Annotated in this window: 54 protein-coding genes and 5 pseudogenes (1 of these 59 running past the window's edge); 19 read left to right on the forward strand and 40 right to left on the reverse strand. The window is 71.2% G+C overall.

The genetic code is table 11. From position 1 onward, the window contains the following. Positions 1-30 precede the first annotated feature (30 nt). Positions 31-318, forward strand: coding sequence for a hypothetical protein (locus ABD207_RS22305; RefSeq protein WP_344014883.1), 288 nt, complete (start codon positions 31-33; stop codon positions 316-318). Positions 319-493: 175 nt separating this feature from the next. Here the strand turns inward: ABD207_RS22305 and ppdK are convergent, their stop codons facing one another. Beyond that, complete coding sequence (gene ppdK, locus ABD207_RS22310) at positions 494-3,241, reverse strand: pyruvate, phosphate dikinase (RefSeq protein ID WP_344014884.1); 2,748 nt, start codon at positions 3,239-3,241, stop codon at positions 494-496. 492 nt (positions 3,242-3,733) lie between these two features. Here ppdK and ABD207_RS22315 point away from each other — a divergent pair, with 492 nt between their 5' ends. From ABD207_RS22315 to ABD207_RS22325, 3 genes are all read left to right on the forward strand, one after another. Next, on the forward strand, positions 3,734-4,363 hold the full coding sequence (locus tag ABD207_RS22315; protein ID WP_344014885.1) for a dihydrofolate reductase family protein: 630 nt from the start codon (positions 3,734-3,736) through the stop codon (positions 4,361-4,363). Positions 4,364-4,503: 140 nt separating this feature from the next. Beyond that, positions 4,504-4,872 (forward strand): sigma-70 family RNA polymerase sigma factor family protein, encoded by a 369-nt coding sequence (locus tag ABD207_RS22320; protein ID WP_344014886.1) that lies wholly within the window; start codon positions 4,504-4,506, stop codon positions 4,870-4,872. A gap of 862 nt (positions 4,873-5,734) precedes the next feature. Further along, on the forward strand, positions 5,735-7,342 hold the full coding sequence (locus ABD207_RS22325; protein WP_425580796.1) for an alkaline phosphatase family protein: 1,608 nt from the start codon (positions 5,735-5,737) through the stop codon (positions 7,340-7,342). Here the strand turns inward: ABD207_RS22325 and dusB are convergent, their stop codons facing one another. Further along, a complete protein-coding gene (gene dusB, locus ABD207_RS22330) occupies positions 7,343-8,476 on the reverse strand; it encodes a tRNA dihydrouridine synthase DusB (RefSeq protein ID WP_167996496.1) in 1,134 nt (377 codons plus the stop codon). Positions 8,477-8,603: 127 nt separating this feature from the next. Between dusB and ABD207_RS22335 the strand changes: the two genes are divergently transcribed. Together ABD207_RS22335 and ABD207_RS22340 are read left to right on the forward strand one after the other, a co-directional pair. Next, positions 8,604-10,049, forward strand: a complete 1,446-nt coding sequence (locus tag ABD207_RS22335; protein ID WP_344014888.1) for an MFS transporter — start codon at positions 8,604-8,606, stop codon at positions 10,047-10,049. 194 nt (positions 10,050-10,243) lie between these two features. Beyond that, the gene (locus ABD207_RS22340; protein ID WP_344007136.1) at positions 10,244-10,450 is read left to right on the forward strand and encodes a hypothetical protein; all 207 of its coding nucleotides are present in this window, start codon (positions 10,244-10,246) and stop codon (positions 10,448-10,450) included. Positions 10,451-10,483: 33 nt separating this feature from the next. On the opposite strand, the pseudogene ABD207_RS22345 reads toward ABD207_RS22340, so the two are convergent. The 4 genes and pseudogenes from ABD207_RS22345 to ABD207_RS22360 form a co-directional block, all read right to left on the reverse strand. Then, a pseudogene (locus ABD207_RS22345) lies at positions 10,484-10,714 on the reverse strand (TetR/AcrR family transcriptional regulator); the annotation flags it as partial. Positions 10,715-10,716: 2 nt separating this feature from the next. Continuing rightward, positions 10,717-11,165: pseudogene (locus tag ABD207_RS22350) on the reverse strand (leucine zipper domain-containing protein); the annotation flags it as partial. Next, positions 11,162-12,730, reverse strand: a complete 1,569-nt coding sequence (locus tag ABD207_RS22355; RefSeq protein ID WP_425580792.1) for a glycosyltransferase family 39 protein — start codon at positions 12,728-12,730, stop codon at positions 11,162-11,164. The pseudogene ABD207_RS22350 and the gene ABD207_RS22355, both read right to left, overlap by 4 nt. A gap of 273 nt (positions 12,731-13,003) precedes the next feature. Beyond that, positions 13,004-14,386, reverse strand: a complete 1,383-nt coding sequence (locus ABD207_RS22360) for a glycine--tRNA ligase (RefSeq protein ID WP_344014890.1) — start codon at positions 14,384-14,386, stop codon at positions 13,004-13,006. A gap of 173 nt (positions 14,387-14,559) precedes the next feature. Between ABD207_RS22360 and ABD207_RS22365 the strand changes: the two genes are divergently transcribed. The 4 genes from ABD207_RS22365 to ABD207_RS22380 all read left to right on the forward strand — a co-directional run bounded on the left by ABD207_RS22365 (position 14,560) and on the right by ABD207_RS22380 (position 17,716). After that, on the forward strand, positions 14,560-15,522 hold the full coding sequence (locus tag ABD207_RS22365; RefSeq protein ID WP_344014891.1) for a metal ABC transporter substrate-binding protein: 963 nt from the start codon (positions 14,560-14,562) through the stop codon (positions 15,520-15,522). A 32-nt stretch (positions 15,523-15,554) separates the two neighbouring features. Next, the gene (locus ABD207_RS22370; protein WP_344014893.1) at positions 15,555-16,322 is read left to right on the forward strand and encodes a metal ABC transporter ATP-binding protein; all 768 of its coding nucleotides are present in this window, start codon (positions 15,555-15,557) and stop codon (positions 16,320-16,322) included. Next, positions 16,322-17,224 carry a metal ABC transporter permease gene (locus tag ABD207_RS22375; protein WP_344014894.1) on the forward strand — a complete coding sequence of 301 codons (903 nt, stop codon included), beginning with the start codon at positions 16,322-16,324 and terminating at the stop codon, positions 17,222-17,224. The genes ABD207_RS22370 and ABD207_RS22375 overlap by 1 nt, the downstream gene beginning before the upstream one ends. Before the next feature lie 75 nt (positions 17,225-17,299). Continuing rightward, positions 17,300-17,716: a Fur family transcriptional regulator gene (locus tag ABD207_RS22380; protein ID WP_167996485.1), complete on the forward strand. Its 417-nt coding sequence runs from the start codon at positions 17,300-17,302 to the stop codon at positions 17,714-17,716. Positions 17,717-17,763: 47 nt separating this feature from the next. Here the strand turns inward: ABD207_RS22380 and ABD207_RS22385 are convergent, their stop codons facing one another. From ABD207_RS22385 to ABD207_RS22405, 5 genes are all read right to left on the reverse strand, one after another. Next, on the reverse strand, positions 17,764-18,486 hold the full coding sequence (locus tag ABD207_RS22385) for a DUF1275 family protein (protein ID WP_344014895.1): 723 nt from the start codon (positions 18,484-18,486) through the stop codon (positions 17,764-17,766). 131 nt (positions 18,487-18,617) lie between these two features. After that, on the reverse strand, positions 18,618-19,454 hold the full coding sequence (locus ABD207_RS22390; protein ID WP_344014896.1) for an isoprenyl transferase: 837 nt from the start codon (positions 19,452-19,454) through the stop codon (positions 18,618-18,620). A gap of 88 nt (positions 19,455-19,542) precedes the next feature. Beyond that, positions 19,543-20,289, reverse strand: coding sequence for a DNA repair protein RecO (gene recO, locus ABD207_RS22395; protein WP_344007122.1), 747 nt, complete (start codon positions 20,287-20,289; stop codon positions 19,543-19,545). A gap of 21 nt (positions 20,290-20,310) precedes the next feature. Continuing rightward, the gene (locus ABD207_RS22400) at positions 20,311-20,526 is read right to left on the reverse strand and encodes a hypothetical protein (protein WP_344014897.1); all 216 of its coding nucleotides are present in this window, start codon (positions 20,524-20,526) and stop codon (positions 20,311-20,313) included. After that, entirely contained in the window at positions 20,523-20,732 is a 210-nt protein-coding gene (locus ABD207_RS22405; RefSeq protein ID WP_344014898.1) for a hypothetical protein, read from the reverse strand. Before ABD207_RS22405 ends, ABD207_RS22400 begins: the two co-directional genes overlap by 4 nt. Positions 20,733-20,845: 113 nt before the next feature. Between ABD207_RS22405 and ABD207_RS22410 the strand changes: the two are divergent. Together ABD207_RS22410 and ABD207_RS22415 are read left to right on the forward strand one after the other, a co-directional pair. Next, positions 20,846-21,678, forward strand: a pseudogene (locus ABD207_RS22410) (helix-turn-helix domain-containing protein). Continuing rightward, positions 21,660-21,962, forward strand: a complete 303-nt coding sequence (locus ABD207_RS22415; RefSeq protein WP_344014899.1) for a DUF397 domain-containing protein — start codon at positions 21,660-21,662, stop codon at positions 21,960-21,962. Before ABD207_RS22410 ends, ABD207_RS22415 begins: the two are co-directional and overlap by 19 nt. Before the next feature lie 31 nt (positions 21,963-21,993). On the opposite strand, the gene ABD207_RS22420 is transcribed toward ABD207_RS22415, so the two are convergent. Continuing rightward, positions 21,994-22,389 (reverse strand): RidA family protein, encoded by a 396-nt coding sequence (locus ABD207_RS22420; RefSeq protein ID WP_344014900.1) that lies wholly within the window; start codon positions 22,387-22,389, stop codon positions 21,994-21,996. A 99-nt stretch (positions 22,390-22,488) separates the two neighbouring features. On the opposite strand from ABD207_RS22420, the gene ABD207_RS22425 reads away from it, so the two are divergent. Continuing rightward, positions 22,489-23,463, forward strand: coding sequence for a helix-turn-helix transcriptional regulator (locus ABD207_RS22425; protein WP_344014901.1), 975 nt, complete (start codon positions 22,489-22,491; stop codon positions 23,461-23,463). 234 nt (positions 23,464-23,697) lie between these two features. Here the strand turns inward: ABD207_RS22425 and ABD207_RS22430 are convergent, their stop codons facing one another. The 7 genes and pseudogenes from ABD207_RS22430 to ABD207_RS22460 form a co-directional block, all read right to left on the reverse strand. Continuing rightward, positions 23,698-24,315 (reverse strand): ArsR/SmtB family transcription factor, encoded by a 618-nt coding sequence (locus ABD207_RS22430; RefSeq protein ID WP_344014902.1) that lies wholly within the window; start codon positions 24,313-24,315, stop codon positions 23,698-23,700. Between the two features lie 85 nt (positions 24,316-24,400). After that, positions 24,401-25,378, reverse strand: coding sequence for a hypothetical protein (locus ABD207_RS22435; RefSeq protein ID WP_344014903.1), 978 nt, complete (start codon positions 25,376-25,378; stop codon positions 24,401-24,403). A 37-nt stretch (positions 25,379-25,415) separates the two neighbouring features. After that, positions 25,416-26,387, reverse strand: coding sequence for an SCO2521 family protein (locus ABD207_RS22440; RefSeq protein ID WP_344014904.1), 972 nt, complete (start codon positions 26,385-26,387; stop codon positions 25,416-25,418). Continuing rightward, positions 26,384-27,346, reverse strand: coding sequence for an SCO2522 family protein (locus tag ABD207_RS22445; RefSeq protein ID WP_344014905.1), 963 nt, complete (start codon positions 27,344-27,346; stop codon positions 26,384-26,386). Before ABD207_RS22445 ends, ABD207_RS22440 begins: the two co-directional genes overlap by 4 nt. Continuing rightward, entirely contained in the window at positions 27,343-28,260 is a 918-nt protein-coding gene (locus ABD207_RS22450; RefSeq protein WP_344014971.1) for an SCO2523 family variant P-loop protein, read from the reverse strand. The genes ABD207_RS22445 and ABD207_RS22450 overlap by 4 nt, the downstream gene beginning before the upstream one ends. A 143-nt stretch (positions 28,261-28,403) precedes the next feature. Further along, positions 28,404-28,706: pseudogene (locus ABD207_RS22455) on the reverse strand (SCO2524 family protein); the annotation flags it as partial. Positions 28,707-28,733: 27 nt separating this feature from the next. Further along, positions 28,734-29,495 (reverse strand): SCO2525 family SAM-dependent methyltransferase, encoded by a 762-nt coding sequence (locus tag ABD207_RS22460; RefSeq protein WP_344014907.1) that lies wholly within the window; start codon positions 29,493-29,495, stop codon positions 28,734-28,736. A gap of 101 nt (positions 29,496-29,596) precedes the next feature. Between ABD207_RS22460 and ABD207_RS22465 the strand changes: the two genes are divergently transcribed. Together ABD207_RS22465 and ABD207_RS22470 are read left to right on the forward strand one after the other, a co-directional pair. Then, complete coding sequence (locus ABD207_RS22465) at positions 29,597-30,064, forward strand: GNAT family N-acetyltransferase (protein WP_344014908.1); 468 nt, start codon at positions 29,597-29,599, stop codon at positions 30,062-30,064. A 413-nt stretch (positions 30,065-30,477) separates the two neighbouring features. Beyond that, complete coding sequence (locus tag ABD207_RS22470) at positions 30,478-30,726, forward strand: hypothetical protein (protein WP_344014909.1); 249 nt, start codon at positions 30,478-30,480, stop codon at positions 30,724-30,726. A 12-nt stretch (positions 30,727-30,738) separates the two neighbouring features. Here ABD207_RS22470 and ABD207_RS22475 read toward each other — a convergent pair. The 3 genes and pseudogenes from ABD207_RS22475 to ABD207_RS22485 all read right to left on the reverse strand — a co-directional run. Beyond that, positions 30,739-30,981: pseudogene (locus ABD207_RS22475) on the reverse strand (response regulator transcription factor); the annotation flags it as partial. A 127-nt stretch (positions 30,982-31,108) separates the two neighbouring features. Continuing rightward, positions 31,109-31,561: an SRPBCC family protein gene (locus ABD207_RS22480; RefSeq protein ID WP_344014910.1), complete on the reverse strand. Its 453-nt coding sequence runs from the start codon at positions 31,559-31,561 to the stop codon at positions 31,109-31,111. A gap of 250 nt (positions 31,562-31,811) precedes the next feature. Beyond that, positions 31,812-32,186, reverse strand: coding sequence for an ArsR/SmtB family transcription factor (locus tag ABD207_RS22485; protein WP_344014911.1), 375 nt, complete (start codon positions 32,184-32,186; stop codon positions 31,812-31,814). 142 nt (positions 32,187-32,328) lie between these two features. Here ABD207_RS22485 and ABD207_RS22490 point away from each other — a divergent pair, with 142 nt between their 5' ends. Next, positions 32,329-33,798: an NAD(P)-binding domain-containing protein gene (locus ABD207_RS22490; protein ID WP_344014912.1), complete on the forward strand. Its 1,470-nt coding sequence runs from the start codon at positions 32,329-32,331 to the stop codon at positions 33,796-33,798. A gap of 14 nt (positions 33,799-33,812) precedes the next feature. Here ABD207_RS22490 and ABD207_RS22495 read toward each other — a convergent pair whose 3' ends face one another. Then, positions 33,813-34,508, reverse strand: a complete 696-nt coding sequence (locus ABD207_RS22495; RefSeq protein ID WP_344014913.1) for a TerB family tellurite resistance protein — start codon at positions 34,506-34,508, stop codon at positions 33,813-33,815. 182 nt (positions 34,509-34,690) lie between these two features. Beyond that, positions 34,691-36,412 (reverse strand): 2-isopropylmalate synthase, encoded by a 1,722-nt coding sequence (leuA, locus tag ABD207_RS22500; RefSeq protein ID WP_344014914.1) that lies wholly within the window; start codon positions 36,410-36,412, stop codon positions 34,691-34,693. A 327-nt stretch (positions 36,413-36,739) separates the two neighbouring features. Here leuA and ABD207_RS22505 point away from each other — a divergent pair, with 327 nt between their 5' ends. The 3 genes from ABD207_RS22505 (at position 36,740) to ABD207_RS22515 (ending at position 39,530) form a co-directional block, all read left to right on the forward strand. After that, complete coding sequence (locus ABD207_RS22505) at positions 36,740-37,795, forward strand: M4 family metallopeptidase (protein WP_344014915.1); 1,056 nt, start codon at positions 36,740-36,742, stop codon at positions 37,793-37,795. 21 nt (positions 37,796-37,816) lie between these two features. Then, positions 37,817-38,083: a protealysin inhibitor emfourin gene (locus tag ABD207_RS22510; protein WP_344006602.1), complete on the forward strand. Its 267-nt coding sequence runs from the start codon at positions 37,817-37,819 to the stop codon at positions 38,081-38,083. Positions 38,084-38,201: 118 nt separating this feature from the next. Then, positions 38,202-39,530, forward strand: coding sequence for a GH1 family beta-glucosidase (locus ABD207_RS22515; RefSeq protein WP_344014916.1), 1,329 nt, complete (start codon positions 38,202-38,204; stop codon positions 39,528-39,530). 21 nt (positions 39,531-39,551) lie between these two features. Here the strand turns inward: ABD207_RS22515 and era are convergent, their stop codons facing one another. The 16 genes from era to dnaJ form a co-directional block, all read right to left on the reverse strand. Beyond that, positions 39,552-40,505 carry a GTPase Era gene (gene era / locus ABD207_RS22520; RefSeq protein WP_167996462.1) on the reverse strand — a complete coding sequence of 318 codons (954 nt, stop codon included), beginning with the start codon at positions 40,503-40,505 and terminating at the stop codon, positions 39,552-39,554. A 124-nt stretch (positions 40,506-40,629) separates the two neighbouring features. After that, a complete protein-coding gene (locus ABD207_RS22525) occupies positions 40,630-41,118 on the reverse strand; it encodes a hypothetical protein (RefSeq protein WP_344014917.1) in 489 nt (162 codons plus the stop codon). A gap of 154 nt (positions 41,119-41,272) precedes the next feature. Beyond that, entirely contained in the window at positions 41,273-41,626 is a 354-nt protein-coding gene (locus tag ABD207_RS22530) for a cytidine deaminase (RefSeq protein ID WP_344014918.1), read from the reverse strand. Between the two features lie 58 nt (positions 41,627-41,684). Next, positions 41,685-42,062 carry an MmcQ/YjbR family DNA-binding protein gene (locus ABD207_RS22535; RefSeq protein ID WP_344014919.1) on the reverse strand — a complete coding sequence of 126 codons (378 nt, stop codon included), beginning with the start codon at positions 42,060-42,062 and terminating at the stop codon, positions 41,685-41,687. After that, the gene (locus tag ABD207_RS22540; protein ID WP_344014920.1) at positions 42,059-43,363 is read right to left on the reverse strand and encodes a hemolysin family protein; all 1,305 of its coding nucleotides are present in this window, start codon (positions 43,361-43,363) and stop codon (positions 42,059-42,061) included. Before ABD207_RS22540 ends, ABD207_RS22535 begins: the two co-directional genes overlap by 4 nt. Next, complete coding sequence (gene ybeY, locus ABD207_RS22545) at positions 43,360-43,857, reverse strand: rRNA maturation RNase YbeY (protein WP_344003540.1); 498 nt, start codon at positions 43,855-43,857, stop codon at positions 43,360-43,362. Before ybeY ends, ABD207_RS22540 begins: the two co-directional genes overlap by 4 nt. A 12-nt stretch (positions 43,858-43,869) precedes the next feature. Continuing rightward, a complete protein-coding gene (locus tag ABD207_RS22550) occupies positions 43,870-44,940 on the reverse strand; it encodes a PhoH family protein (protein WP_344014921.1) in 1,071 nt (356 codons plus the stop codon). Between the two features lie 385 nt (positions 44,941-45,325). Beyond that, positions 45,326-46,459, reverse strand: coding sequence for a carbohydrate kinase family protein (locus ABD207_RS22555; protein WP_344014922.1), 1,134 nt, complete (start codon positions 46,457-46,459; stop codon positions 45,326-45,328). Positions 46,460-46,525: 66 nt separating this feature from the next. Then, entirely contained in the window at positions 46,526-47,536 is a 1,011-nt protein-coding gene (locus ABD207_RS22560; RefSeq protein ID WP_344014923.1) for an adenosine deaminase, read from the reverse strand. 44 nt (positions 47,537-47,580) lie between these two features. After that, entirely contained in the window at positions 47,581-48,486 is a 906-nt protein-coding gene (locus tag ABD207_RS22565) for a ribonuclease Z (protein WP_344014924.1), read from the reverse strand. A 6-nt stretch (positions 48,487-48,492) separates the two neighbouring features. Continuing rightward, positions 48,493-48,846, reverse strand: a complete 354-nt coding sequence (locus tag ABD207_RS22570) for a histidine triad nucleotide-binding protein (protein ID WP_344003525.1) — start codon at positions 48,844-48,846, stop codon at positions 48,493-48,495. 192 nt (positions 48,847-49,038) lie between these two features. Continuing rightward, positions 49,039-52,260 carry a S41 family peptidase gene (locus ABD207_RS22575; protein ID WP_344014925.1) on the reverse strand — a complete coding sequence of 1,074 codons (3,222 nt, stop codon included), beginning with the start codon at positions 52,258-52,260 and terminating at the stop codon, positions 49,039-49,041. 46 nt (positions 52,261-52,306) lie between these two features. Further along, a complete protein-coding gene (locus ABD207_RS22580; protein WP_344014926.1) occupies positions 52,307-52,855 on the reverse strand; it encodes a hypothetical protein in 549 nt (182 codons plus the stop codon). 125 nt (positions 52,856-52,980) lie between these two features. Continuing rightward, complete coding sequence (locus ABD207_RS22585; RefSeq protein ID WP_344014927.1) at positions 52,981-53,721, reverse strand: 16S rRNA (uracil(1498)-N(3))-methyltransferase; 741 nt, start codon at positions 53,719-53,721, stop codon at positions 52,981-52,983. Then, positions 53,718-54,791 (reverse strand): nitronate monooxygenase, encoded by a 1,074-nt coding sequence (locus ABD207_RS22590; protein ID WP_344014928.1) that lies wholly within the window; start codon positions 54,789-54,791, stop codon positions 53,718-53,720. Before ABD207_RS22590 ends, ABD207_RS22585 begins: the two co-directional genes overlap by 4 nt. Before the next feature lie 156 nt (positions 54,792-54,947). Further along, a protein-coding gene (dnaJ, locus tag ABD207_RS22595; RefSeq protein ID WP_344014929.1) for a molecular chaperone DnaJ crosses the window boundary here: on the reverse strand, positions 54,948-55,003 show its 3' portion. It continues 1,081 nt past the right edge of the window; only the last 56 of its 1,137 coding nucleotides appear in the window; the start codon falls outside the window, past its right edge; its stop codon occupies positions 54,948-54,950.

Raw genomic sequence — 55,003 nt, forward strand, 5'->3', positions numbered from 1 at the left:
CCGCCGCGGCCGGCGTGACATGATCCGGCCATGAACAGCGACTTGGACGTGAGCGCTCTGGCCATCAATGTCACCGTGCCCGAGGAGCTGCGCTGGACGGACACCCGGCGCGGGCAGACCTACAACCTGACCACCCTCAACATCCGGCTGCTGCCCGACGGCCGTCTCGCGGCCAAGGCGTACGGCCGGCCGGCCGAGGGCGGCCGGGGGAACTACGTCTCGTTCCGGGTCCCCGACGAGCCCGCGCTGGCGGCGCTGATCTCCGACGCCGCCGACCGGGCCGCCGAGCTGTGGGCCGCCCATCGCGGCCTCGGCTGACCAGGCGTCCGCCCGGACACCGGCGGTCCGGGCGGTACGAAGAGAGGCGGGCACCCCCGCACGGGTGCCCGCCTCTCCTTCGTGGTCCGGAGCCGATGCCGATCGGTGAGGGTGGTCGGGTGACAGACAACGGCTCCGGGGTCTTGGTGCCCCAGGGCTCAACGCCCCGCGGCTCCTAGCGGTGGTCGCTCCCCTGCGAGGTGACCGCGGCGCGGCCGGCCTCGAGGCGGGCGACGGGGATGCGGAACGGGGAGCAGGAGACGTAGTCCAGGCCCACCTCGTGGAAGAAGTGGACGGACTCCGGGTCGCCGCCGTGCTCGCCGCAGACGCCGAGCTTCAGGTCGGGGCGGGTCTCCCGGCCGGCCTTGGCGGCGAGCTTCACCAGGGAGCCCACGCCGTCCTTGTCGATCGTCTCGAACGGGGAGACGCCGAAGATGCCCTTCTCCAGGTACGCGGTGAAGAAGCTCGCCTCCACGTCGTCCCGGCTGAAGCCCCACACCGTCTGGGTGAGGTCGTTGGTGCCGAAGGAGAAGAACTCGGCGGCCTCGGCGATCTGACCGGCGGTCAGCGCGGCGCGCGGCAGCTCGATCATCGTGCCGATGGCGAGCTTCAGGCTGACGCCCGCGGCGGCCTCGACCTCGGCGATGACCTTGTCGGCCTCCTCGCGGACGATCTCCAGCTCCTGCACCGTGCCGACCAGCGGAATCATGATCTCCGCACGCGGGTCGCCCTTGGCGTTGAGGCGCTCGGCGGCGGCCTCCGCGATGGCCCGCACCTGCATGGTGAACAGGCCGGGGATGACCAGGCCGAGGCGGACACCGCGCAGACCCAGCATCGGGTTCTGCTCGTGCAGCCGGTGGACGGCCTGCAGCAGCCGCAGGTCGTTCTCGTGCGGCTCCTGCCGGGCCTCGGCCAGCGCCACCCGCACCGACAGCTCGGTGATGTCCGGCAGGAACTCGTGCAGCGGCGGGTCGAGCAGGCGGATGGTGACCGGCAGGCCGTCCATCGCCTCGAACAACTCCACGAAGTCCTGCTTCTGCAGCGGCAGCAGGGCCTTCAGGGACTCCTCGCGCTCCTCCTCGGTGTCGGCCAGGATCAGCCGCTCCACCAGCTCGCGCCGGTCGCCGAGGAACATGTGCTCGGTGCGGCACAGGCCGATGCCCTGGGCGCCGAACCGGCGGGCGCGCAGCGCGTCCTCGGCGTTGTCGGCGTTGGCCCGCACCCGCAGCCGGCGCTTGCGGTCGGCGAAGGACATCATCCGGTGCACGGCCTCGACCAGCTCGTCGGCGTCGTCGGCGCCCGGGTGCATCCGGCCCTCGAAGTACTCCACGACCGGCGACGGCACGACCGGGACCTCGCCCAGGTAGACCTTGCCGCTGGAGCCGTCGATGGAGATCACGTCGCCCTCCTCGACGACGTGCCCGCCGGGCACGGTCATCCGGCGGCGCTTGGTGTCGACCTCCAGCTCCTCGGCGCCGCACACACAGGTCTTGCCCATACCGCGGGCGACCACGGCCGCGTGGGAGGTCTTGCCGCCGCGCGAGGTGAGGATGCCCTCGGCGGCGATCATGCCGTCCAGGTCGTCGGGATTGGTCTCCCGGCGGATCAGGATGACCTTCTCGCCGGAGCGGGACCACTTCACGGCGGTGTAGGAGTCGAAGACCGCCTTGCCGACCGCCGCGCCCGGCGACGCCGCGATGCCGCGCCCGATCTGCTCGACCTTGGCGCTCTCGTCGAAGCGCGGGAACATCAGCTGGGCGAGCTGGGCGCCGTTGACGCGGGTGAGCGCCTCGGCCTCGTCGATCAGGCCCTGGTCCACGAGCTGCGTGGCGATGCGGAAGGCGGCACCGGCGGTGCGCTTGCCGACGCGGGTCTGCAGCATCCACAGCTGGCCGCGCTCGATGGTGAACTCGATGTCACAGAGATCCTTGTAGTGGTTCTCCAGGGTCTCCATGATCTGCATGAGCTGGTCGTACGACTTCTTGTCGATCTTCTCCAGCTCGGCGAGCGGGACCGTGTTGCGGATGCCCGCGACGACATCCTCGCCCTGCGCGTTCTGCAGGTAGTCGCCGTAGACGCCCTGCTGGCCGGAGGCGGGGTCGCGGGTGAAGGCGACACCGGTGCCGGAGTCCGGGCCGAGGTTGCCGAAGACCATCGAGCAGACGTTGACGGCGGTGCCGAGGTCGTGCGGGATGCGCTCCTGGCGGCGGTAGAGCTTGGCCCGCTCGCCGTTCCAGGAGTCGAAGACCGCCCTGATGGCGAGGTCCATCTGCTCGCGCGGGTCCTGCGGGAACTCCCGGCCGGCCTCGGCCTTGACGATCTTCTTGAACTTGGTGACGAGCTTCTTGAGGTCGGCGGCCTCCAGCTCGGTGTCGTCGGTGACCTTCTTGGCGGCCTTGGCCGCCTCCAGCGCCTCCTCGAACAGCTCGCCGTCGACGCCGAGGACGGTCTTGCCGAACATCTGGATGAGGCGGCGGTAGGAGTCCCACGCGAACCGGTCGTCGCCGGCCTGCTTGGCGAGGCCCTGCACGGACTTGTCGGACAGACCGATGTTGAGGACGGTGTCCATCATGCCCGGCATGGAGAACTTCGCCCCGGAGCGGACCGACACGAGGAGGGGGTTGTCGGCCTGCCCGAGCTTCTTGCCCATCTTCTTCTCGAGGGCCTCGAGGTGCGCACTCACCTCGTCGCGCAGCTCGGCCGGCTCCTCACCGCTCTCCAGGTAGACCTTGCAGGCCTCCGTGGTGATCGTGAAGCCGGGTGGCACGGGGAGACCGAGGTTGGTCATCTCGGCGAGGTTGGCACCCTTGCCGCCGAGGAGGTCCTTGAGGTCCTTGTTGCCCTCGGTGAAGTCGTAAACGAACTTCACGCCCTCAACGCTCGTGCCCGACTGAGCTACGTGGGGATCTTTGTTTTCCGACACGGGTCTCGACTCCTCGAGGACGCGGTGGCTGCCCTGACGGCGAGGAATGTACCCAGATCAAAGGCCTCTGGGTACGTCCAGTCTCGCGTCATGTGCCTGTAACCGCTCGCCGACCAGTGGATCGAAAGTCAAGGATTGGCAAGCGGTCACGGCCGGAGGTTTTCACCTCTTGAATGCAAGCAACCTCCTGAAACGCCTTCACTGCTCAGATGAGCGCTCTTCGGCACGTCTGATTTCGCTCGATGAACGATCATCTGATGGCACTGAGTGCCATCCCTTCCAGAAGTGCAGTCGCTCAAGATCCGCTCATCTGAGCGCCGCTCCTATCAAGGGTGGCGAGAATCACGCTGCCACACGGGCCGCCGTTTCACCATGCGGGCACCGATGAGATCCGCTCCCCGGCCCGGTCCCACCCATGACGACTCCGGGGCGGACTCGGGGTGAATCCGGCGTGGAACTCCCAGTGGACTCCTGCGCGGAAGGGAGCACGGCATGAGGCTCAAGACCGTCACCAACATCTCCGTCGACGGCGTGACCCAGGGGCACCGCTGGATCGAGGTGGCCGGCACGGCGGAGCAGGAGGCCCGCGGCGGCTTCGAGCGGTTCGGCTGGGCCCCGCCGCTGCTGGACGAGGAGGCGTCCGAGTTCATCGGCCGGACCTTCCTCGGCGCCGACGCGTTCCTGTTCGGCCGCCGCACCTACGAGATCTTCGCCGCCTCCTGGGGCGCGGGCATGGACCCGGGCCATCCCGTCGGCCAGGCGCTCAACGACCGCCCCAAGTACGTCGCCTCGGCCACCCTCACCGACCCGGACTGGCCGGGCACCACCGTCCTGTCCGGCGACGTCCCGGACGCGGTCCGGGCGCTCAAGGCCGCGCCGGGCGGCGAGCTCCAGGTCTGGGGCAGCGGCACCCTGATCCGCACGCTGCTAGCCCACCGCCTCGTCGACGAGCTCGTCCTGCTCGTCTACCCCGTGATCGTCGGCCAGGGCACCCGCCTGTTCCCCGTCACCGGCCCGGACCTCGGCCTGGCCCTGACCGGCCTGCGGTCGACCCCCAGCGGCCTGACCCTGCAGACCTACCGCGCCACCGGTCCCCCGCGCTACGAACGGCCCACGGCCTGACCGTCCGGCCCGGGTGACGGGTTCCCGGCGGCCCCGAGTGATGAGTTTTCGCCGCCCCTGCCGTCACACGTACGACAGGTCTGCCCGCCGAGCGGCAGGACTGGACGGACGACGAGGAGAACGCCGGGACGCGCGAGCTGGTGCGCCGCTTCACCGACGCCAGCGTGGCCACCGACGTCCCCGCGATCGCCGCGATGCTGCGGGACGACGTGCGCTGCTCGATGCCGCCCACGCCGGGCGTGGTCGTAGGCCGGGACGCGGTGGTGCGGGACTGGCGGGAGAGCGGCTTCGAGGGCATGAAGGGCCTGCGCGGCATCCCCACGTCCGTGAACCGTCAGCCCGCCGTCGCCTTCTACCTCTTCGACCAGCAGGAGGACGCGTATCTGCCGCTGACGATCGACGTCCTGCGCGTGGCCGGCGGGGAGATCGCCGAGATCCTCATCTTCTCCGACGACCGGTTCCCCTCCCTCGGGCTCCCGGAGCGCCTGCCGGCGGACAGCGCGGCGTAGGGGATGTCCCTTCCGGGCAGACCGTTTGCAAGGTGTTTGCCGAGCCGACACACAACAGGCTGAACACACCGGTCAGCGCACCCGTACGGACCTACGGCGGACCCGGGCCCCCACGCCGGGTCCGCCGCACTCACCGAGTCACGGGTACGGAAGGACCTCCGGGTTGCCTGTCAACACACGCCTGCACCGGATGCCGGAGAACGCAGAGACGGCTCAGAAGGCACAGAGCGAGGAGAACGCGAGGAACGCTGAGACGGCGGACGCCCCGGCCGACCCGAAGGGATCGGAACACCCGGAGAACACGGAGGAGTCGGAGGAGTCGGAGCAGGGAGAGAAGCCGGAAAGTCCGGCACACCCGGAGAACTCGGAGGACGCGGAGGACTCGGAGGACTCGGAGGACGCGGAGGACTCGGAGGACTCGGAGGACTCGGAGGACGCGGAGGACGCGGAGACCCCGGAGGACGCGGAGGACTCGGAGGACGCGGAGGACGCGGAGAGCCCGGAGGACTCGGAGGACGCGGAGAGCCCGGAGGACTCGGAGGACGCGGAGAGCCCGGAGGACTCGGAACAGGCAGAGACGCCGGAGAGCTCCAAGGACCCGAAGGACTCGGAAAACCCGGGGAACCCGGGGAACCCGGAGAAGCCGTCCGAGGGTCCGGAGGACGCGCAGGACACACAGAACACCGACAAGGCCGAGCAGGACGAGAAGGCCGAGGACGCTGCCGAACCCTCCGAGGACGCCAAGGACGCCGAAGACACCGAAGACACCGAGGACACCGAGGACACCGAGGAACCCGCTCGGAAGCCCCGCTTCCGACTCCCCGGCAGGCATCTGACGAAGTCCCCCGCCGCCCGCGTCACCCTGCATGTCCTCGCCGCGGCCCTCGTCCTCGGTGCCCTGCTGCTGCCCGGCTCGCTCGACGCGCTGCGCCTCAACCGGTTCACCCGGATCCCCGGCGAGGGCATCCTCGCCGTCGTCGTGCTGCTGGCGCTGCCCTGGCGCCGCCTGAGGACCGCCCTCGCCGCGGTCTGCGGCGCGGGGCTCGGTGCGCTGACCGTGCTCAATCTCCTGGACATGGGCTTCAACGAGTTCCTGGGCCGGGGCTTCAACCTCGTACTCGACTGGGAGCTCCTGGACGACGCCCAGTCCTACGTCTCGGACGCGATGGGCGGCACGGCCGCGACCGCCGCCGGCATCGGCGCGGTCGCCCTCTCCGCGCTGCTGGTGGTGCTGACCGCGCTCGCCACCGTCCGGCTGGCCCATCTGCTGGCGCGGCACCGCCCCCGGGCCTCGCGGGGCGCGACGATCGCGGGGATCGCGTGGATCGCCTGCGCCGTGCTGCATCTGAAGCTGGCCGGGATGCCCATCGCCTCGGAACGGACGGCGGATGCCCTCAGGGAGCAGGCCGACCGGGTGGTGGGCACCCTGCGGGACGAGGCGGCCTTCGCCCGGGAGGCGCGGGCCGACACCTTCGGCGGCACGCCGCCCGACCAGCTGGTGCCCGAGCTGCGCGGCAAGGACGTCCTGATCACCTTCATCGAGAGCTACGGGCGCAGCGCCATCGAGGACCCGGTCATCGCGCCCACCGTGACGCCCGCGCTGGACGCCGGCACCGCGGCCCTCGCCAAGGCCGGTTACCAGGCCCGCAGCGGCTGGCTGACCTCGGCGACCTACGGCGGCAGCAGCTGGCTGGGCCACTCCACCGCCCTGTCCGGGCTGTGGGTGGACAACCAGCAGCGCTACCGGACCGTGACCACCGGCGACCATCTGACGCTCACCAAGGCGTTCCAGAAGACCGGCGCCTGGGACACCGTGGGGGTCATGCCCGGTGTGCAGAAGGGCTGGCCGGAGGCCGAGTGGTACGGGCTGGAGAAGGTCTACAACGCCTTCCAGCTCGGCTATAAGGGCCCGAAGTTCAGCTGGTCGACCATGCCCGACCAGTACGCGCTGGAGGCATTCCAGCAGCTGGAGCACGGCAAGAAGCGGGACAAGCCGCTGATGGCGGAGATCATCCTCACCTCCAGCCACCAGCCCTGGGCGCCGATCCCGAAGCTCGTCGACTGGGAGGACCTCGGCGACGGCTCGGTCTTCAAGGAGATCGAGGCGGCCGGGAAGACGCCCGAGGAGGTCCTGGCCGACCCGGACGGGTCCCGGGAGGAGTACGGCAAGTCCATCCGCTACTCGGTGACCAGCCTGGTGCAGTGGCTGGAGCGCTACGGCACCGAGGACACCGTGCTGGTGTTCCTGGGCGACCACCAGCCCAGGCCCCGGGTCAGCGGCCTGAACGCCAGCCGTGACGTCCCGGTCACGATCGTCGCCAAGGACCCGAAGGTGCTGGAGAGCATCGAGGACTGGAAGTGGACGGAGGGGCTGCGGCCCGCGAAGGACGCGCCGGTGTGGAAGATGAGCGACTTCCGCGACCGCTTCCTGACCGCGTTCGGCTCCACGCCGCACCCGACGGAGGAGTGATCAGCCGCCGGAGGTGTCCAGTTCGGCGTCCTCGCCGACGCCCGCACAGTCGTAGGGGTCCTTCAGCCAGCCGTCCGGCAGCACCACCCGGTTGTTGCCGGAGGTGCGGCCGCGCGGGCCGTCGGCGCCGGCCGGCCAGGGCTGGTCGAGGTCCAGCTCGTCGAGCCCGGCCCGCAGCTCCTCCAGCGAGGAGGTGACCGCCAGCCGCTTGCGCATCTCGGAGCCGACCGCGAAGCCCTTGAGGTACCAGGCGACGTGCTTGCGGAAGTCGATCACGCCGCGGGACGGGTCGCCGATCCACTCGCCGAGCAGGGTGGCGTGCCGCACCATGACGTCGGCCACCTCGCGCAGCGTGGGCCGCATCAGCTCGTCGGTGCGCCCCTCGAACGCGGCGACCAGGTCGGCGAAGAGCCACGGCCGGCCCAGGCAGCCGCGGCCCACGACCACCCCGTCGCAACCGGTCTGCTCGACCATGCGCAGGGCGTCCTCGGCCGACCAGATGTCGCCGTTGCCGAGCACCGGGATCTCCGGCACATGCTCCTTCAGGCGGGCGATGGCGTCCCAGTCGGCGGTGCCGCCGTAGTGCTGGGCGGTGGTGCGGCCGTGCAGCGCGATCGCGGTGACGCCCTCCTCCACGGCGATGCGCCCGGCGTCGAGGTAGGTGAGGTGGTCGTCGTCGATGCCTTTGCGCATCTTCATCGTCACCGGCAGGTCCCCGGCGCCGCTGACCGCCTCGCGCAGGATGGCGCGCAGCAGGTTCCGCTTGTACGGGAGGGCCGAGCCGCCGCCCTTGCGGGTGACCTTGGGCACGGGGCAGCCGAAGTTGAGGTCGATGTGGTCGGCGAGGTCCTCCTCGGCGATCATGCGGACGGCCTTGCCCACGGTCGCCGGGTCGACGCCGTACAGCTGGATGGAGCGCGGCTTCTCGCTCGCGTCGAACTGGATCAGCTGCATGGTCTTCTCGTTGCGTTCGACCAGCGCCCGGGTGGTGATCATCTCGCTGACGAACAGGCCCTTGCCTCCGCTGAACTCCCGGCACAGGGTGCGGAAGGGCGCGTTGGTGATCCCGGCCATCGGGGCCAGGACGACGGGCGGCTGGACGGTGTGCTCACCGATCTGCAGGGGCGTGGGCATTCCTCCATTGTGCCGTGCCGCCGGGGGCGCCCCGTTCCATGGAACGAGGACATTGGATGGCCGATGCAATGAATTCGGAAAATTCGTTAGTTAGCCGCACTATCGATGTCGGCGTACAGTGGATCCCATGCCCGAGCCGAGCCCCCGCCGACGGCTGCTGGTGCTCGCGATCTGCTGCATGAGCCTGCTGATCGTGAGCCTGGACAACACCGTCCTGAACGTCGCCCTCCCCTCCCTGCAGCGCGACCTGCACGCCACCACCTCGGGGCTGCAGTGGGCGATCGACGCCTACACCCTGGTCCTGGCGTCGCTGCTGATGCTGGCGGGCTCCACCGCCGACCGGATCGGCCGCAAGCGGGTCTTCATGGCGGGACTGGTGATCTTCACCCTCGGCTCTCTGCTGTGCTCCCTCGCACCGAGCCTGGAGGCGCTGGTCGCGTTCCGGATGGTCCAGGCGGTGGGCGGCTCCATGCTCAACCCGGTGGCCATGTCGATCATCACCAACACCTTCACCGACCCCCGTGAGCGCGCCCGCGCGATCGGTGTGTGGGGTGCAGTCGTCGGCATCTCGATGGCCGCGGGCCCGCTGGTGGGCGGGCTGCTGGTGGAGTCGGTCGGCTGGCGCTCGATCTTCTGGGTCAACCTGCCGGTGGGCCTCGCCGCCCTGCTGCTCACCCTGCGCTTCGTCCCCGAGTCCCGCGCGGGCACCGCCCGCCGCCCCGACCCGGTCGGCCAGCTCCTGGTGATCGCCCTCTTCGGCTCGCTGACCTACGCGATCATCGAGGCCCCGCACACCACCGTCCGCGCCATCGCCCCGTTCGCCGTCCTCGCCCTGGCCGCCCTGACGGCCCTCCTCTGGTACGAGCCGCGCCGCCGCGAACCGCTGATCGATCTGCGCTTCTTCCGCTCGGCGCCGTTCAGCGGGGCGACCGTGATCGCGGTGAGCGCGTTCGCCGCGCTCGGCGGCTTCCTCTTCCTGTCCACCCTCTATCTGCAGAACGTCCGCGGGCTGAACGCCATGGACGCCGGCCTCTGGATGCTGCCGATGGCCGTCCCGACGTTCCTGTGCGCGCCGCTCGCCGGCCGCCTGGTCGGCAGCCGCGGCCCGCGCCTGCCGCTGCTGATCGCCGGCGGCGCCATGACCACCAGCGGCCTCCTCTTCGCCCTCCTCGAGGCCGAGACCTCCGACACCACGCTCTTCCTCGGCTACCTCCTGTTCGGCATCGGCTTCGGCTTCGTCAACGCCCCCATCACCAACACCGCCGTCTCCGGCATGCCCCGCGCCCAGGCCGGCGTGGCCTCCGCGGTCGCCTCCACCAGCCGCCAGCTCGGCCAGACCCTCGGCGTCGCGGTGATCGGCGCGGTGCTGGCCGCAGGGGTGGGCGCCTCCTCCTACGCGGACGCCTTCGTCCCGGCGGCCCGCCCCGCCTGGTGGATCCTGGTCGCCTTCGGCCTGGCGGTCCTGCTGGTGGGCGCCCTCACCTCCGGCCCCTGGGCCCGCCGCACCGCCCTGCGCACGGCGCAGCGCCTGGAGTCCAAGGAGATCCACGAGGCGGCGAACCTCGGTTCCTAGAGCCGCCCTTGGCGGCCGCCAGCAAACCGGCCGCCCCGCTGTTCCCGATGTCCCGTTTGTTCGCGGATCAGTTGTACGAACCTTGAAATCCCGGCCGTGCGCCCCCTGTTGATGTTGCTCTTGCTGCACACTCCTTGTCGTCCCGGTACCGGGGCGACAGGGAAGGCGACACCCGCACGGATGCCGGAGGCGTCATGCCGCAGATCGACACGAGCAAGGTCAGCCGCTTCGACCAGCACGGGCGCCGGCATGTGGTGCACGTCCTGCGCACCGGGGTGCAGCGCACCATCAGATGCGAGACCTGCGGCTGGCGCAGAGGGGCGCAGTTCCTGCCCTGGCTGAAGGCGGAGGAGCATCTGGCCGAGGCGCATCAGGCCACCGTCGATCCGACGGCCGCATGAGGGACCGCGGTTGGCCCGGCGGCGGTTGCCCGCTCAGGCGCGCAGCCCTCGCGGCACCAGGTCCACGACCGCCGCGAAGTCGGCGCCGGTACGCGGGTCCTTCCACTCGGGCGCGTACCGCGGGTCGTGGAAGCGGCCCGTGGTGTGGAAGACGGCGCGGGCGGTGGCCGCGGGGTCGTCACTGCTGAAGGCGCCCGCCGCGACGCCGTCCTCGATGATGCGGGTCAACTGGCCCGTCAGGTCGTCGAGATGCTCGGCGACCGCCCTGTCCTGCCCAGGACCTTGTGGCCGCCGCCGTCCGGGATGCGGCCGAGTTTCTTGACGTCGACGTGGACGAGCTCGCCGGGACGGTCACGTTCGTAACGGCGGACTGGTTCGCCGGTGGCCCGGTCGAGGGCGGCCAGGGCGGGCAGATGGTGCCGCACGAGTCGGTGGAGGCGGCGATGCCGGTCCTCGCGGCCAGCCGCACGGGGCCGATGCGGTGCTCGCGTCGCAGCCGGACGACCTGCTCTTCCACGGTGGCCGGGGTCTGCCGCGGCGATCGGAGCGGCCGGCTGGAGCGGTCCTGCATCCCCGCTGCACCGAGCCGGCGATAGCGACTGCTCCAACGCGCGGCGGTGGTGTGACTGACGTGGCAGCGTTCCGCGGCCCGCCGCAGCGGCCAGCCGTCCTCGACGACACACCGGGCCAAGCGCAGCCTGCCGGTCGGGGTCAGCGGGGCAGGCGGGACTTCGCGGGCACCCCCTGGGCTCCCCCGGTGCGTTCGATGCGTTCGTACACGGTCAGCCTCCGCCCCCGGACCTCTACGTCCGACACGGCCCTGAAGTGCGTCCTCAGGACCGCGGTCTTCATCCGGTCCCGCTCCCCCTTGACCGGTCTCGCCACCGCGGGTGTGTCCGCCAGCAGCAGGATCCGCTTCTGACGCAGCATCGCGGCACGTATGCGCTCCGGGCTCGCCTCGACGCCCTTGAGCGTCCCGGACTCGACCGGGCTTTCCAGCAGAGCGATCTCCCGCAGCCCGGCGAACGCCTCCGGTGAGACGGACTTGGCGTCGCGGCGGGTCGACGGGAGGAACAGCACCGCGTTTCCCGCCTGCTTCGTCCGCTGCACGTCCGACGCTATGGCCAAGACGTCGTCGACCCGACTGGCGACCGAACGCTTCGCCAGTGACTGCGGCAGGAGCCCCGCCATCGCCACGGCCACCACCACGGGCAGGACCCACTTCGCCGCGACGGCGTTCCGGTGCCCGACCGCCTGCACCGCCGCCCCTACGCCGGCACCGATCAGGAGCGCGAGCCCCAGCAGGCTGTAGAGGACGTAGCGGTCCAGGAACAGCGGCTGGACCAGGGAGGCGGTCAGGAGGCCGAGCTGCGGCACGGCCAGCAGCGGCAGCCCGACGGCGGCCACGGACAGGCGGCGGGACCGTGGCCGGTCCAGCAGGGCGCCGATGCCGCCGATCGCCAGAAGCACCGCGGGGCCGATCATCATGTGCCAGGTCAGCGGTGGTATCCAGGACACCTGTGCCGCCTGGCCACGGCTGAACACGATCAGCGGCAGCACGCAGACGAAGGCGGTCACGGAGACCGCCGCCCAGCGCAGCCAGACCTCACGCCGGGCTCCGCACCAGAGCAGGGTGGCCAGATGGGCCGCGAGGATCATCAGCGAGAGCCAGTTCAGCAGGCCCATCAGCACGACAGTGACGCCGTACCCGACCCAGCGCAGTACGGCCCGGCGGGGTCCGGGAGCGCGTCCTTGCAGCACGGCGACGAGGAGCAGGGTGGAGATGCCGGCCCCGGCAGCCACCAGGGCGTAGGGCCGCCCCTCCTGGAGGTAGAACTGGACCGCCGGCAGCATCCCGAACGCCAGCCCTCCCGCCAGGCCCGCCCAGGCACCCGCCAGCCGCCGCCCGATGACCGCCACGCAGCCCGCCGCGACGGCCATGGCGAGGACGGAGGGGAGCCGCAGCGTGGTGGTCCCGGCACCGAAGCACTCGAACAGCATGTGCATCAGCAGGTAGTAGGAGCCGTGCACGACGTCGACGTTCTGCAGCATGTGGCAGATCTCGGCGGAGGAACGCCGGGCGACCTGCCAGGTCGCGGCCTCGTCCCGCCACACACTCCCCTGACGCGACAGCCCCCACGACCCGAGAGCGACGGTCCACAGCACCGGAAGCACCCACACGGGCACACCGCGACCTCGCCCGGCAGCCGTGGCCGCGACGGATGCCGCTTCGACCTCCCTGGAGCGCGGTAACGAACATGACGAGCGGTCGATCGACATCAAGGCGGGCTCGCAGAAGGGCAGTAGGGGCACATGCCGACGCACGGCCCGTCCCCGGACCGTGATCGGCATGCACCCTATGGGGTCACCATCGCCTCACTACTCGCGGGTAGGGGTAGTTCTGACATCAACCGAAACCTCGCCGATGCCGCCCGCCACCGCCCGCACCCGGCTACCAGCACCCTGAACCCGGCACCCGGCACCCGCCCAAAAGGAACGCCGGGCGAGCTGAATCCATCAGCTCGCCCGGCGTTGTGTGCCGAGTGGGACGGCCTAGCAGCCGACCAGGCGGCTGGCCAGGTAGCCCTCGATCTGGTCGAGGGAGACGCGCTCCTGCTTCATGGAGTCGCGCTCGCGGACGGTCACCGCGTTGTCGTCCAGGGTGTCGAAGTCGACGGTCACGCAGTACGGCGTGCCGATCTCGTCCTGGCGGCGGTAGCGGCGGCCGATGGCACCGGCGTCGTCGAACTCGATGTTCCAGTGCTGGCGCAGCGCCTGCGCGAGGCCCTTGGCCTTCGGGGAGAGCTGCGGGTTGCGGGACAGCGGCAGGACGGCGGCCTTGACGGGCGCGAGACGGGGGTCGAGGCGCAGCACCGTGCGCTTCTCCATCTTGCCCTTGGCGTTGGGCGCCTCGTCCTCGACGTAGGCGTCGAGCATGAAGGCCAGCATGGCCCGGCCGACACCGGCCGCCGGCTCGATGACGTACGGGGTCCAGCGCTCGCCGGCCTCCTGGTCGAAGTAGGACAGGTCCTGGCCGGAGGCCTTGGAGTGGGCGGTGAGGTCGTAGTCGGTGCGGTTGGCGACACCCTCCAGCTCGCCCCACTCGCTGCCGCCGAAGTTGAAGCGGTACTCGATGTCGGCGGTGCGCTTGGAGTAGTGGGAGAGCTTCTCCTTCGGGTGCTCGTACCAGCGCATGTTCTCCTCACGGAGACCCAGGCCGGTGTACCAGTTCCAGCGCTGCTCCATCCAGTACTCGTGCCACTTCTCGTCCTCGCCCGGCTTGACGAAGAACTCCATCTCCATCTGCTCGAACTCGCGGGTGCGGAAGATGAAGTTGCCCGGCGTGATCTCGTTGCGGAACGACTTGCCCATCTGGGCGATGCCGAACGGCGGCTTGCGGCGCGAGGTGGTCTGCACCTGGGTGAAGTTGGTGAAGATTCCCTGTGCGGTCTCGGGGCGCAGGTAGGCGATGGAGCCGGAGTCCTGCGTCGGGCCGAGGTGCGTCGACAGCAGGCCCGAGAACTGCTTGGGCTCGGTGAACTGGCCCTTGTTGCCGCAGTTGGGGCAGTTGACGTCGGCCAGGCCGTTCTCGGGGGCACGGCCGTGCTTGGCCTCGTACGCCTCCTCCAGGTGGTCCGCTCGGAACCGCTTGTGACAGGAGGTGCACTCGGTGAGCGGGTCCGTGAAGGTGGCGACGTGACCGGAGGCCACCCACACCTCGGGGGCCAGGATCACGGACGAGTCGATGCCGACCACGTCCTCGCGCGACGTCACCATGTAGCGCCACCACTGGCGCTTGATGTTCTCCTTGAGCTCGACACCCAGAGGCCCGTAGTCCCAGGCGGCCCGCTGGCCGCCGTAGATCTCACTGCAGGGGAATACGAAGCCACGGCGCTTGCTCAGGCTGACGATGGTGTCGATCTTGTCGGCGGCCACGGTGCTCTCTTCATTACGACGACGGGCGACGAAGCGAGATGCTTCCAGCGAATGCTTCAGGTTACCGGCGGGCCCTGCCCCACGACCAAATCGGGACCCCCTCGAGTGCCCCGGCCGCACGCTCCCACCCGGCTTGTTGACAACGGTTCCCATCTTCTTTGAAAATGACTTTCATGAACGTACGACGACGCCTGATATCCGCGGCCGCTTACACCGCGGTCACCGCTCTCGGCCTGGGCACCCTGACCGGCTGCGCCGGCGACAGCGCCGCCGCGGGCAACACCGAGAAGTTCGACGTCGTCGCCTCGTTCTATCCGATGGCCTTCCTCGCCGAGCAGATCGGCGGCGAGCAGGTCAACGTCACCACCCTCACCGAGCCCGGCCAGGAGCCGCACGACCTGGAGATCAGCGCCCGGCAGGTGGCCCGGCTCGAGGAGTCCGACGCGGCCCTCTACCTCAAGGGGCTCCAGCCCTCCGTCGACGAGGCCATCGGCCAGTCCCCGGTGAAGACCAAGATCGACGCCGCCGCCCTCACCTCCCTCGAGGAGCACGGCGGGGAGCACGAGGAAGAACACGGCGGGGAGCACGAGGGCCACGATCACGCGCACGAGGGCGGCAGGGACCCGCACCTCTGGCTCGACCCGGTGAAGTACGCCGAGGTCGCCGAGGCCGTCGGCGCCGCCTTCGAGAAGGCCGACCCGGAGCACGCCTCCGGCTACCGCAAGAACACCGAGGCCCTGGTCAAGAAGCTGACCGCCCTCGACACCAGGTTCCGCACCGGCCTGGAGAAGCGGAAGACGGACGTCTTCGTCACCACGCACTCCGCCTTCGGCTACCTCGCCGAGCGCTACGGCCTGGTCGAGGAGTCCATCGCCGGCCTCGACCCCGAGTCCGAGCCCAGCGGCGCCCGCGTGAAGGAATTGTCGAGGACCGCCAAGGAGGACGGGGTGACCACCGTCTTCTACGAGACCCTCGTCAGCGACCGGACCGCCAGGACCCTGGCGAAGGACGCCGGCCTGAAGACCGACGTGCTCGACCCGCTCGAGGGCATCACGGACAAGTCCCGCGGCGACGACTACTTCGAGGTCATGGAGGCCAACCTCCGGGCCCTGCAGTCCGCCCTGGGCGCCCAGTGACACACCGAGTGACCCACACCGAGGAGGACGGCATGACCGAGCCCGTCATCACCCTGCGCGGCGTCCGCGCCGAGCTGGGCTCGCGCCCCGTCCTGCGCGGCATCGACCTCACCGTGCGCCGCGGCGAGGTCGTCGCCCTGCTCGGGGCCAACGGCTCCGGCAAGTCGACGGCGGTGCGCAGCATCATCGGCCAGGTGCCGGCCGTCTCCGGCGAGATCGAGCTGTTCGGCACCCCGCGGCGCCGCTTCCGCGACTGGGCCCGCGTGGGCTATGTCCCGCAGCGCACCACCGCGGCCGGCGGGGTCCCGGCGACGGTCGGCGAGGTGGTCGCCTCCGGCCGCCTGGCCCGCACCCGCTTCGGTCTCTTCCGCAGGGCCGACCGCGCCGCCGTGCAGCGCGCCCTGGAGCAGGTCGGCATGGCGGACCGGGTGAAGGACCCGGTGGACGCGCTCTCCGGCGGCCAGCACCAGCGCGTGCTGATCGCCCGCGCGCTCGCCGCCGCCCCCGAACTGCTGATCATGGACGAGCCGATGGCCGGCGTGGACCTCGCCAGCCAGGAGGTGCTCGCCGAGACCCTGCGCAGCCAGGTCGCCGAAGGGGCGACGGTGCTGCTGGTGCTGCACGAGCTGGGCCCGCTGGAGCCGCTGATCGACCGGGCGGTCGTGCTGCGCGACGGCTGCGTGGTGCACGACGGCCCGCCGCCGAAGGCGGTCGGGCAGCACGCGCTGCCCGGCCACGACCATGTCCACCCGCACGCACCCGCGGGTGCCGAACCGATCCGTACGGGGCTGCTGAGCTGATGGAGATCCTGAACTACGCCTTCATGCAGCGCGCGCTGCTCGCGGCCGTGCTGGTCGGCATCACCGCCCCCGCGGTCGGCATCTACCTGGTCCAGCGCCGCCAGGCCCTGATGGGCGACGGCATCGGCCATGTGGCGATGACCGGTGTGGGCCTCGGCTTCCTGTTGTCCTGGTCCCCCGTCTGGATGGCCACCCTGGTGTCCGTCCTCGGCGCCGTCCTGATGGAGCTCATCCGCTGGTACGGCCGCACCCGCGGCGACATCGCCCTCGCCATGCTGTTCTACGGCGGCATGGCGGGCGGCGTGATGTTCATCAACCTCGCCCCGGGCGGCTCCAACGCCGGCCTCACCTCGTTCCTCTTCGGCTCGCTCTCCACGGTCTCCCCGTCCGACGTGACCGCGATCTGCCTGCTGGCCGCCTTCGTGGTGCTGGTCACCGTGGGGCTGCGCCGCCAGCTGTTCGCGGTGAGCCAGGACGAGGAGTTCGCGCGGGTGACCGGCCTGCCGGTGCGGCTGCTGAACCTGCTCACCGCCGTCACGGCGGCGGTGACGGTGACGGTGGCGATGCGGGTGGTGGGCCTGCTGCTGGTCTCCGCGCTGATGGTCGTCCCGGTGGCCGCGGCCCAGCAGCTCAGCCGCAGCTTCGCGGCCACCTTCGCCATCGCCGTCGCGATCGGCGTGAGCGTGTCCCTCGGCGGCACGGTCACCTCGTACTACCAGGACGTCCCGCCCGGTGCGACGATCGTGCTGCTGACCATCGGCGCGTTCATCGCGCTGACCGCGCTGGCCGCGCCGCTGGCCCGCCGCCGCGCCCGGGCCCTGGCCGCGGCCCATCCCACGGGGGACGCCACGGAGTGCGCCATTCCGGCCACCCGGAGGTCCGGGGACGAGGTCGGCGTCTGAGCGACGCCTGCCTCGCCCGTGCCCGGGCTGGCAGAATGGCCCGGGCATGGCCCGGACAGTACGGAGGAGGCAACGGTGACGACCGCAGGACCGCCCGTGAAGGGCCGCGCCACCCGGCAGCGTGCCGCTGTGGCGGCTGCCCTCCAGGAGGTCGACGAGTTCCGCAGCGCGCAGGAGCTCCACGACATGCTCAAGCACAAGGGCGACTCGGTCGGTCTCACCACGGTCTACCGCACCCTGCAGTCCCTCGCCGACGCCGGCGAGGTGGACGTCCTGCGCACCGCCGACGGCGAGTCCGTCTACCGCCGCTGCTCCACCGGCGAGCACCATCATCACCTGGTCTGCCGGAACTGCGGCAAGGCCGTGGAGGTGGAGGGCCCCGCCGTGGAGAAGTGGGCCGAGGCCGTGGCGGCGGAGCACGGCTATGTGAACGTGGCCCACACGGTGGAGATCTTCGGCACCTGCGCGGAGTGCGCCGCCGCGGAGGACTGACCGGACCGCGCCGGGAACCGGACGAACCTGTCCGGCCTTTACCATTTCTACCGTTTCTCCAGCGGCACGAGCATCGCGGACACCGCGATGATCATCACTAGCACGGCGATCACCAGCAGCGCCCGCCCGGTGCCCAGCGGCACCAGCAGCAGCGTGGCCAGCGCCCCGCCCAGGAAGATGCCCGCCACCGTCGCCGTCCACCGCGTCCGCGCGAGCCGCTGCCGGGCCGACACCCCGCGCAGGACGTCGCCGGGCCGGTCGAGCACGTCGTTGACCAGCTCGGCGATCGCGGTCTGGCTCAACAGGGTCGGCATCCCCGGCACCCGCATGCGCAGCGCGGTGGAGGCCCGCACGCCCATCGCCAGCGCCACCAGCCCGATGCCGAAGAAGTCGGAGGTGTCGCCTACCGGGCCGGTGCCGTGCCGCAGCAGCACCACGGCACCACCGCCGGCCAGCAGCAGCGCCTCCCCCGTCAGCCCGACCGGGAACCAGGGCCGCCCCCGGTCCGCGAGCCACTTCAGCACGACGGCCGAGACGGCCGCAGCGCTCACGAACGCCCCGATCGTCGTCGCGGGCCGCGCCACCGGCACGTCCCCCTCGCCCGCGAGGGCGAACGACAGGAAGAGCACATTGCCCGTCACCAGCGCGCAGAAGACGTGCCCCATGGTCAGGAAGCTGATGGCGTCGACGGCGCCCGCCAGCACGGTGAGCAGGCCCATGACGGCCGTCCGCCGGTAATCGCTCACGGAGACAGCAGATGCGTCGGACATGCGGCCAGTGTGAGCAGCGGCACGCACGTCACCCCGCAGCGCCGCCCCGGACACGCGGCCGGAGCCTACGCGTGGGCTACCCGGGCGCCGGACACCCTGCGCCTCGGGACCCTCCTCTGCCCTGCCCTCGGCTACTGCGCCTGCCGGCCCTCCATGGCCAGCAGCTCCTCGTTCGGGATGGCGCCGCCGAACCGGCGGTCGCGGGAGGCGAACTCCACGCACGCCCGCCACAGGTCGCGCCGGTCGAAGTCCGGCCACAGCACGTCCTGGAACACCAGCTCGGCATAAGCGCTCTGCCACAGCAGGTAGTTGGAGGTGCGCTGCTCGCCGCTGGGCCGCAGGAAGAGATCAACGTCCGGCATGTCCGGGTAGTACAGGTACTTCGCGAAGGTCCGCTCCGTCACCTTCGACGGGTCCAGCCGCCCCGCCCGCACGTCCTCCGCGAGCGCCTTCGCCGCGTCCGCGATCTCCGCGCGCCCGCCGTAGTTCATGCAGAAGTACAGCGTCATCCGGTCGTTGCCCTGGGTCTGCTCCTGGGCGATCTGCAGCTCCTTGGCGACCGACTTCCACAGCTTGGGCATCCGCCCCACCCAGCGCACACGGATCCCCAGCTCGTCCAGCTGGTCCCGGGTCTTGCGGATGAAGTCGCGGTTGAAGTTCATCAGGAAGCGCACCTCGTCCGGCGAGCGCTTCCAGTTCTCGGTGGAGAAGGCATACAGCGACATCGCGCCGATGCCCATCTCGATGCCGCCCTGCAGCACGTCCAGCACCCGCTCGGCGCCGACCTTGTGCCCCTCGGTGCGCGGCAGCCCGCGCTCCTTGGCCCAGCGCCCGTTGCCGTCCATGACGATCGCCACATGGTTCGGGACCAGTTCGCCGGGGAGCTTCGGCGGCCGCGCGCCGGACGGGTGCGGTTCCGGCGTCCTGTACTCCCGGCGCTGACGCCCCAGGAACCCGCGTACGGCCATGTGTCTCTCGTCTCCTTAAGGCTGTGGTCGTGTCTGTGGCTGTTGTCCGTGGCTGTGTCTGCCGCTGCTCGGACGTCCTCGTTCGTGGCTACTTCTCGACGTACCGGAGCGAGCGCAGTCCCCGCTCCAGATGCCAGTGCAGGTAGGCGGAGACCAGCCCGCTGCCCTCCCGCACATACCGCGGCTCGCACGCGTCCGCGGTCTCCCAGTCTCCCGTGAGCAGTGCGCCGAGGAGTTCCAGGGTCTGGGGCGAGGGTACGACGCTGCCCGGCACCCGGCAGTCGGCGCAGAGGGATCCGCCGGAGGCGACCGAGAAGAACCGGTTCGGACCGGGCATACCACACTTCGCGCAGTCGCCGAAGCTGGGAGCGTAGCCGTTGACGGCGAGCGAGCGGAGCAGGAAGGCGTCGAGGACGAGCGAGGGTGCGTGCTCGCCGCGGGCGAGGGTGCGCAGGGCGCCGACCAGCAGCAGATACTGCTGCACCGCCGGCTCGCCCTCGTGATCGGTGAACCGCTCGGCGGTCTCCAGCATGGCCGTCCCGGCGGTGTAGCGGGCGTAGTCGCTGACGATCCCGGCGCCGTAGGGCGCGATCGTCTCGCTCTGCGTGCACAGCGGCAGGCCGCGCCCGACCAGCTCGCTGCCCTTGGCGAAGAACTGCACGTCGACGTGCGAGAACGGTTCGAGGCGTGCGCCGAACTTCGACTTCGTCCGGCGCACGCCCCTGGCCACGGCGCGTACGCGTCCGTGACCGCGAGTGAGCAAGGTGATGATCCGGTCCGCCTCACCCAGCTTCTGGGTGCGCAGCACGATGCCGTCGTCGCGGAACAGACTCATGGCACCCATTGTCGCCCACGTTCAGGGCACCTCACCGCGGCTGCGGGCATTGGCGTACGCGGTCGCCGCGCGCAGCCGCTCGGCCGGGGTCGCCTGCCGTACGGCTCTCGGGTCGGCATCCCACTCCTTGCCGCCACCGTACGGCCGCAGCTGGACATAGGGCCCCTGGTGGCCCATGACGATCCCGATCCGGTCCGTCCGGGTGTCGACCACGAAGGCTCCGACGGGCGGCTTCACCGCACCACCGTCCCGGCGAGCCGGCGGGCGGTCTCCACGGAGCACCGCCCCAATTCCACCAGCGGGCAGGGTGCCTCACGCGCGAGACTCACCGGGTCCAGACCGAGTGAGGGCAGAATAATTCCGGCCTTCGCGAGTACCGCCCGCAATTCCTTCACCACTTCCTCCGCTTCTTCGACGCAGAGCGCCGAGTGTCGTGCCGTCACGCTGATCCCCTAGCTATTCGAGTTTCACCCTTCTCACCACCACGGTGCCGTTGTCCGCCTACACTCGGGAAGGGTCTGCGCACAACTGCGGGGCTGCACAAAGAGGTTGAGCAATGGCCAACGGTTCGCGTCAGGCGGCGTGGGAGTTCTTCGGTGCAGAACTGAAGAGGCGTCGCGAGGAAGCGGGGTTCACGCAGGTCGAGCTGGGGGCGCGGGTCTTTGTCTCCGGCGGCTATATCGGCCAGTTCGAACAGGCGATTCGGAAGCCGCAATTGGACGTGGCCCAGCGCATCGACGAGGTGCTGCAAACCGATGGTATTTTCGAGCGGTTGTGGCGGAAGCTCATCAAGGACCAGCCATATACCGAGTACTTCGCTCACGCGGTCGAGCTGGAGCGGATGGCCACGGAAATCTGTGAGTACGCGCCGACAGTGGTTCCGGGACTCCTGCAAACACGGGAGTACGCGCGAGCGATGTTCGTGGCGGGCAACCCATTTGCCCCCGATGAGCACATCGAGGAACTGATCAAGGGGCGTATGGATCGGGCACGGGTACTGAAGGACGCTACAAGACCCTTGTTTGGGTGGTGCTGCACGAGACGGTGCTCCGTGTGCCCGTCGGCAGCCCCGCAGTCATGGCCCACCAGCTGGACCACATCACCCGCATGGTGCGGGAGCGCCAAGTGCTGCTTCAGGTACTCCCGTTCGCGGCTGGAGCCCATCCGGCCATGGGCAAGCTGCTCTGGCTCATGGAGTTCGAGGATGCCCCACCAACGGTCTATACAGAAGGCGTGTTTTCAGGGAGCCTGCTGGACGAACCGGCGCTGGTGAAGCGTGTGCGGGCGTCTTACGATCACATCAGGGCCGCCGCGCAGTCACCAGACGCGTCCCTGGCCCTGATCGAGTCGGCGGCGGAGGACCACAGACGATGCGCGACCTCGACCTGAGCACAGCCCGTTGGCGTAAGAGCACGTACAGCGGCGGCGACGGAGGAGAAGCCTGCGTCGAAGTCGCCTACGACTTCCCCGGCGCCGCCCGCTGGCGCAAGAGCAGTCACAGCGGAGGCAGCGGCGGCGAGGAGTACCTCGAAGTCGCCGCCGGAGTCCCCGGAGTCGTCCCTGTCCGGGACAGCAAAGTGACCGGCGGCCCCGTGATCGTCGTCGGGTCGGCCTCCTGGACGGAGTTCATACGTACCGTGGGGGCCGTCGGCGGCGGAATGCAGCCCCGCTGAGAGCTGGCCGGCGGCCCCGCGTCCCTACCGCCTACGCGATCGCCGTGCCCTCCAGCTCGACCATCAGGTCGGGAAGGGCCAGCCGCGTCACCCCCAGCACCGTCATCGCCGGGGCCACCCCTGCCGCGCACAGGCGGGACGCCAGCACCCCGTAGTGCTCGAAGAGCTGGTCCACATCCGTGGCGTAGACGGTGAGCCGGGCGAGGTCGCCCAGGGACATGCCGCCCTCGGCCAGCACCGCCTCCAGGTTGTCGACGGCCAGCGCGAGCTGGGCCCCCATGTCACCGGCATGCTGCGGCTTGCCCTCCCCGTCCATGGCGGCCTGCCCGGAGCAGTACAGGGTCCGGTGCGGCCCGGAGACGACCTGCCCCTGGCTGTAACCGAACCCCACCGACCACGCCCACGGGTTCACCGTCGTGCGCTCCATCACCACATCAACTCCGTTCAGCTCACGGCTTCTTCGTACGCCGACAAGCCTCCCGGCAAAGCACGACACCCTCCGTCACGTATTCGCTAGCGTCCTCGCATGCGTGCCGACCGCCTGATCTCACTGGTGCTGCTGCGTCAGCGCGGCCGGCTGACCGCGACCGCCCTGGCGCGGGAGCTGGAGGTGTCCACCCGCACCGTGCTGCGGGACATCGAGGCCCTGTCCGCGGCCGGCGTCCCGGTCTACGCCGAACGCGGCCGCAACGGCGGTTTCGCACTGCTGGAGGACTTCCGCACCGACCTCAGCGGGCTGCATCACGACGAGGCTCTCGCTCTGCTGGTCGCCGGATCGGGGCGCGCCGAGCAGGTCTTCGGCCTCGGCCCGGCGCTCTCCGCGGCCATGCGCAAGCTGGTCGACGCCCTGCCGGAGACCCAGCGGACGGTAGCGAACGACGCCGCGCGGCGCCTGCTGATCGACCCGGAGACCGACCTGCTGGTCCGCCGCCCGGCGGCCGATGAACTGCCCGGCCTCCTGATGCGCGAGGTCCGGCGCGCGGTGCTGACCGGCCGCAAGCTGCGCATACGGTACGCGGCCACGGGCCAGACCCCCCGCTGGCGCACAGTGGACCCGATCGGCCTGGTCACCGTCCGCGACCGCAGCTACCTGCTGGCCACCCGCTCCGGCGCGGACCGCACCTACCGGCTGTCCCGCATCAAGGCCGCCGAGGCACTGCCAGAACCGGCCGACCGGCCCAGCCAGGTCGACCTGGACCAGGTCTGGCGAGAGCGGTGCGCCGGCTTCCTGTCCGGCGTCGACCCGGTGACCGTGCGGGTGCGGGTGAACCCGGAACACCGGGACGAGCTGATACGCACCGCCCTGGCCGTCCGCGCCCAGGAGCCCGGCGACGACGGCGACTGGCCCCAGCTGGAGGTCACCTTCCAGGACGCCCGCCACGCCGAATGGACCCTCTGGCAACTCCCCGCCGACGCCGAGGCCTTGTCCCCGGAGTGGCTGCGCGCGTCCCTGCACCGGCGAGCGACCGCCATGGCCGCCCAGTACGGGGCGACCACCTGACCGTCTCTCACTACAAGGCTCTTGCAGTGACCGCCGTACGCACCCGCGCCCGGTGCTCGGTGGTGGCCAGCCGCAGACCCAGCTCCACCAGGGCCCAGCCCAGGCGGGTGCGCACGAGTGCACGGGAGGGCCGACGGACCACCACCGGGGCGGGGCCGTTCGTCCCGGGCCGCGCGCGGAGTTCGGCGGCACGGAGGCGGTGCAGGACGAGGTGTGTCTCGGGCTCGGGGTGCATCACTGTTGTGCTGCCTCTCGCTCCGTGCGGGTGTCCGTGCGGACGGGGATGAGGTGGGTGTGCAGGCGGACCTGCTCGGTGTTCGGGGTGCCCTCGGCGGGTGCCCGGTCGCGGTAGCTCTGCACGAGGTCGTGCATCTTCTCCCTCAGCTCGCACGCCAGTTCCGGCGTGAGGTCGAGCGTCCAGTCGCTCATGTCCCAGGCGCGCTGCCACTCCTCGGGCCAGTCGTCGCGGGTGCCGAGCCAGGTGGTCAGCTCGCGGGTGTGCAGCGCTGCCACCTCGTGCACGAACAGGTCGGCGGCGCCGCGTACTTCGGGGTCGCTGTCCTGGAAGAGCCGGCCGTCGAAGAGCACGCCGTCATGGACCGCCCGCCACCATCGCTCGCGCCCCTTGCCCCGCTCCGGCACGTCCTCCACGAAGCCGTGCGCGGCGAGCTGGCGCAGGTGGTAGCTGGTGGCGCCGCTGGACTCGCCGAGTTTCGCGGCGAGCTGGGAGGCCGTCGCCGGGCCGCCCCGGCGCAGGGCGTTGAGCAGCTCCATGCGCAGGGGGTGGGCGAGACCCCGCAGGGAGCGGGCGTCGAGACTGCGGACCTGCTGCGGGTCCTGAGGATCTGCCATGGAACGAGAGTAGAGATGCAAAGAACCTGTTGCAAGGCTTTCTTTGCAACGAGTTCTTTGTACGTCGCTTTCCCGCTTTCCCGGGTCAGGGCGGATCCCGGCGCGCGTCCCACAGGTGCCCGAAGCGTTCCTTGCGCCGGGTGACCTTGTCCTGGCGGGCGTCGAGTTTGGCGTTGGGGTTGAGCTGCTGCACATCCGTGGTGATCTCGAAGTACAGCGCGCCGTCGAAGATCACGACGTCCAGCGTCTCGCCGACGCGGATGTTCGGCGGGAGCTCGGACAGAACCACCACGCCGACCTCCATGCCGGCGTCCCTCTGCTGCTCGAGGATCTCGTTCAGGTCCTCGTCCAGTTCCTCGGGATTCCTCGCTATGAACAGGCGCCTGATCTTCACGCCGTGCCGCTGGATCACCTCGCGCTGCACGTCCAGGTAGTACTTGGCGGTCGCGGTCTCCCAGAACGCCCGGTCGACGAAGCTGCTGGTGGCGTCGATGCTCTCGCGGGCGCACTGCGTCAGCTCGATGAGCAGGTCGTTGTTCTCCCCCGGCCAGTCGCCGTGCTCCGAGGCCAGCGCCGTCATCGTCGAGGCCAGCCGCTCGATCTGGGCCCGTGCGAACTCCTTCAGGAAGTCCTGGCCCTGCGATCCCACCTGCACGGCGCCCCTGACCAGCCGCTTGACCTCGTCGGACGGCATCCGGGCGTCCTTCATCTCGCCGAACAGGCTGGTGACCTCGCCGATCTGCCGGAAACTCTGGTCCACCAGTTCCGACAACTCCTGGTACCGTGCGGCGAGATCGTCCCTCAGTTCACGCCGGCTCTCCCGCTGAACGCTCTCCACCGACCCCAGCCGCTGCTCGAAGTCGACCATGTACTGCACGATCAGCGTCGCACCGCCGATGACGACGGCCAAGGCGATCTGCCACAGCTCCTGCTGCGACTGATCGATCAAGTTGGTGATCACATAGGAGACCGTCCCCACGGCCACGGTGATCACGATCTTCAGCACGACCGGCGGTATGCGCAGCCCGCCCGTCAGCGGACCGTTACCCGGCTCTCCGTCCATGACTGCCTCTTCCAGCGCAATTGTCGGGGCTCTTGAGTCAGCGCGTGCTGAGTGTCTGATGCGGCGTCGTCACGGCCTGGAGGGCCAGTCGGTCCCTGATGCGCCGGCTCAGGTTCTCCCACTGGCGGGAGAACCCCGGACGTGCCTCCAGTGCGTCCCACAGGTGGGCCAGCGCGGGGTCCGCATGCGCCCGCGGCATCCACAGATGCAGAAGATGAACGACGAGCGGATGGAGCGTCTCGAGCACGGCCGGCCCGTCCGCCGCACCGAGCCGACGGCTGTCCAGCATCTGCTGGACGGTCGTCAGCAGCCAGTCGTGCCGGGCCAGGTCCTCACAGAGGCCCGCCGCCGAGGCGGCCGGGACATCCTCCGGCAGCCGCAGCTGCATGGTCCGCAGTCCGCCCTCGGCGACCGTGAAGTTCACCAGGGTGGCCCGCTCGCCCTCAGGGACCCTGCCGGCGATCCAGCGCAGCCGCAGCGGACGGGACTTGAAGGGCACCCTCCGGTCGAGGAGCGGGTGGCGCCGAAGGTGCGCCAACAGGCCCTCGGCGATCATCCCGAGGTCGAGTTCGCCCCGCTCGGCACCGCGCAGCGCACCCTCCGCCGCGGCCGGCAGCGGCAGCTTGCCGAAGGGCTCGACCAGGCCCGGCCGGACCAGGTACTGCCCCCAGGGACGCCGCACGACGGGGCCGGTGGCGGGGAGACGGACGTACGCGGTCGACTGCAGCAGGCGGCCCTCGGTCAGTGCCGCGCGGGCGGCCACCGTACCCACGGCCCGGACCTTGGCGCCGTTGGAGGTGGGCAGCCGGCAGTCCACCCCCGTCAGCACCTCGGGGGAAAGGGCGTACCTGCCGGGCCGTTCGCAGACCCGGACGTGCTCGTCCGCGCGCAGCCTCAGCAGCTGGGCCGCGGCCCGGCCGTCCAGCGCGTGCAAGGACGGGAGCAGACAGGTGCGCACCTCGCCGCAGACGAGCACCGAACGCGCCGGTTGTCCGGGGGCCGTCGTCATCTCAGGGGCTCCTCGTAGAAGACATACGCGGCGCGCTGTGCGATCGCGTCCGGGACCGGCATCCCCTCGGCGGCGGACCGCCTGGCGACCTGCTCCAGCGCCCCGGCGTCGACGTCCACCTGGTCGAGGATGAGCCGTACGGCGTCCTCGACGGCGAGGAAGCGGTTGGACATCAGGGTGCAGGTGCGGTACGCGCTGAAAGCCGCGTCGGTGCCGGTGAGCTTGATCAGCGGCGGCAGCCTGTCCCAGTCGTGCGGGAAGTCCGCGCCCTGCCACTGCGTCCACGTCAGCACGGGCAGGCCCAGGTGCCGCAGCAGGCCCAACCGGGCCAGTTGCCATACGGCGGCCAGGAACGGGCAGGACCACAGACGCCGTCCGTCCTTCTCGGACCACAGTTCCACGTCCATGAAAATGGAGTGGTCGCGGGCCGCGGTCTCCCGCGGCGGCTCCCAGCCCTTGGCCCTGCCGCCGAGCGCGGCGGCCGGCATCGTGGGGCTGCGCCGGCCGTTGGCGAGCCAGCCCGTCTGGCTGACGGGCGGGCGGAAGCCGCAGCTGCCCGGCGGCGGCGACTCGACGAGGCGGTGCATGACGGACTCGGCGAGTTCGACGCGGTCGGCGATCGCGCAGGCCGACTCGCGAGCCAGGTAGTCGATCACCAGTCCGGCCTTCTCGGCTTCCCGCAGCACCATCGGGATCAGGTCTGCCGGAGCGGAGAAGCGGGTGAAGTAGTCGTCGACGAGGAAGCAGGTGCTGATGCGGGGCCGACGGGTGCGGCGGGCCACCGAGGCGCGTACGGCGTCCGCCCAGATCCGGACCTCGGCGAAGTGCCCGGCCAGCCGCTCGGGACCCGCCTCGAAGTCCTCCAGGTAGAGGTGGCCCAGCTCCAGGGAGAGATGGGCCAGCGGCACGGCCTCGGTCCGGAGTTCGGCGGCGGTCTCCTTGAACACGGCCTCGCTCACGCCTGCTCCCAGTACGTCTCGTCGGTCAGACGGCCGGCGAGCGCGCTCAGCGCCTGCAAGGTCGCCATGTTGGCGATCTGGCTGCCGTACACGTCCTCCTCGGTGATGAGCTGCTCGCGCCATTGCAGGACCGGTTCCAGGGGCACGGAGCCGAGAACCTGGCCGCGGCCGATCCCGTGCTTGGCGGCGAGCTGCTTGAGGTTGCCGTCGGTCTGGCGCATCCACGCCGACTGGGTGGGCGAGACCTGGGACCACAAGAACGATTCGGGGTCGGGTACGGCGGTCCGGACGAACCGGATCGCATGGCGCAGCGCCTCCTCGTCGTGGCCGAGGTGGACGCCGCCCGTGACGATGCCGCGCTTGCCGAAGACCAGGCTCGCGGCGGCCGCCACATGCTCGCGAGTCCAGCGGTGGAAGACCAGCCAGCGAGCCGTGATCTCGCTCATCTCGGGCTGGGCGGTGGCCTCGAGGACCATGTCGACGGCGTAGGAACGGCCGGCGCTCAGGTCCACGACGACCAGGTCGAACTCGTAGTACAGCGTCATCAGCAGATCGACGCAGCGGCGCAGGTAGTCGCGGCTGATGGCGAACTCGCCGCCGCTGGGGTCGCCGGGCATCAGAATGAGACGGCCGCAGCCGGGCGGCGGCGAGCGCAGCACGGGGTGTTCGGTCTCGGACCAGACGTCGATCCTGGCGGGTTCGCCGGTCTCGCCCAGCAGATGGGCGTGCAGTCCTCTGTCCTCGGTGGCCCGGCGGGCGTCGGCCACATCGAAGACGTCCGCCGCGGTGGGAGAACCGAAGTCGAAGTCCAGGTAGCAGACGTCGTCCCCGGCCAGGGTGCGGTGGTAGGCGAGGTTCGCGCTGGTGACGGTCCGGCCCGCGCCTCCCTTGTCGGAGACCGCGAAGATCAGCACCGTAGTCACGCTCCCCGGTCCGCGGTCTCACGGGCCAGGGCGAGCGCGTCGAGCTGTCCCAGCGCCGCAACTGCCAAGGCGCAGGCGCGACCCGGCTGTTCGTCCACGAGACCGCGGGCGCGGCGCAACGCGACCTCGATGTGCAGGAACTCGGCCATCGCTCTCATGAGGCTGGCGGGGATATCCGCCCGCCCGCCGGCCTGCTGCAGGGCCTGCTGGACGTCCTTCTCGATGGAGTCCGGGTCGTCCAGGCGGAATGCCGGGATTTCGGTGGCCGGGTACAGCAGACACAGCAGCCGCTCCGCGTCGGTGACGCTGCTCCGCCCGCCCCGCTCCCCGCTGCTCCGCCCGCCCCGCTCCCCCCAGTCCCACTCACCGCCGTCGAAGCAATGGCGGGCCATCGCCTGCCATAACTCCAGCACATGCGGACGTGGCCTGATCTGCATCTCTGCCCCCCACAGATCGCGTCGCGGCTACCGGTCGCCGAGTGTCTGATTACCCCCGCGGCGGAAGCCGCAAGCCACGATCATGGACGAATAGCCGTCTCGCACCGCGTTGGGCTCCCCGACGGTGAACATCTTGAACTCATCGGCACTGACCTCGATCGCGGACCGGATCTCCGGCCAGCCGACATCACAAGCGGGAAAATGAGTGTCCCCGACGACATAGCCCTCCGAGTGCTCCATGAACGCGGCCGCGAACGGCGCACCCGGGGCGAGTGAGAGCAGGAAGCGCTCGACGGCCACGCGGAACTCCTCATGGCTGGTCGACAGGGATTCGGCGACGAAGAACATGGTGCCGAGCGACCAGTGCTCCGGCCGGTCGCTCAGCGCGAAAAGGTCTCCTTGTTCGACCTGCGTGGCCTCGGCGAACCTCTTCCTCGGGTCGCCCGGAAGCGCGGCGTACGCCCCGTCCTCGCAGAGCAGGTTCCAGAACGCGTCCCAGTCCCGGTCGTAGGACAGCCGCTGCGCCTCGAGGTACCGCACGTTGGGCTCCGCCCGGTCGAGCAAGGTGATGTCGTCGCACCAGGGCAGCATGCAAAAGGCCGGATAGAGATTGGCTCCGGCCCCGACGTCGATCCCGCGGACCGGGCGATCCCCGGTGATACGGAAATGATCACTGAAGTGGTCACGGACGATCGAAATGATCTCCCGGTCCTCCGGGATCATCCTTTTGTAGTTGTGATCGACATAGGCCTGTGGGTCGAATGCGTCCCAGGGGGCTTCCGCGTTCAACTGCGAGACGTTCCCGGGTGATCCCAGATGCATGCCTCACGGTACCAAGATCCGAATCTGCTGACTTGAACTCAGATGCCCCGACCGGCAATTCTGGTCGAATGTCCGATCACGACGACCCACACCCGGCGATCCGTTCGGCCCGCGAAGAAGATCTGCCGGAGATCCACCGTCTCGACAACGAGGTCTTCACATCCAGCCCGTACTCCTTCCTTGTCCTGCGTCAGCACTTCGACGCGCACGGCGACCATCTGCTCGTCCGGTACGAGGGTGAGAGCCTGCAGGGCTACGTCCTGTCCGCCGTCCGCGCGGACCGCTTAGCCGGCTGGGTCCACAGCCTGGCCGTCGCCCGGGAGCAACGCGGCCGCGGGCTGGGCCGGCAGCTGATGGAGGAAGCCCTCCGGCGGCTGGACGAAGCCGGCGTCCTCGAGGCGCGCCTGGCCGTGGAACCGGCCAACACGCCGGCGATCACGCTGTACGAGGCTCTCGGGTTCTCGCCCGACGGGGCCGTGCAGCAGGACTACTTCGGACCGGGCGAGGAGCGGCTCATCATGTCCCTCAAGCTGTGAACGGGTGCTGTGCGTATCGCCGCGCCACCGGCCGGTGCCGCCCCGCCGAGGGCCGCCGTGAGGCCCACCGCTGCCGCTCCGGTGAGGAAGCCGGCCCGGCTGATGCCCTTCCTGCGCGGTGCGTTCGCCGGGTTCGCCGTGCTCTCCGTATGCGCCGTAGTCGCCGTCTCCGTCTTCGCCGTGTTCTCCATACCGTCACCGTGGCCGACCCGGCGTCCGTCCGCTGTCGGCCATCGGTCCACGGCAGCGCGCCGAAAGTCGCCGCCGGACACCGCCCGCCACGCCGCTCGTCGGACCGGACGATGAACTGCCGATGGCTCCTTTGGCATGACCTTTGGCGTTCACCGCAACGGTCCCGCCCCGTCGCGGCCTCTTCTCCAGCACAATCGACTTCCCTTTATAAGGAGACCGTTATGACCGCCACGACCTTTTTCGAGTACCAAGACAGCGATTACCTGCTGCCCCCGCCGAACCCGGCGGACCGCGTCGACTTCGACCTGACCATCGATCCGCGCGACCGCCGCCGTCTGGAGCTGCACGCCGCCCTCACCGCCGCCGGCATCCCGCCCCGGCCCGAGGACCGTGAGGCCATCGACAGCCTCAGCACACTGCCCGGCAGCATCATCGCCACGATCCAACGGTGGCTGTGCCACCCGCTGTGACCCGCGCCCCGCTCACCGCGAGCCCGGTGCCACCAGGCCCGACTCGTAGGACACGATCACCAGTTGGGCCCGGTCCCGCGCGCCGAGCTTGCCCATCATGCGGCTGACGTGAGTCTTCGCGGTGAGCGGGCTCAGCCCCAGCGCCTCGGCGATCTCGGTGTTGTTCAGGCCCCGTGCGACCAGGGTGAGGACCTCGCGCTCCCGGTTCGACAGGCACTCGGGACCGGCGGCGGCGACCGGCGGGGCAGGGTTACGCGAGGGAGCAGGCGGGGGCCTGCGGTGCGGGAATGCGGTGGCCCGGGGCCGGGCCGCACGGGCCACGGCTTCGGGTCAGGGCTTCGGGCCAGGGCTTCGGGCCAGGGCTTCGGGCCAGGGCTTCGGGTCAGGCTGCCGAGGCCTCGACCGCGGCCTTGATCCGCCGGCCGAACGCGGGTGCGTCCTTGCGCGCCGCGCCGGCGGCGAACGGGAGCAGCAGTTTGCCCACGCCATGGCCTTCGAGGACGTTGAACAGCCGCACCCGGGTGCCGCCGTCGGCCGTCGGCTCCAGGTCGTAACCGCCCTCGCGGGCAGTGATGGTGTTGTGGGACACCTCCCGCCAGCGGATCCGTGTCGGTGTGGTCATTTCGCTGATCTCGAAGTCACGCTCGGACTTCATCCCGGCGTCCTTGACGGTGCTGTGGAAGACGGTCCCGACCTGCGTCGCGCCCTCCGGCCGTTTGTCGATCCGCAGAACACGCGGGCTGAACTCCGGGTCGTGCCGCCCGTCCGCGAGGTAGGCGAACACATCCTCGATGGGGCGGTCGATGTCGATGACGGCCTCGAACTGCGTACTCATACGCTTCTCCTCGGGAGAGCGGGCCGGGAGGCGCCACGCGCCGGAGAGGGGCGGGCCGCACCGGCTACGCGCGGGCCCGGCAGCCGGCACACGCCTACGGGCGGGTGTACGTCCAGCCTACCGCCGAGGCCGCCGCGCACCATCGGCGCCAGGTCAGCACGGGGTGCGGGCCGAGCCCAGCAGGCGGGTCACCTCGTCGGTGCACATGGTCAGGGCCGCCCAGGGTGATCGCTCTCTCCGCCCGCAGGGCTCAGGCGGCGGCCGACGGGGCCAGCAGTTTGCCCATCGCGGCGAGCACCGACGGCTCGACCCGGTAGTAGACCCAGGTCCCGCGCCGCTCCGAGGTGAGCAGCCCGGCCTCCTTGAGCTTCTTCAGGTGGTGGGACACCGTGGGCTGGGAGACACCGACGTCGGAGATGTCACACACGCAGGCCTCGCCGCCCTCGTGCGAGGCCACCGCGGAGAACAGCCGGAGCCGGACCGGGTCACCCAGCGCCTTGAACATCCGCGCGGCCGTCTCGGCCTCCTCGGCGGTCATCGGGCGCTCGGTCAGCGGCGGGCAGCACGGCGCCGCACCCTGGCCATCAGCGGGCTCGAGCAGCGGTAGCACCTTCGCGTTCGACATGCGTCTATGTTGACACATGTCGAACCAGCATCACCGAGCCCTGCCTCATTTTGATGAATGTCTATGTTGACGCTCATCAATACAGGTGCCATGCTGGGCTGCGCAAGCCATCGACAGATGTCGAAGTACGCGAGGAGTCGCCGTGAACGCGCCCGTCAAGGCAGAGCTGCCCGTCGTGGTGATCGGGGCCGGACCCGTGGGTCTGGCCGCCGCCGCTCACCTGGTCGACCGGGGGATCGAGCCGCTGGTCCTGGAGGCCGGGGCCGCCGCCGGGGCCGCGGTGCGCGAGTGGTCGCATGTGCGCCTCTTCTCCCCCTGGGGCGAGGTGGTCGATCCCGCCGCGGAGAAGCTCCTGGCCCCCACGGGCTGGTCACGGCCCGACCCTGCCGCCTACCCCTCCGGCGGCGACTGGGCCAACCTCTACCTGCAGCCGCTCGCCGACGCCCTCGGGGAGCGAGTGCGCTACGGCGCCCGTGTCACCGGTGTCTCCCGGGCCGGCCGGGACCGGATCGTGGACGCGGACCGCGAGCGGCAGCCGTTCGTCGTGCAGGTCGCCCACGCCGGCGGACGTGAGGAACGCCTGCTCGCACGGGCCGTCGTCGACGCCTCCGGCACCTGGAGCACACCGTCCCCGGCCGGCGGCAGCGGACTGCCCGCGCTCGGCGAGAAGGCCTCGTCGGACCGGATCACCTACCGCGTCCCGGACGTGAAGGACCCCGCGGTGCGCGCCCGGTACGCGGGCAGGCGCATCGCCGTGATCGGTTCCGGAGCCTCCGCCTTCACCGCCCTCGTGTACCTGGCCGACCTGGCCAGGTCCGACGACGGCAGGGGGACGAAGGCGGTGTGGATCCTGCGCCGGGGCATCTCGGGCTCCACCTTCGGCGGCGGCGAGGCCGACCAGCTCCCCGCCCGCGGCGCCCTGGGTCTGGCGGCGAAGGCCGCCGTCGACGAGGGCCACGCGGACGCCGTCACCGGCTTCCGCACCGAGGCGATCGAACGCGATCCCGACGGCCGTCTGATCCTGGCCGGCGAGGACGGGCGCCGGCTGGACCCGGTCGACGAGGTGATCGTGCTGACGGGCTTCCGGCCCGACCTGTCCTTCCTGGACGAGCTGCGCCTGCGCCTCGACGAACGCCTCCAGGCCCCCGTCGCCCTGGCCCCGCTGATCGACCCCAACCAGCACTCCTGCGGCACCGTCTACCCCCACGGCCACCGCGAACTCACCCATCCCGAGCAGGGCGTGTACCTGGTCGGGATGAAGTCCTACGGCCGCGCCCCGACGTTCCTGGCGATGACCGGATACGAGCAGGTCCGCTCCGTCGCCGCGGCGATCGCCGGTGACCTGGAGTCCGCCGACCGCGTGGAACTGACACTCCCCGAGACGGGAGTCTGCGGCGGCGCGGGCCTGTTCGACGCCCCCGAGGCACAGGAGTCCGAAGGCGGCGGCTGCTGCGCACCCGCACCGCAGGTCGTCCGGCTCGACGCTCGGCCCGCACCGCAGGTCGTCCGGCTCGACGCTCGGCCCGCACCGCAGGTCGTCCGGCTCGACGCTCCGGGACGGGTCCCGGCGGTCACTGAACAGACCTCTGGGGGCGGTTGCTGCGGCTCGTGATCAAGCCGAGCGCGTCACGACGGCGTGCGGGCCGATTCCAGGAGGCGGGTGATGTCGTCGGTGCAGATGGTCAGGGCCGCGCCGACGGTGGCGAGGGTGTCGCGTTCGGCGGGGGTGTAGGGGCCGTCGGCGAGGGCGATGCGGGCGGCCTGCAGCAGGATCGATTCGCGGCCGGGGGCGGCGAGGTGCGGGGCGAGCGGGTCGAGGGCCTCGTGCAGCTCGATGGCGAGGCCGGCCGCGCAGGGCTCGCCGGTGATGCGGCCGGTATCGGCTGCCAACGCGTCGACCAGCGAGGCGAGTTGCTCCTCCGTGCAGTCCTCGAAGCCGGCCGCGCGGACGGTGGCCGTGGCGGTCTCCAGGGCGGCGCGGGACGCGGTGCCGCCGGCGGCGAGCACGGCGAGGGCGACGGTGTGCACGGCGTCGCGGAGCATCGCGGAGAAGCGGGTGGTGGTCGGGTGGTCGAGGACGTCGGTGCCGAAGTGGCGGCGGCAGGCGGCGCACTCGATGACCGGGCCGGTCTCGCCGCGCGGCAGCACCGGCACACCCAGCAGACAGAAGCGGCGATGCCCGGCGAGGCGCTGGTAGTTGCGGTCGCCGCCGCAGCCGGGGCAGAAGAACTCCCCGTCACCGACCGGCGTCCAGGCGATGCGGGTGCCGAGAAGGCGCGCAAGCGCGGCGGCACGGCCGTTCGGTCCCCGTCCTGGCAGCACGTCGCACCTCCATCAGCCACAGCATCGTCGCCGCGCTTGCGTGATGTTAGCCACATCCCCGGGCGGAGTCAGCACCCCGGACGAGACCTTTCCGTGACCTCTACAACGAGTTGGCCGGTATACGACGGGCTCCGCCCGCCCCGAAAGGCGGACGGAGCCCGCAGATCCCGCGAACCGGCTGCTCAGCGGGCCGCGCGGTTGACGGCCGAGACGACCGCCTTCAGCGAGGCGCGCGTAGTGTTCGCGTCGATTCCGATGCCCCACAGGACCTTGTCGCCGATGGCGCACTCGATGTAGGAGGCGGCCTGCGCGGAGGCGCCCTCGCTCATCGTGTGCTCCTGGTAGTCCAGCAGGCGTACGTCGATGCCGATGGACTGCAGCGCGTCGAAGAAAGCCGAGATCGGACCGTTGCCGGTGCCGGTCAGCACGGTGTCCTGGCCGTCCACGGTGGCTTCGACGGTGAGCGTGTCCACACCGTCCCGGTCGGTGGTGGACTGCCCGTTCCTGACCTGGATGCGGCCCCAGGGGTTGTCCGGGTTGGGCAGGTACTCGTCCTGGAAGATCTCCCAGATGTCCTGCGGCGTGACCTCGCCGCCCTCGGCGTCCGTCTTCGCCTGGATGATCTTGGAGAACTCGATCTGCATCCGGCGCGGCAGGTCCAGGTTGTGGTCGTTCTTCAGGACGTAGGCGATACCGCCCTTGCCGGACTGCGAGTTGACCCGGATGACCGCCTCGTAGGAGCGGCCGACGTCCTTGGGGTCGATGGGCAGGTACGGCACGGCCCACTCCAGGTCGTCGACGGTGACGCCCTTGGCCTTGGCCTCGGCCTCCATGGCGTCGAAGCCCTTCTTGATGGCGTCCTGGTGGGAGCCGGAGAAGGACGTGTAGACCAGGTCGCCCACGTACGGGTGGCGCGGGTGGACCTCCATCTGGTTGCAGTACTCCCACGTGCGACGGATCTCGTCGATGTCGGAGAAGTCGATCTGCGGGTCGACGCCCTGGGAGAACAGGTTCATGCCCAGGGTGACCAGGTCGACGTTGCCGGTGCGCTCGCCCTGCCCGAACAGGCAGCCCTCGACGCGGTCGGCGCCGGCCATCACCGCCAGCTCGGCGGCGGCGACAGCGGTGCCGCGGTCGTTGTGCGGGTGGGCCGACAGGCAGATGTACTCGCGGCGGGAGAGGTTGCGGTGCATCCACTCGAAGCGGTCGGCGTGCGTGGAGGGCGTGGAGCGCTCGACGGTGGCCGGCAGGTTCAGGATGATCTCCCGGTCGGGGCCGGGCTGCCAGACGTCCATCACCGCCTCGCAGACCTCCAGCGCGAAGTCCAGCTCGGTGTCGGTGAAGATCTCCGGCGAGTACTGGTAGCCGAACTCGGTCTCGTCGCCCAGCAGCTTCTCGGCGTACTCCATCACCAGGCGGGTGCCGTCGACGGCGATCTGCTTGATGTCGTCCTTGGAGCCGCGGAAGACGACCCGGCGGAAGACCGGGGCGGTGGCGTTGTACAGGTGGACGGTGGCCCGCTTGGCGCCCTTCAGCGACTCGACGGTCCGCTCGATCAGGTCCTCGCGGGCCTGGGTCAGTACGGAGATGGTGACGTCGTCCGGGATGGCGCCGGGCTCCTCGATGATGGAGCGCACGAAGTCGTAGTCGGTCTGGCCGGAGGCGGGGAAGCCGACCTCGATCTCCTTGTAGCCCATCTTGACCAGCAGGTCGAACATCGCGCGCTTGCGGGCGGGCGACATGGGGTCGATCAGGGCCTGGTTGCCGTCGCGCAGGTCGGTGGACAGCCAGCGCGGGGCTTTGGTGATCCGCTTGTCCGGCCAGGTGCGGTCGGGGATGTCGACCTGCTCGTAGCGGCCGTACTTATGGATCGGCATGGGGCTGGGCTGCTGGCGGTTTGCCATTTCCTGGGGCTCCTCGATGGTCCGCGGGGGTCCGGATGGACGGCCGACGGCGCAGCGCCAAACTCCGCGGGGAGGGGGTCGGCCTCGACTACAGGCCCTCGCCGCGGCAGCTAAGGAGAAGCAGCCCGAAACGCATGGTGCTCCGCAGCTTAACCGAGCCGCGCTTGGTGCGAGGGCATGTATCAGTATGCGGGACGCGAGGGACGAACAGGACAAAACGTGCCTCATACCACTTCGCCCAGCGGCCCGGTGGCGGAATGCCCGCACAATTCACCAATCATGGTTGCAGGTCGTGACATCGGAGTCACACAGTGCCATCGTGCCGCCATGACCACGCCCGTCTTCTGCACCATCGTTCCGCCGCACGTCCTGGACCGGCTCGCCCAGGCCGACGACCCCGTTCTCGCCGGTCCCGCCCGCCGCACCCTCCAGCGCGACGCCTACGAGCGCACCCAGCGGCGCCTGACCACCGTGGTCGGCGCCCGGGCCGTCGCCCCGCTCGCCGCCGCCGAGCCCGGCAAGCCGCACCGCACGGTGTACGACGCCCGCAACGGCACCGACCTGCCCGGCCGCAAGGTCCGCGGCGAGGGCGACGAACCCGGCAAGGACGCCACCGTCAACCGCGCCTACGCGGGCCTGGGCGCCACCTTCGAGCTGTTCCTCAAGGCCTACGGGCGCGACTCGATCGACGGCAACGGACTGCAGCTGGACGCGACCGTGCACTACGACCGCGAGTACAACAACGCCTTCTGGAACGGCGAGCAGATGGTCTTCGGGGACGGCGACGGGGAGATCTTCCTGGACTTCACCATCCCCATCGACGTCATCGGCCACGAGCTCGCCCACGGCGTCACCCAGTACACGGCGAACCTGACCTACTTCGGCCAGCCCGGCGCGCTCAACGAGTCCGTCTCCGACGTCTTCGGCGCCCTGATCAAGCAGTACACGCTGGGCCAGACGGCCGACGAGGCCGACTGGCTGATCGGCGCCGGCCTGCTCGCCCCGCGCGTCACCGGCAAGGCGCTGCGCTCCATGAAGGCGCCGGGCACCGCGTACGACGACGACGTCCTCGGCAAGGACCCGCAGCCGGCGACCATGGACGACTATGTGAACACCGGCCGCGACAACGGCGGAGTGCACATCAACTCCGGCATCCCCAACCACGCCTTCTATCTCGCGGCCACCGAGCTCGGCGGGCCCGCCTGGGAGCGGGCCGGACAGGTCTGGTACGACGTGCTCACCGGCGGCGAGCTGCAGCAGAAGGCGTCGTTCAGCGACTTCGCCACGCTCACGGTGAAGGCGGCCCGCGCCCGCTACGGCGACGGCGAGGAGCTGGACGCGGTGAACAAGGCCTGGGAGGGGGTCGGGGTGCGGACCCTGTAGTTCCGTACTAGACACGGAGCCATGCGCATTCAGGTGAGACGCACCGGCGGGTTCGCGGGCATCGAGCGGGTGGCCGAGGTGGACACCTCGGGCCGGGCCGATGCCGACGAGTGGCATGCCCTGGCCGAGCAGGCGATGTCCGCCGGCCGGGGCACCCCGCCCATCGGCGTGCCCGACGGCTTCAGCTACCAGATCACGGTCGACGGCCGGACCGTCTACTGCTCCGACCCGCGGCTGACCGACGAGCAGCGCCGGCTGATCAGCCGGGTACTGAAGGAAGGGGCCTGAAGGAAGGGGCCTGAGAAGGGGTTTGAAGGAACGGGGCCGGGGCCCGTGCCGCAGCCCCAACGAAGCCCGCCCGCCGGGCCGTTGACTTCCGTTACCCGGCGTGCGGAAGATCCGTGCCATGGCGACCACGCATCCCTTCCCCCGCTTCCCCGACGGCTTCCTGTGGGGCGTGTCCACCTCCGCCCACCAGATCGAGGGCGCGGCCGGGCTGCGCGAGCGGTCGGTGTGGGACGCCTTCAGCGAGCAGCCGGGGCGGGTGAAGGACGGCTCGACCGCCGCGGTGGCCTGCGATCACTACCACCGTTACCGCGAGGACGTGGCGCTGCTGGCGGGGCTGGGCGTGAACGCCTACCGCTTCTCGGTGTCCTGGCCGAGGGTGCTGCGCGAGGGCGGCCTGGACTTCTACGACCGGCTGGTGGACGAGCTGTGCGCGGCCGGCATCCGCCCGGTGCCGACGCTGTTCCACTGGGATCTGCCGCTGACCCTGCACGAGGCGGGCGGCTGGCGGGAGCGGGACACGGCCGAGCGCTTCGCCGAGTACGTGGCGAAGGTCGCGGGCCGGCTGGGCGACCGGGTGCGGCAGTGGATCACCCTCAACGAGCCCGCCGAGCACACCCTGCTGGGGCATGCGCTGGGCACCCACGCACCGGGTGAGCGGCTGATGTTCGACGCGCTGCCGGTGGCCCACCACCAGCTGCTCGCCCACGGCCTGGCGGTACGGGCGCTGCGCGCGGCCGGTGCGGCCGGGGTCGGCCTGACCAACTCGCACGGCCCGACCTGGCCGGCCTCGCCCGAGGCGGCCGACACCGAGGCGGCGGACTTCTACGACGTGCTGCTGAACCGCATGTTCGCCGAGCCGGTCCTGCTGGGCGCCTACCCGGAGGGCATCGGCGAGCTGATGCCGGACGGCGCCGCGGACGACCTGAAGATCATCGCCGAGCCGCTCGACTTCTACGGCGTCAACTACTACGCCCCGACGAAGGTGGGCGCACCGCAGGGCGCCGAGATCGACTTCGGCGGGGTGCGCATGCCGGCGGAACTGCCCTTCTCGGTGCGCGAGATCGAGGGCCGCCCGCGCACCGACTTCGGCTGGCCGGTGGTCCCGGAGGGCCTGACCGAGCTGCTCACGGGCTTCCGCGACCGCTACGGCGACCGCCTCCCGCCCGTGGTCGTCACCGAGAACGGCTGCTCCTACGAGGGCCTCGACGACCAGGACCGCATCAGCTACCTCGACGGCCATCTGCGCGCCCTGCACGAGGCGATCCGGGCCGGAGTGGACGTGCGCGGCTACTTCGTCTGGTCGCTGATGGACAACTTCGAGTGGGCGGAGGGGTACGCTCGCCGCTTCGGCCTGGTCCACGTCGACTACGCGACGCTGGAGCGCACCCCGAAGGCGTCCTACGCCTGGTACCGGGACTTCCTGAGCGCCCAGCGCCGGCCCGCGTGACCAGTCCGGCGCCGGCCGGGGTCAGAAGCCGAGGCGCCTGAGCTGCTTGGGGTCGCGCTGCCAGTCCTTGGCGACCTTGACGTGCAGATCGAGGAAGACCGGGGTGCCAAGGAGCGCCTCGATCTGCTTGCGGGACTTGATGCCGACCTCCTTCAGGCGCTTGCCCTTGGGGCCGATGATGATGCCCTTCTGGCTGGGGCGCTCGATGAAGAGGTTGGCGTGGATGTCGAGCAGCGGCTTGTCGGCGGGCCGGTCCTCGCGCGGCAGCATCTCCTCCACGACGACCGCGATGGAGTGCGGCAGCTCGTCGCGGACGCCCTCCAGGGCGGCCTCGCGGATCAGCTCGGCGACCATGACCTGCTCGGGCTCGTCGGTCAGATCGCCCTCGGGGTAGAGGGCGGGCCCCTCCGGCAGCAGCGGGATGAGCAGGTCGCCGAGGAGATCGACCTGCTTGTTCGCGGTCGCCGAGACCGGGACGATCTCCGCCCACTCGATGCCCAGCTCCTTGCCGAGCTGGTCGACCGCGATCAGCTGCTCGGCCAGGGCCTTGGAGTCCACCAGGTCGGTCTTGGTGACCACCGCGACCTTCGGGGTCTTCTTGATCCCGGCGAGCTCCTTGGCGATGAAGCGGTCACCGGGGCCGATCTTCTCGTTGGCCGGCAGGCAGAAGCCGATGACGTCGACCTCGGCCCAGGTGGTGCGCACCACGTCGTTCAGGCGCTCGCCGAGCAGGGTGCGCGGCTTGTGCAGGCCGGGGGTGTCCACCAGGATCAGCTGCGCGTCCGGGCGGTGCACGATCCCGCGCACGGTGTGCCGGGTGGTCTGCGGCCGGTTGGAGGTGATGGCCACCTTCTGCCCGACCAGAGCGTTCGTGAGGGTGGACTTGCCCGCGTTGGGACGGCCCACGAAGCAGGCGAAACCGGCCCGGTGCGCGGCGTCGGCCGGCTGCTCGGATGACTGGGTACGAACGCTCATGGCGACCATTGTCCCTGATCGCCGGAGCCCCTCGGCACCACGGCCGGTGCGGGCCGGACACCACGGGGCGTCCGGCACGCCGGGTCACTGCCGTCACCCTGCCGTCGGGGGGCGGCTTCGGGGATCAGTCGAAGACGAACGGTCCCGGCGACTGGGGGCCGGTCGCGGTGCAGGTGATGGTGATGAAGCCGAACACGGTCATCTTCAGCGAGCCGCCGTAGGCCTCCAGGCTGTCGCCCGAGGCCACGGTGCCGGAGAGCGGGCCGACGGTGATGGGGTCGCCGGTCGCCATGGCCGGGTTCTTGGTGCCCTTGAAGACGACGCTGCCGCCGCCGGTCCTGGTCATGGTGAGGGTGGAGACGATCGAGTCCTGCCCCAGCGCGACGGGCGCGGTCATCGCGGTGGTGCGCAGGGTGAGGGTGGCGGCGGTGCCGTCCTGGGTGGCGGTGAGGGCGGCCTCGCCGCCGCCGTAGCTCCCGCAGTCGGCGGTGATCGTCGCGGTGCCGGGGCTGACGGCGGCGGCCGTGGGTGCGAAGGCGAGTCCGGTGACGGCGAGACCGGCCGTCAGCAGCGAGATGCCTGTTCCGATGCGCTTGCCTCTGGTGACTCTCATGGGGTTCCGGGTCCCTTCGGTGTGGGGGGAACTGCCGATGCCTGACAGACCGTCAGACAAACCGGTACCCATTGATGCGCGCGAGGCGAGGCGCGACAAGGTTGAAAACTGGCCTACTTACCGCTGGTAACGAGCCGTGTGCGGGCGGGTCCGGTCAGCCCGCGGTGAGCGTCTGCCGCACCGTGCCGTCCGGGCCGGCCACCAGCACCGGGGTCTGCGGCCCGCCCAGGTCCCGTACCGCCGCCCGGTCCTCGGGCGTCGCCGACTCGGCCTCGGTCACCACCGCCGCGGCCTCCAGCGAGGTCGCCCCCGACGCCACCGCCATGGCCACCGCCGTCTGCAGGGCGCTCAGCTTCAGCGAGTCCAGCGCCACGGTCCCCGCGACATAGGTGCGTCCCGTCTCGTCACGTACGGCCGCCCCCTCGGGCACCTGGTTGCGGGCCCGGGCGCTGCGGGCCAGGGTGACGATCTTGCGGTCTTCGGGGTCGAGCGCGCTGCTGTCGGTCATGATCCGAGCATAGGACGCGCCCGGAGCGGCGCTCGGATCAGCCCGCGCGGGAAGGTCGCTAGGGGCGGTCGAGGCGCAGGCGCTCGGCCCGGGGCAGGCCGGCGACGACGAGGTCGTAGGAGTCCTCCACCAGCTCCCGCACCAGGGTGTCGGGGAGGAAGCCGTCGGCGTTGTCCGCGCCACCGGCGACGACCGTGTTCCAGTGGCGCTTGTTCATGTGCCAGCCGGGCAGGATCAGCCCTGCGTACTCGGTGCGGAGCCGGAGAGCGTCCTCCGGGTCGCACTTGAGGTTGACCTTCAGGGGCCGGGCGTCCAGGTTCGTCAGGGCGAACATCTTCCCCCGCACCTTGAAGACCGACGTCTCCGGGTTGAACGGGAAGTCCTCCACCGCCCCGTTGAAGGACAGGCACAGGGCGCGCAGATCCCCCGGTGTCATGCCGGCCGTTCCTCCGCGACGCCGGACGGGTCCCCTACCGGCTCCACCAGCACCGTCACGATCTTGTTCCGGCGGCCGGCCGGGGCCTCAGCGGTCAGCCGCAGGGTGCGGGAGTCGGGCAGCTCCACCAGGACGGAGGCACCGGCGATCGGCACCCGGCCGAGCGCCTTGGCGAGCAGCCCGCCGACCGTCTCCACGTCCTCGTCGTCGAACGACTCCAGCCCGTACAGCTCGCCGAGGTCGCCGATGCCGAGGCGGGCGGTGACCCGGAAGCGGTTCTCGCCGAGGTCCTCGACGGGCGGCAGCTCACGGTCGTACTCGTCGGTGATCTCACCGACGATCTCCTCCAGGATGTCCTCGATGGTGACGATCCCGGCCGTGCCGCCGTACTCGTCGACGGCGACCGCGACGTGGTTGCGCTCCTTCTGCATCTCACGCAGCAGGTCGCCGGCGTTCTTGGTGTCGGGCACGAACATGGCCGGGCGCATCGCCGTGGACACCAGCTCGTTCTCCGCGTCCCGGTTGATGTGCGTCTTGCGGGCCAGGTCCTTGAGGTAGACGATCCCGACTATGTCGTCCTCGCTCTCCCCCGTCACCGGGATGCGGGAGAAGCCGGAACGCAGGGCGAGGGTCAGGGCCTGGCGGATGGTCTTGTAGCGCTCGATGACCACCAGGTCGGTGCGCGGGACCATCACCTCCCTCACCAGGGTGTCGCCCAGCTCGAAGACGGAGTGCACCATGCGGCGCTCCTCGGCCTCGATCAGCGACTCCTTCTCCGCGAGGTCGACCATGGCGCGCAGCTCCGCCTCCGAGGCGAAGGGGCCGCGCCGGAAGCCCTTGCCCGGGGTGAGGGCATTACCGATGAGGATCAGCAGCGACGGGATCGGCCCCATGACGCGGGCGAGCGGCAGCAGCACATAGGCCGCGGCGGTGGCCGTGTTCAGCGGGTGCTGGCGGCCGATGGTGCGCGGGGAGACGCCCACCGCGACATAGGAGACCAGCACCATGATCGCGATGGCGACCAGCAGCGCCTGGGTGGTGCTGTCGAACTCCTCCAGGCAGCCGTAGGTGATCAGCGCCGCGGCGGCCATCTCGCAGGCGACGCGGACCAGCAGCGCCACATTGAGATAGCGGGTCGGGTCCGAGGCGACCTGGGCGAGCTTGGCGCTGCCCCGGCGGCCGGAGCGCACCGCTTCCTCGGCCCGGAAGCTGGAGACCCGCGCGATGCCGGTCTCCGCGCAGGCGAACAGCCAGGCGACGACCACCAGCGCGATCGCGCCCAGGACGAGTGCGGGACTCATGACACGGTGGGGGCCGGGGACGGGCCGGTGAGGCCCCTCTCCGCGCGCCAGCCGTCCACGATGGCGGCCTGCAGGCCGAACATCTCGGCCTTCTCGTCCGGCTCCTCGTGGTCGTAGCCCAGTAGATGCAGCACACCGTGGACGGTGAGCAGCTGCAGCTCCTCGTCCATGGTGTGCTGCGTCGGCGCCTCGGCGCCCTGCTTGGCGGCGACCTCGGGGCACAGCACGATGTCGCCGAGCAGCCCCTGCGGGGGCTCCTCGTCGTCCTTGGACGGCGGCCGCAGCTCGTCCATCGGGAAGGACATCACATCGGTCGGACCGGGCAGGTCCATCCACTGGAGGTGCAGCTGCTCCATGGCTCCGGCGTCCACGATGATCACCGAGAGCTCGGAGAGCGGGTGGATCCGCATCCGTGCCAGGGCGTAACGGGCGATGTCGAGGATCGCCTGTTCGTCGACCTCGGTTCCGGACTCGTTGTTGACGTCGATCGACATCTGGTGCTCGGTCTACTTCCCCTTGTGCCCGGACTTGCCCCGGCCGCCCTTGTGGGTGCCGTTCTGGGTGCCGTGCTTGCTGTCGTACCTGTCGTACGCGTCGACGATACGGCCCACCAGCTTGTGCCGGACGACGTCGTGGGACGACAGCCGGGAGAAGTGGACGTCCTCCACTCCCTCCAGGATCTCCTGCACCTGCCGCAGACCGGACTTGGTGCCCTCGGGCAGGTCGACCTGTGTCACGTCACCGGTGATGACGATCTTGGAGTCGAACCCGAGCCGCGTCAGGAACATCTTCATCTGCTCGGGGCTGGTGTTCTGGGCCTCGTCGAGGATGATGAAGGCGTCGTTGAGCGTGCGTCCGCGCATGTACGCCAGCGGCGCGACCTCGATCGTCCCCGCCGCCATCAGGCGCGGAATGGAGTCCGGGTCGAGCATGTCGTGCAGCGCGTCGTACAGCGGGCGCAGATACGGGTCGATCTTCTCGTACAGCGTGCCGGGCAGGAAGCCGAGCCGCTCACCGGCCTCGACCGCGGGGCGGGTCAGGATGATGCGGTTGACCTGCTTGGACTGCAGCGCCTGGACCGCCTTGGCCATCGCCAGGTACGTCTTGCCCGTACCGGCCGGGCCGATGCCGAAGACGATGGTGTGCTGGTCGATCGCGTCGACGTAGCGCTTCTGGTTGAGCGTCTTGGGGCGGATCGTGCGACCGCGCGAGGAGAGGATGTTCTGGGTGAGCACCTGGGCCGGCGTCTCCTGGACCTCGCCCTCCCCGTTCTCGCTCGCCCTGAGCATCGCGATCGAGCGTTCCACTGCGTCCTCCGTCATCGGCTGCCCGGTGCGGAGCACCAGCATCATCTCGTCGAACACGCGTGAGATCAGGGCGACGTCGGCCGGATCCCCGACCGCGGTGATCTCATTGCCCCGGACGTGGATGTCGGCCCCCGGGAAGGCCTTCTCGATCACGCGCAGGAGGGAGTCGCCGGAACCCAGCACGGTCACCATGGGGTGCTGGGCGGGGACGGTGAGCTGCACTCTCGCCTGCCCCTGCGCGGGGGTGTGAGCTGTGGGTGTCTGTGTCATGGGCCGGCGCTTAAGGCCTGCGATTCCTCCTCGTCACGGCCGCATCGCTGAGGGCGGCCTCGCGTCTCCCAGGGTACGACGCGGGTGTGACAAGCCCGTAGAGCTTTTCCTCTCATCACCCTGCGCCCCTCGAGCCACTACGTGGCGCACCAGCCCGCCCGGCCTGCGGCCCTGCGTCCGACATCGGCGTTCCTGACCGACCACGGCGGGACGGCGGGGCCGGTACCGAGGACGCCGCCCAGGGGCCAGGCGGCCGACCGGTCGGGGTGCCGGCCTGTCGGGGTGCCGGCCTGTCGGGGTGCCGGCCGGGGCGGCGAGCGCGCGGCCGTCCCCGCACCGCTGGTGCGGCAGGCGCCGCCCGCCCGCCTTGCGGAGAGGCTCGTGCTCAGGCCGAGCGGCGGAAGCCGATGGTGGGGACTGCTCGGCGGCGGGGCCAGGGGCGTACCGACTCCTCGGGGACCAGGTCGGCCAGGAAGCCGTAGCGGCGCAGGGCGGCGGGCTCCTGGCCCTGGACGGAGTGGACCCTCCGCCACCAGGCGCCGATCTCCGCCCAGCCGGGGGCGGAGAGCGAGCCCCCGAACTCCTGTACCGACAGGGCCGCCGTCAGGCCGGCGAAGGCGAGCCGGTCGGCCAGCGGCCAGCCGGCGAGGGTGCCGGTGACGAAACCGGCGACGAAGACGTCCCCGGCGCCCGTCGGGTCGAGCGCCTCCACCTCGATCGCCGGTACCTCCGCGCACTCACCGGTCCGCCGGTCCACCGCGTAGGCGCCCTCCGCGCCGAGTGTCACCACGACCAGCGGGACGTGCTCGGTGAGCGCGTGGGCGGCCGCCCGCGGGCTGTCCGTGCGGGTGTAGCGCATCGCCTCCTCGGCGTTCGGCAGGAACGCCTCGCAGTGGCGCAGGTCCTCCAGCCCCGCCAGATCCCACGCCCCGGTGTCGTCCCAGCCCACGTCACCGAAGATCAGCGCCCCCTTGCGCGCCGCCTGCGCGATCCACGGGGAGCTGCGGCCCGGGGTGAGGGAGGCGACGGCGGCCCGCGCCCGGGGCGGGCAGTCGGGGGCGGGCTCCTCCGGCGGCGGCTCGTGGCCGTGGGAGACCATCGTCCGCTCCCCCTCGTAGGCCATGGAGACGGTCACGGGCGAGTGCCAGCCGGGCACCGTGCGCGACAGGGACAGGTCGATGCCCTCGCCCTGCTCCAGCGCGTCCCAGCAGTACTCGCCGTAGTGGTCGTCGCCGAACGCGGCCGCGAGCGAGGTGCGCAGGCCGAGCCGGGCGAGGGCGGTGGCCATGTTGGCGACCCCGCCGGGGCTCGACCCCATCCCGCGCGCCCAGGACTCGGTCCCGCGCACCGGGGCGGAGTCGAGCCCGGTGAAGATGATGTCGAGGAAGACGGTGCCGGTGAGATGGACGTCCCAGGGCGGGTCCTGAGGAGTGCGCAGCAGGGCGAGGGGGTCGACCTGGCCCTGGCGGGAGTGCGCTCCCTCTCCGGTCGACGCGGGGGACGCGGTGGACGCGTTCACGATGCGCTCCCTGACGTGGTGCCGATCTGGCCAGTCTGCACCACACCACCGACAGCGCTCACTTCGTCACTCCGCGCCCTCCGTGTCGTGCCACCGGTACGCCTCGACCTCGGCGAGATACCGGGCCCTCAGCTCCTCCTCGTCCTCCAGGAAGGAGGCCAGGAACGAGTTGCGGGCCAGCTCGCGCAGCCGCTCCTGGGACAGGCCCAGCACCCGCTGCACGGCGTCGAAGTTGTCGCCGGCGTAGCCGCCGAAGTAGGCCGGGTCGTCGGAGTTGACCGTGCACATCAGGCCGGCGTCCAGCATGGCGGGCAAGGGGTGGTCGGCGAGAGTGTCCACGGCGCGGAGGCGGACGTTGGACAGGGGGCAGAGGGTGAGCGGAACGCGTTCGCGCACCAGGCGCTCCACCAGCGCCGGGTCCTCCATGCACCGCAGCCCGTGGTCGATCCGCTCCACACCGAGCACATCCAGGGCCTCGGCGATGTACGCGGGCGGCCCCTCCTCACCGGCGTGCGCCACGCGCCGCAGTCCGAGCGCGGCGGCGGCCTCGTACACCGCGCGGAACTTCGCCGGCGGGTGCCCGACCTCGGCGGAGTCCAGGCCTACACCGGTGATCCGGTCCAGGTACGGCTTGGCCTCCTCCAGGGTGGCCATGGCCGACTCGGCGGACTCGTCGCGCAGGAAGCACATGATGAGCCGGGTGGACACCCCGTGGGTCTCCCGGCTGCGGCCCAGCGCCCGCCACAGCCCCTCGACCACGGTGCCCATGCCGACACCCCGCGCGATGTGCGCCTGCGGGTCGAAGAAGATCTCCGCGTGCCGCACGCCCTGCGCGGCGGCGCGGGCGAGGTAGGCGTCGGCGAGATCCTCGAAGTCCCGCTCGGTGCGCAGCACCGCCATCAGCTCGTAGTACAGGTTCAGGAAGGACTGCAGATCCTGGAACCGGTACGCCTCGCGCAGCGCTTCGGTACCGGCCCAGGGCAGCTCGACGCCGTTGCGTTCGGCCAGTTCGAAGGCCAGCTCCGGCTCCAGGGTGCCTTCGATGTGGAGGTGCAGTTCAGCTTTCGGGAGGACCATCAGCTCATCGTAAGGCGAGATCAGCGGCGTACGATCGCCACGGGTCAGCGGCGCTTCGGGAGCGGCACCCGCTGCAGATCGCGGGCCACGGTCAGCTCGCCCTCGTAGCCCGCCGCCCGCGCCTGCCGTTCGAACTCGGAGGGGTCGCCGTAGCGCTGGCTGAAGTGGGTCAGCACGAGATGCCGCACGCCCGCATCCCGGGCCACCCGCGCCGCCTGCCCCGCCGTCAGATGCCCGTGCTCGACGGCGAGTTCCCGGTCCTCGTCGAGGAAGGTCGACTCGATGACCAGCAGGTCGCAGTCCTCGGCCAGCTCGCGGGCGCCGTCGCAGAGCCGGGTGTCCATGACGAAGGCGAACTTCTGCCCGCGCCGCACCTCGCTCACCTCCTCCAGCGTCACCCCGTTCAGCGAGCCCTCGCGCTGGAGGCGGCCCACGTCGGGGCCCTTGATGCCGTGCGCGGCCAGCCGTTCGGGCAGCATGCGCCGCCCGTCGGGCTCGGTGATCCGGTAGCCGTACGACTCGACGGGATGGGAGAGCCGGCGCGCCTCGAGCGTGTAGCCGGGGGTCTCGGCGAGGACGCCGTCCGTGTGGACGGGGGCCTCGGTGAGGGGGACGGTCTCCCGGTAGGCGGTGGCGTACCGCAGCCGGTCGAAGAACCGCTGCCCGGACCGCGGATAGTGCGCGGTGACCTGGTGCGGCACCTTGTCCAGGTTGATGCGCTGGATCACCCCGGCGAGGCCGAGCGAGTGGTCACCGTGGAAGTGGGTGACGCAGATCCGGTTCAGGTCGTGCGCGGCGACCCCGGCGCGCAGCATCTGCCGCTGGGTGCCCTCGCCGGGGTCGAAGAGGAAGCCCTCCCCGTCCCAGCGCAGGAGGTAGCCGTTGTGGTTGCGGTGCCGGGTCGGGACCTGGCTCGCGGTGCCCAGCACCACCAGTTCGCGTACGGACAAGGCGGCTTATCCGGGGGGCCACTCGAGACCGCGCCCGCCGAGCACATGGGCGTGCGCGTGCCAGACGGTCTGCCCTGCGCCGCTGCCGGTGTTGAACACGACCCGGTAGCTCTCCAGCTTGTCCTCGTCGGCGACGGCCTGCGTCTCGCGCAGCACATCGGCGGCTAGCTGGGGAGCGGCGGCGGCCAGGGCGGCGGCGTCCCGGTGGTGCTCCTTCGGGATCACCAGCACATGGGTCGGTGCCTGGGGGTTGATGTCCCGGAACGCTACGGTCGTCTCGGTCTCCCGGACGATCGTCGCCGGGATGCTCCCCGCGACAATCTTGCAGAACAAGCAGTCGTCCTGCGGCTCCCCAGCCATACGCCCTCCTCGCCGAGCTGATCACCTACAGCGACATCGTATCCACGCCGGCGCAGCTGCGGGCGGTCCTGTCATCCCCTGCGTAGCTGCGGGCAGTCGTGCCGTCTGCGTAGCTGCGGGCGGTCGTGCCGCCCCAGAGGCACGACCGCCCGCAGCTAGGTCGGCATGGCAGCCCGCAGCTACGCAGCTAGGTCAGAGTGCCGGTGGCACCTTCGCAGGGGTCTGTTCCAGGGCCTCCAGGGCCAAGCGGATGGCCTCGTCCAGTTGGACATCGCGCCCCGCCGCATAGTCCTGCGGGCGCTGCACGACCTCCACGTCCGGATCCACCCCGTGGTTCTCCACGTCCCACCCGTAACCCTCGAGCCAGAACGCGTACTTCGGCTGGGTCACCGACGTCCCGTCCACCAGCCGGTACCGGCTGTCGATCCCGATGACGCCGCCCCACGTCCGCGTACCGACGACCGTCCCCAGCCCGAGCGCCTTGATCGCCGCGTTGACGATGTCCCCGTCCGACCCGGAGAACTCGTTCGCCACCGCGACCACCGGTCCCCGGGGCGCGTCCCGCGGATAGCTCTCCGCCCGCATGCCCCGCGGCAGATCCCATCCCACGATCCGCCGCGCCAGCTTCTCCACCACCAGCTGGGAGGTGTGCCCGCCCCGGTTCTCCCGGACGTCCACCACCAGCCCCTCCCGGGCGACCTCCACCCGCAGATCGCGGTGCAGCTGGGCCCACCCGGAGCCGATCATGTCCGGCACATGCAGATACCCGAGCCGTCCCCCGGACTTCTCGTGGACGTAGGCGCGCCGGTCGCTGACCCACGCGTGGTAGCGCAGCGGCTCCTCGTCGGCCACCGGCACGACGACCGCATGCCGCGGCTCCCCGCCGCCCGCGGGCAGCACGGTCAGCTCCACCGGCTTGCCCGCCGTCCCCACCAGCAGCGGCGCGGGTCCGGTCACCGGGTCCACCGGCTGCCCGGCCACGGCCACGATCGCGTCCCCGGGCCGGATCGCCACGCCCGGCGCCGCGAGCGGCGACCGCGCCTCGGGGTCGGACGTCTCCGAGGGCAGGATGCGGTCGACCCGCCAGCTGCCGTCCTCGTGCCGGGAGATGTCCGCCCCCAGCAGCCCCTGCCGGCCGCCGCGGTCGCCCCAGCCGCCGCGCGGGGTGACGTAGGCGTGCGAGGTGCCCAGCTCGCCCTGTACCTCCCACAGCAGGTCCACCAGGTCGTCGTGGGTGGCGAGCCGGTCGAGCACCGGGCGGTAGCGGTCCAGCACGCCGTCCCAGTCGACGCCGTTCATGTCCGCGCGCCAGAAGTTGTCCCGCATCAGGCGCCCGGCCTCGTCGAACATCTGCCGCCACTCCGCGGCCGGGTCGATCATCTGGCGGACCCGGCCGAGGTCGACGGTGATGTTGGAGTCGCTGTCGTCGTCGCCGGAGGCGCGCCGGTCGCTGGGCACCACCTTCAGCCGCCCGTCGGTCCACAGCAGCACCCGCTTGCCGTCGCCGCTGACCTCGAAGTGGTCGGCGTCGGCGGCGAGATGCTCGATGCGCTGCTGGGCGAGGTCGTAGCGCTCCAGCTCGGTCTTGGGGTCGGGGTCGTCCGGGGTGGCCCGCGAGGCGCCGAGGACGCCGGTGACCGGGTGCCGCAGCCAGAGCACGCCGTCCTTGGCGGCGCGCAGGTTGGAGTAGCGGGCGGCCTCCACCGGGAACGGCACGATCCGGTCGGCGAGCCCCTCCAGGTCGATGCGGGTGGTGGGGGTGCCCTCGCTGTCGGGGGTCTCCTCCCGGTCGGCCGCCTCGAAGGCGCGCCCGTGCCGCTGCGGGCCGAACGGCGACGGCGTGGTGGCCGCCAGTGTGATCAGGTACGGCCGGACGCTGTCGACGAAGGCGAGGTCGAAGACGTGCTCGTCGTAGACCGGGTCGAAGGAGCGGGTGGACAGGAACACCAGGTGCTTGCCGTCGAGGGTGAAGGCGGGCGCGTAGTCCTGGAAGCGCAGCGGGGTCGCCTCGGTGACCTGAAGGTCGGTGGTGCTGGCGAGGCGGATCTGGCTGAGCGGGCGCGGCCCGGGGTGGGACCAGGCGAGCCAGGCGGAGTCGGGCGAGAAGGTGAGCCCGGAGACGTCGCCGTCCTCGCTGCGGTCGACCTCGCGGACCTCCCCGGTCTCGCGCTCCACGAGCAGGACCCGCCCGTCGTGCGAGGCGACGGCGGCGCGGCTGCCGTCGGGCGCCATGGCGAGGTCGAGGACCCGGCCGAGCTGCCCGGCGGCGATCCGGCGCGGGGTGGCGCCGGGGGCGAGTCCGGTGGCCGGGGCGAACTCCAGGGCGTCGTCGCCCTCGGCGTCGGTCACCCACACCACCCATTCCTCGCCGTCGGCGCGGAAGGTGCGGGGCCGGCGCGCCCGGACGCCCGGGGTGGCGGCGAGCGCGCGGGCGGGGCCGGAGCGGTGGGTGACCCAGTGGACGGTGCCGCGGACGCAGACGGCGCTGCCGCGGGCGGTGTGGTCGGGGGAGGCGGAGCCGAACCAGCGGGCGGCGTTCAGCGGGAACGGCTGGAGGTCGACGCGCTGCCCGCCGAGCCGGATGTCGAGCCGGCGCGGCTCGGCGCCGTCCAGATCGTCCAGCACCCACAGCTCACCGGCGCTGGAGTAGACGACCCGGGTGCCGTCGGTGGCGGCGTGGCGGGCGTAGAAGCCTCCGAGCGGGGTGTGGCGGCGCAGGTCGGAGCCGTCGGGGAGGGAGGAGTAGAGCGCGCCGGTGCCCTCGTGGTCGGAGAGGAACGCGATCCGCTCGCCGACCCACATCGGGTACTCGATGTTGCCGTCGAGGCCGGCGTGCAGCCGGACGAACTCGCCGCCGTCCTCGCCCTCCTGGCCGCGGTCGATCCACAGCTTGCCGGCCGTGCCGCCCCGGTAGCGCTTCCAGGTGGCGGCCTCGCGGCCCATGGTGGCGGACAGCAGCACGGTGTGCGGGCCGTGGGCGACGTCGCCGACGGGCCCGTACGGCAGGGTGCCGGCGGGGCCGCCGTCGAGCGGGACCGCGCGGGCCCAGGTGCGGCGCAGGCTGGCCTGGCCGTGCGCGCTGATCGCGAGGACCTTGCCGTCCGGGGTCCAGCCGCGCACCTGCGTCCTGGGGCTGCCCCAGTAGGTGAGGCGGCGGGCGGGGCCGCCGTCGACGGGTGCGATGTGCACCTCGGGTGCGCCGTCGCGAGTGGAGGTCCAGGCGACGGTGGTGCCGTCGGGCGAGATGCGCGGGTGGTTGACGGGCACGTTGTCGGCGCTGACCCGCCAGGCCCGGCCGCCGCCGTCGAGTGGGGCGAGCCACACATCGTCCTCGGCGGTGAAGGCGACCAGGTCGCCGTGCGGGTGCGGGTACCGGAGATACGCGGCTGATGCGACGGATGCAGGCTGTGTCACCCGATCACCCTAAGCACGCGGACGGCGGCCCGGCCAGGACTTCGGATCACTTGCCCTCGACGGGGCGGCAGTCGGGATACCGGTCGCACCAGACGGTGGTGGTGACGGTCACGGTGACGGTGGGCCGGGGCCCGTCCGGGGTGGGGCCGCCGACCGGGGGCGGGCTGCTGGCGTTGCAGTCGCCGAGACCGTCGACGCGGAACCACTGCTTCCCGTCCACCTTGGCGGTGATGTCGCCGCGGACGCAGGCGCCGTCGAGGGCGTGGGTGACCTTGCCGGTGACGGTGATCTCCTTGCCGTCCTCCGTCTCGCCCTGGCAGTCGACGGAGGCGACGGTCCGCTCCCGGGCGGAGCGGGTGGCCGCGCCGTCGCCGTGGCCGTCGAAGGAGGCGGTGCAGCTGAGCCAGCGCACCCCGGCCTTCTGCCGGTTGAGCTCGTCGGTGACGGTCTGGTCGACCGTGTAGGCCACGGTCGCGGAGCTCACGGCACCCGGTTCGCACGCCACGGCGCCGCCCACGGCCAGCACGGCGAGACCGGCCGCCACAGCCGTACGCCGCAGCCGCGTCCCGCCCCACAGCTTCTGCCACACCCCCATGGACGGCAGCCTGCCATCGTCACCGGCGCGGCGGTAGGGCGCATACGGCCACTGTGCGCCCCGTCATGCTCCCTTGCGCATACGGCGGTTGGGGCTCTGCGGGGGGCGGCGGGGGTCCGCGGGGGTCAGGACCAGCGGCCGGTGCGGCCGAGGAGCAGCGCCGCGGCCGCCGTACCGGCGGTGGAGGTGCGCAGCACGCTGCGGCCCAGGCGGTAGGCGCGGGCGCCGGACTGCTCGAAGAGGGCCAGCTCGTCGGGGGCGATGCCGCCCTCGGGGCCGACGACGAGCACGATGTCGCCGGTGGCGGGGAGTTCGGCGGTGGCGAGCGGTTCGGTGCCGCTCTCGTGCAGCACGGCGGCGAAACCGGCTTCGGCGAGAAGTGCGGCAACCTGCTTGGTGCTCGCCGCGTCGGCGACCTCGGGGAAGCGCACCCGGCGGGACTGCTTGCCGGCCTCGCGGGCGGTCGCCCGCCACTTGCCGAGGGACTTCAGTCCACGCTCGCCCTTCCACTGGGTGATGCAGCGGGCCGCCGCCCAGGGGACGATCCGGTCGACGCCGACCTCGGTCATGGTCTCCACGGCCAGCTCGCCCCTGTCGCCCTTGGGCAGCGCCTGCACCACGGTGATCGTGGGTGTCTCGGCGGGCTCCTGCCTGACCTCGCCCAGGCGCACCACGAGCCGGTCCTTGCCCTCGGCGGCCTCCACCTCGCCCTCGGCCCAGCGGCCGGCGCCGTCGGTGAGGACGACGGCCTCGCCGGGCCGCAGCCGCTTCACGGAGACGGCGTGCCGGCCCTCGGGGCCGTCCAGGACGAAGCTGCCGCCGCCGGGGTCATCGAAGCGGTCGACGACGAACACCGGCGCGGTCACAGGGCACCTCCCGCCGACAACGCTGTCCGGGCGGAGGCGAGTTCGGCGGCCAGCACCTCCACCAGCTGCCCGGCGGGCAGCTCCCGCGCCAGGCGGTGGCCCTGCCCCGCCCACAGCGCCATCCCCTGGGCGTCCCCCGTCTTGGCGGCGGCCTTGCGCAGCGGCGCGGTGAGGTGGTGGACGTCGGGGTAGGCGGCGGGCGCGTAGGGGCCGTGCTCGCGCAGGAAGCGGTTGACCAGTCCGCGGGCCGGGCGGCCGGAGAAGGCGCGGGTCAGCTCGGTGCGGACGAAGAGGGGGTTGGTGAGGGCCTGCTTGTGCAGGGCGTGGGCGCCGGACTCGTGGGTGGCGAGGAAGGCGGTGCCGAGCTGGGCGGCACTGGCGCCGGCGGCGAGCACGGCGGCTATCTGGCTGCCGCGCATGATGCCGCCGGCCGCGATGACCGGGAGGCTGACGGCCTCCCGCACCTGGGCGACCAGGGAGAGCAGTCCGACGCCGGCGCCGTCCGCCGCGGGGACGTCGCGGTGGGTGCCCTGGTGGCCGCCTGCCTCGATGCCCTGCGCGATCACCGCGTCCGCGCCGCAGCGCTCCACGGCCCGCGCCTCCTCGGCGGTGGTGGCGGTGACGAAGGTGAAGGTGCCGACGCGGTGCAGCGAGTCGATGACCTCCCGGGCCGGGACGCCGAAGTGGAAGGACACCACCGCTACCGGGTCGTCGAGGAGCACGGCGAGCTTGGCGTCGTAGCCGTCGTCGCGGCCGCTGTCCGGGTCGCCCAGCTCGGTCTCGTACCAGGTGGCCTCGCCGGCCAGCTGGTGGGCGTAGACGTCCACGGCGGCCGGGTCGGCGGTCTCCGGCTGGGGCAGGAAGAGGTTGACGCCGAAGGGGCGGCCGGTGAGTCCGCGCAGCTGCTTGATCTCCTGGTACATGCCGTCCGCGGTCTTGTACCCGGCGGCGAGGAAACCGAGCCCGCCCGCCTCGCAGACCGCGGCGGCGAGCTGCGGCACGGAGACGCCGCCCGCCATGGGGGCCTGCACGATCGGGTGCGGGAAAAGACCGGTCAGCGCGGAGGACATGCCCGCATGGTGCCATGTCCTCGGAACATCACCGAATCAGCCTTTCCTCTGGCATAAACCGCCGCTTGCCCGGACTCGGCCGGCGCACCCACGGGGCCTGCGGGCAGACACGGCAACGGGCCGGCACCGGGGCGCCGGCCCGTGCTGAACGCTCGTTCAGCGGCCGTTGAAGGCGTCCTTCAGCCGGGAGAACAGCCCCTGCTGGCCCGGCT

The organism is Streptomyces thermospinosisporus, assembly GCF_039526425.1.
In the GTDB taxonomy this organism is placed as follows: Bacteria; Actinomycetota; Actinomycetes; order Streptomycetales; family Streptomycetaceae; genus Streptomyces; species Streptomyces thermocarboxydovorans.

What these genes read in the sequence shown, in the direction of transcription:
- ABD207_RS22305 (WP_344014883.1), top strand. Translation starts at nt 31, where the DNA reads ATGAACAGCGACTTGGACGTGAGCGCTCTGGCCATCAATGTCACCGTG.
- ABD207_RS22315 (WP_344014885.1), top strand. Translation starts at nt 3,734, where the DNA reads ATGAGGCTCAAGACCGTCACCAACATCTCCGTCGACGGCGTGACCCAG.
- dusB (WP_167996496.1), bottom strand. Translation starts at nt 8,476, where the DNA reads ATGCCCACGCCCCTGCAGATCGGTGAGCACACCGTCCAGCCGCCCGTC.
- ABD207_RS22335 (WP_344014888.1), top strand. Translation starts at nt 8,604, where the DNA reads ATGCCCGAGCCGAGCCCCCGCCGACGGCTGCTGGTGCTCGCGATCTGC.
- ABD207_RS22340 (WP_344007136.1), top strand. Translation starts at nt 10,244, where the DNA reads ATGCCGCAGATCGACACGAGCAAGGTCAGCCGCTTCGACCAGCACGGG.
- ABD207_RS22355 (WP_425580792.1), bottom strand. Translation starts at nt 12,730, where the DNA reads ATGTCGATCGACCGCTCGTCATGTTCGTTACCGCGCTCCAGGGAGGTC.
- ABD207_RS22365 (WP_344014891.1), top strand. Translation starts at nt 14,560, where the DNA reads ATGAACGTACGACGACGCCTGATATCCGCGGCCGCTTACACCGCGGTC.
- ABD207_RS22370 (WP_344014893.1), top strand. Translation starts at nt 15,555, where the DNA reads ATGACCGAGCCCGTCATCACCCTGCGCGGCGTCCGCGCCGAGCTGGGC.
- ABD207_RS22375 (WP_344014894.1), top strand. Translation starts at nt 16,322, where the DNA reads ATGGAGATCCTGAACTACGCCTTCATGCAGCGCGCGCTGCTCGCGGCC.
- ABD207_RS22385 (WP_344014895.1), bottom strand. Translation starts at nt 18,486, where the DNA reads ATGTCCGACGCATCTGCTGTCTCCGTGAGCGATTACCGGCGGACGGCC.
- ABD207_RS22390 (WP_344014896.1), bottom strand. Translation starts at nt 19,454, where the DNA reads ATGGCCGTACGCGGGTTCCTGGGGCGTCAGCGCCGGGAGTACAGGACG.
- recO (WP_344007122.1), bottom strand. Translation starts at nt 20,289, where the DNA reads ATGAGTCTGTTCCGCGACGACGGCATCGTGCTGCGCACCCAGAAGCTG.
- ABD207_RS22415 (WP_344014899.1), top strand. Translation starts at nt 21,660, where the DNA reads ATGCGCGACCTCGACCTGAGCACAGCCCGTTGGCGTAAGAGCACGTAC.
- ABD207_RS22420 (WP_344014900.1), bottom strand. Translation starts at nt 22,389, where the DNA reads ATGGAGCGCACGACGGTGAACCCGTGGGCGTGGTCGGTGGGGTTCGGT.
- ABD207_RS22425 (WP_344014901.1), top strand. Translation starts at nt 22,489, where the DNA reads ATGCGTGCCGACCGCCTGATCTCACTGGTGCTGCTGCGTCAGCGCGGC.
- ABD207_RS22430 (WP_344014902.1), bottom strand. Translation starts at nt 24,315, where the DNA reads ATGGCAGATCCTCAGGACCCGCAGCAGGTCCGCAGTCTCGACGCCCGC.
- ABD207_RS22435 (WP_344014903.1), bottom strand. Translation starts at nt 25,378, where the DNA reads ATGGACGGAGAGCCGGGTAACGGTCCGCTGACGGGCGGGCTGCGCATA.
- ABD207_RS22440 (WP_344014904.1), bottom strand. Translation starts at nt 26,387, where the DNA reads ATGACGACGGCCCCCGGACAACCGGCGCGTTCGGTGCTCGTCTGCGGC.
- ABD207_RS22465 (WP_344014908.1), top strand. Translation starts at nt 29,597, where the DNA reads ATGTCCGATCACGACGACCCACACCCGGCGATCCGTTCGGCCCGCGAA.
- ABD207_RS22470 (WP_344014909.1), top strand. Translation starts at nt 30,478, where the DNA reads ATGACCGCCACGACCTTTTTCGAGTACCAAGACAGCGATTACCTGCTG.
- ABD207_RS22480 (WP_344014910.1), bottom strand. Translation starts at nt 31,561, where the DNA reads ATGAGTACGCAGTTCGAGGCCGTCATCGACATCGACCGCCCCATCGAG.
- ABD207_RS22485 (WP_344014911.1), bottom strand. Translation starts at nt 32,186, where the DNA reads ATGTCGAACGCGAAGGTGCTACCGCTGCTCGAGCCCGCTGATGGCCAG.
- leuA (WP_344014914.1), bottom strand. Translation starts at nt 36,412, where the DNA reads ATGGCAAACCGCCAGCAGCCCAGCCCCATGCCGATCCATAAGTACGGC.
- ABD207_RS22505 (WP_344014915.1), top strand. Translation starts at nt 36,740, where the DNA reads ATGACCACGCCCGTCTTCTGCACCATCGTTCCGCCGCACGTCCTGGAC.
- ABD207_RS22510 (WP_344006602.1), top strand. Translation starts at nt 37,817, where the DNA reads ATGCGCATTCAGGTGAGACGCACCGGCGGGTTCGCGGGCATCGAGCGG.
- ABD207_RS22515 (WP_344014916.1), top strand. Translation starts at nt 38,202, where the DNA reads ATGGCGACCACGCATCCCTTCCCCCGCTTCCCCGACGGCTTCCTGTGG.
- era (WP_167996462.1), bottom strand. Translation starts at nt 40,505, where the DNA reads ATGAGCGTTCGTACCCAGTCATCCGAGCAGCCGGCCGACGCCGCGCAC.
- ABD207_RS22525 (WP_344014917.1), bottom strand. Translation starts at nt 41,118, where the DNA reads ATGAGAGTCACCAGAGGCAAGCGCATCGGAACAGGCATCTCGCTGCTG.
- ABD207_RS22530 (WP_344014918.1), bottom strand. Translation starts at nt 41,626, where the DNA reads ATGACCGACAGCAGCGCGCTCGACCCCGAAGACCGCAAGATCGTCACC.
- ABD207_RS22535 (WP_344014919.1), bottom strand. Translation starts at nt 42,062, where the DNA reads ATGACACCGGGGGATCTGCGCGCCCTGTGCCTGTCCTTCAACGGGGCG.
- ABD207_RS22540 (WP_344014920.1), bottom strand. Translation starts at nt 43,363, where the DNA reads ATGAGTCCCGCACTCGTCCTGGGCGCGATCGCGCTGGTGGTCGTCGCC.
- ybeY (WP_344003540.1), bottom strand. Translation starts at nt 43,857, where the DNA reads ATGTCGATCGACGTCAACAACGAGTCCGGAACCGAGGTCGACGAACAG.
- ABD207_RS22550 (WP_344014921.1), bottom strand. Translation starts at nt 44,940, where the DNA reads ATGACACAGACACCCACAGCTCACACCCCCGCGCAGGGGCAGGCGAGA.
- ABD207_RS22560 (WP_344014923.1), bottom strand. Translation starts at nt 47,536, where the DNA reads ATGGTCCTCCCGAAAGCTGAACTGCACCTCCACATCGAAGGCACCCTG.
- ABD207_RS22570 (WP_344003525.1), bottom strand. Translation starts at nt 48,846, where the DNA reads ATGGCTGGGGAGCCGCAGGACGACTGCTTGTTCTGCAAGATTGTCGCG.
- ABD207_RS22580 (WP_344014926.1), bottom strand. Translation starts at nt 52,855, where the DNA reads ATGGGGGTGTGGCAGAAGCTGTGGGGCGGGACGCGGCTGCGGCGTACG.
- ABD207_RS22590 (WP_344014928.1), bottom strand. Translation starts at nt 54,791, where the DNA reads ATGTCCTCCGCGCTGACCGGTCTTTTCCCGCACCCGATCGTGCAGGCC.